We start from the raw sequence: 57,671 nt of genomic DNA, 5'->3' as shown, positions 1-57,671 counted from the left end.
GGATAGAACAACCGAAAGTCCTCGCTCAACGGTTCATACAACCGCCGCAACTCCTGCATCGCCGCCGCCAGCTCTTCCGGCCGGGTCAGGCGTCGCGAGATCCCGCGCAACACCTGCTCCAGCACTTCGAATTCCTGATACGACCCCAACCAGTCATTGGCCACCATGTACGGCGCAATCTTCGCCAGCCGCTCCGGCAGTTGTCGTTCGCTGGACAGCACCCGGTAAACGTCCGAGGTGAACAACGCCAGGGGCCGGTCGGCATACAGCGCCCAGTCCCGGGCCAGGCAATGATCGAAAAACACGTCGAGCACGATCCCCGCATAGCGACGACGGGTCAGGGAGAAACGCGACAGCGCGACGTCCACCAGCGGATGGCGATCGGTGAACACGTCGATGCTGCGGTGCAGCTGGATAGCCCCCTCGATTTCCGGAGCGAACTGCCCTTGCAGCCGTCCCTTGACGAAATCGCCATACAGACTGCCGAGCAATTGGCCGGGACGCTGGCCACCAAGGTGAAGATGTGCGAGATAGTTCATGGGCGCAGCTTAGCACTGCCCTCTTGTCTTGTTACACTCAACATATCGTTATAACTCGATATACCGAAATGTGAGCTGGTCAGAGCCAAACCATATTTGTATATCGCGAAATACCGATTTAAAGTTCGCCTCATCGCGATATAGCGTTTTACACATCACGAGCCCACATCATGACCATCAATCTCGACGAAATAATAAAAGCCCTGGCACACCCAGTACGGCGAGAAATCCTGCACTGGCTCAAGGACCCGACCGTCGAATTTCCCGACCAGTCCCACAGTAACGAGCACGGCGTTTGCGCCGGGCAGATCGATCAACGTTGCGGCCTGTCGCAGTCCACGGTGTCCGCACACCTGGCGACCCTGCAACGCGCCGGCCTGATCAGCAGCCGTAAAGTCGGCCAGTGGCATTTCTTCAAACGCAATGAGGAAACCATCCAGGAGTTCCTCAAGACATTCAGCCAAGAGCTCTGACCCTTAACGTCAGCCAGCCGACAAGGAATTAGACATGCCCCTCTCGCTACTCATCCTGGCCTTGAGCGCCTTCGCCATCGGCACCACCGAGTTCGTCATCATGGGCCTGCTGCCCAACGTGGCCGCTGACCTCGGTGTGTCGATTCCCGGTGCCGGCTGGCTGGTGACCGGTTACGCCCTGGGCGTGGCTATTGGCGCGCCGTTCATGGCGCTGGCCACCGCCAAACTGCCGCGCAAGGCAGCCCTGGTGGCGTTGATGGGCATCTTCATTGTCGGCAACCTGCTTTGCGCAGTGGCCGGCGACTACAACGTGCTGATGTTCGCCCGTGTGGTCACCGCCCTGTGCCATGGCGCCTTCTTCGGTATCGGTTCAGTGGTAGCCGCCGGCCTGGTGCCTGCGAACAAACGCGCTTCGGCCGTGGCCCTGATGTTCACCGGCCTGACCCTGGCCAACGTCCTCGGCGTACCGCTGGGCACCGCCCTCGGTCAGGAAGCCGGCTGGCGTTCGACCTTCTGGGCCGTGACCGTGATCGGTGTGATCGCACTGATCGGTCTGATCCGCTTCCTGCCGGCCAAGCGTGATGAAGAAAAACTCGACATGCGCGCCGAACTGGCCGCACTCAAGGGCGGCGGCATCTGGCTGTCCCTGAGCATGACCGCGCTGTTCGCCGCCTCAGTGTTCACCCTGTTCACCTACGTCGCGCCGCTGCTCGGCGAAGTCACCGGCGTCTCGCCCCGCGGCGTGACCTGGACCCTGATGCTCATCGGCCTGGGCCTGACGGTCGGCAACATCATCGGCGGCAAGCTGGCCGACAAAGGCATGGCCGCGACGTTGATCGGCGTGTTCATCACCATGGCCGTGGTGTCCACCGTGCTGACCTGGACCAGCGTCGCGCTGATCCCGACCGAAATCACCCTGTTCCTCTGGGCCACCGCGTGCTTCGCCGCCGTACCCGCGCTGCAAGTGAACGTGGTGACCTTCGGCAAGGCCGCACCGAACCTGGTGTCGACCCTGAATATCGGCGCTTTCAACATCGGCAACGCCTTGGGTGCCTGGGTCGGCGGCAGCGTGATCGCCCACGGCTTCGGCCTGACCAGCGTGCCCCTCGCGGCAGCCGTACTGGCGGTACTCGCCTTGCTGGTGACCCTGATTACCTTCCGTCAGAGCGGCAATCCCGATCTGGCCCCAGCTACTTCTAACTGATCTCCAAAAGAGAGCCACTAAATGACGACTATTTTCGATCCGATCAAACTGGGCGACCTCGAGTTGGCCAACCGCATCATCATGGCGCCACTGACCCGCTGCCGCGCCGACGAAGGTCGCGTGCCCAACGCGCTGATGGCCGAGTACTACGTGCAACGTGCCTCCGCCGGCCTGATCCTCAGCGAAGCCACTTCGGTCACACCGATGGGCGTCGGCTACCCGGATACCCCGGGCATCTGGTCCAACGATCAGGTGCGTGGCTGGTCCAACGTGACCAAGGCTATCCATGGCGCGGGCGGCAAGATCTTCCTGCAACTGTGGCATGTGGGCCGCATTTCCCACGGTTTGTACCTGAACGATGAAGCCCCGGTCGCCCCAAGCGCCATCCAGCCCAAGGGCCACGTCAGCCTGGTTCGTCCCTTGGCCGACTTCCCTGTGCCGCGCGCCCTGGAAACCGCTGAAATCGCCGACATCGTCGACGCTTACCGCGTCGGTGCCGAGAACGCCAAGGCCGCCGGCTTCGATGGTGTGGAAATCCATGCCGCCAACGGCTACCTGCTCGACCAGTTCCTGCAAAGCAGCACCAACCAGCGCACCGACAACTACGGCGGCTCCCTGGAAAACCGTGCCCGCCTGCTGCTGGAAGTGACCGATGCCGCCATCGAAACCTGGGGTGCCGGCCGTGTGGGTGTGCACCTGTCGCCACGCGCCGACTTGCATGACATGGGTGACGACAACCTGGCCGAAACCTTCACCTACGTCGCTCACGAACTGGGCAAGCGTGGCATCGCCTTCATCTGCTCGCGGGAGAAAGAAGGTGCCGACAGCCTCGGCCCACAACTCAAGGAAGCCTTCGGCGGCCCTTACATTGCCAACGAACGTTTCACCAAGGACAGCGCCAACGAGTTGCTCGCCAGCGGCAAGGCCGATGCAGTCGCCTTCGGCGTACCTTTCATTGCCAACCCCGACCTGCCAGCACGCTTGCAGGCTGACGCGCCGCTGAACGAAGCGCGCCCTGAACTGTTCTATGCCAAGGGCCCGGTCGGTTACATCGACTACCCGACGCTGTAAGCAACAGCCATTGAAACGCAAAAGCCCCGACTCGAAAGAGCCGGGGCTTTTTAATACTTGACGGTTTGACACTATCCACTGTGGGAGCCGCGATCATCGGCAGGTGCTCACAGACTCAACACAAATTCCCTACAAATTACTGAGCTTGCTACCTGTCAACCTGCCGAGTGTAAGTATATAAAAGCACCCCATTGTCAAAGGGCGCGTGAAGAACTGTTCATCTTCGGCTTCAACGGTTGACACACAAGGCGCCGATTACGCATTTTGCTTTATTTGCGCAGGCTGGGGCTGAAGCGCAACAGATCCAGCCCGGTATCGACCCAACGCTCGGCTTCGACGTGCAACTCAAAACTGTCGGGGGCCAGCAGCCACTGGTACAGGATGCCATCAATATAAGCATGCAAGCTGATCGCGGCGCGGGCGGTGTCGAGGTTTTCCGGCAACTGGCCTCGATTCACGGCATTACTCAGGGCCAGGCCGATCCGCACATTGCATTCGAGGCTGGCTGACACCCGTTGTTGGCGCAGGTCGCACATTTCATCGGTGAATTCGCACTTATGAAAAAGAATCTCATTGATGCGTCGGGTTTTCGGGTCCAGCGCAATTTGATGAAACAAATGAATCAACAGCTTGCGCATGCAGCCCAGGGGATCGAGTTCGTCTTCGCTCTCGCTGGCCTTGGCCATTTCTTCCAGGGGCTCATGCAGGGTGTCGAGCATGGCCTGCACCAGATCCGCCTTGTTGCTGAAATGCCAGTAAATGGCCCCTCGAGTGACGCCGGCCAGGGTCGCAATGTCCGCCAGGGTGGTGCGCGCCACGCCCCGCTCGTAAAAGGCCTTTTCGGCCGCCACGAGAATTTGCGCGCGGGTTTCCTGAGCTTCCTCTTTGGTACGACGGACCATGGCAGTACAACCTCAATCAGGGTGCTCCAGCGATGCCTGAACATCGGCTGAATAAAAGTGGGGCGAACGTTCTGGGGGTTCGTCCCCGGCCTACAATTCCAACCTTTCAACGGCTTGTGTAACGGCGTGGGTACATAGCTTGGGTATTTACAAACAGCCATGTACGTAAGTATATTCCTTAGTAAGCTACTTATCCACTCGGCAAACATTTTTCAACCTTCCACCTTTCTAGTGCGCTCCTTGCGTGCCTGACCCGAGGATTTTCATGCAATTCAAGCCAGCTGTTACCGCTCTGGTCGCCGCCGTCGCCCTGGCATCGCTACTCAGCGGATGCAAAAAGGAAGAGGCAGCACCGGCCGCCCCACCGCCTCAGGTCGGCGTCGTGACTCTGCAACCGCAAGCTTTCACCCTGACATCCGATCTGCCCGGCCGTACCAGTGCGTTCCGCATTGCCGAAGTCCGCCCGCAGGTCAACGGCATCATTCTCAAGCGCCTGTTCAAGGAAGGCAGCGACGTCAAGGCCGGCCAGCAGCTCTATCAGATCGACCCGTCGATCTATGAAGCAACGCTCGCCAGCGCCGAGGCCAACCTGCGTTCGACCAAGTCGATTTCCGACCGCTACAAGCAACTGGTCGACGAACAAGCCGTAAGCCGTCAGGAATACGACACCGCCGTGGCCAACCGCCTGCAATCGGAAGCCGCGCTGCAAACCGCACAGATCAACGTGCGCTACACCAAGGTCTATGCCCCGCTGACCGGCCGCATCGGCCGCTCCTCGGTGACCGAAGGCGCGCTGGTGAGTAATGCCCAGGTCGATGCGATGGCGGTGATTCAGCAAATCGACCCGATCTACGTCGACGTGACGCAGTCCTCGGTCGAGCTGTTGCAACTGCGCCGTGAGCTGGAAAGCGGTCGCCTGCAAAAGGCTGGCGACAACGCAGCCTCGGTCAAGCTGACCCTGGAAGACGGCAGCGAGTACAAGCTGGACGGCAAGCTGGAGTTCTCCGAAATCTCGGTTGACCAGACCACCGGTTCCGTCACCCTGCGCGCCATTTTCCCGAACCCTGATCACACCCTTCTGCCAGGCATGTTCGTGCACGCCAAGTTGCTGGCCGGTGTGAACAGCGCGGCGATCCTGGCCCCGCAGCAAGGCGTGACCCGCGACCTCAAAGGTACGCCAACCGCACTGGTTGTCGGCCCGGACAACAAGGTCGAACTGCGTCAACTCAAGGCCAACCGCACCGTCGGCAATCAATGGCTGATCGAAGACGGCCTGAAGGCCGGCGATCGCCTGATCACCGAAGGTCTGCAATTCGTCAAACCCGGCATCGAAGTCAAGGCCAGTGAAGCGACCAACGTAGCCGCAAAGAACCCGGCACCCGCCCAGGCAGCTAATAAAGCCTCCGGCGGCAAAGGGGAGTAAACCATGTCGAAATTTTTTATCGACCGTCCGATTTTCGCCTGGGTAATTGCCCTGGTGATCATGTTGGTCGGGGCGCTATCGATCCTCCGGTTGCCGATCAACCAGTACCCGAGCATTGCACCTCCAGCGATCGCCATCTCCGTGGCCTACCCGGGTGCTTCGGCACAAACGGTTCAGGACACCGTGGTTCAGGTGATCGAGCAACAGCTCAACGGTATCGACAACCTGCGTTATGTCTCGTCGGAAAGTAACTCCGACGGCACCATGACCATTACCGCGACCTTCGAGCAAGGCACCAACTCCGACACCGCGCAGGTTCAGGTCCAGAACAAGCTGAACCTGGCCACCCCGCTGCTGCCGCAAGAAGTGCAGCAACAGGGTATCCGCGTCACCAAGGCGGTGAAGAACTTCCTGTTGGTGATCGGTGTGGTGTCGCGTGACGGCAGCATGACCAAGGACGACCTGTCCAACTACATCGTGTCGAACATGCAGGACCCGATCTCGCGGACCGCCGGTGTCGGCGACTTCCAGGTGTTCGGTTCCCAGTACGCCATGCGTATCTGGCTCGACCCGGCCAAGTTGAACAACTACAACCTGACCCCGATCGACGTCAAAACCGCCATCGCTGCGCAAAACGTCCAGGTGTCGTCCGGCCAGCTCGGCGGCCTGCCTGCCCTGCCCGACACCCAGTTGAACGCGACCATCATCGGCAAGACCCGCCTGCAGACCGCGGAGCAATTCGACAAGATCCTGCTCAAGGTCAACAAGGACGGTTCCCAGGTTCGCCTCAAAGATGTCGCCGAAGTCGGTCTGGGTGGCGAGAACTACAGCATCAACGCCCAGTTCAACGGCGCCCCGGCTTCCGGCCTGGCGGTGAAACTGGCCACCGGTGCCAACGCTCTGGATACCGCCAAGGCCCTGCGCACGACCATCGACAGCCTCAAGCCGTTCTTCCCTGAAGGGATGGAAGTGGTGTTCCCGTACGACACCACTCCGGTAGTAACGGAATCGATCCGGGGCGTGGTTCACACCCTGGTCGAAGCGGTCGCGCTGGTGTTCCTGGTGATGTTCCTGTTCCTGCAGAACTTCCGCGCCACCATCATCACCACGATGACCGTGCCGGTGGTATTGCTCGGTACATTCGGGATCCTCGCGGCAGCGGGTTTCAGCATCAACACCCTGACCATGTTCGGCATGGTGCTGGCCATCGGCTTGCTGGTGGACGACGCCATCGTCGTGGTGGAAAACGTCGAACGGGTGATGAGCGAAGAAGGCCTGTCACCCAAGGAAGCCACCAAGAAGTCCATGGGCCAGATCCAGGGCGCACTGGTCGGTATCGCCCTGGTGCTGTCGGCGGTTCTGCTGCCAATGGCGTTCTTCAGCGGTTCCACGGGCGTGATCTACAAGCAGTTCTCGATCACCATCGTCTCGGCCATGGCCCTGTCGGTACTGGTCGCGCTGATCTTCACCCCGGCGCTTTGCGCCACCATGCTCAAGCCGATCCCGAAAGGCGAGCACGGCGTACCCAAGCGCGGTTTCTTTGGCTGGTTCAACCGTAATTTCGACCGCGGCGTTCGCAGCTACGAACGCGGTGTCGGCAATATCCTGCAGCGCAAGATCCCGTATCTGCTGGCGTACCTGCTGATCGTGGTTGGCATGATCTGGCTGTTCGCCCGCATTCCAACGGCGTTCCTGCCGGAAGAAGACCAGGGTGTACTGTTCGCCCAGGTGCAGACCCCGGCCGGTTCGACGTCCCAGCGCACCCAGGTGGTCGTGGACGAAATGCGTGAATTCCTGCTGCGCCCTGGCAAGGATGGCGGCGAAGGCGACGCGGTGAACTCGGTGTTTACCGTGACCGGCTTCAACTTCGCCGGTCGTGGCCAGAGTTCGGGCATGGCGTTCATCATGCTCAGACCTTGGGACGAACGTAACGCCGACAACAATGTGTTCAAGGTGGCGGCCCGTGCCCAGCAGCACTTCTTCACCTTCCGCGATGCCATGGTGTTCGCCTTCGCGCCACCGGCGGTACTGGAGTTGGGTAACGCCACCGGTTTCGACGTGTTCCTGCAGGACCGCGCCGGTATCGGCCACGAAAAACTGATGCAAGCGCGCAACCAGTTCCTCGGCATGGCCGCACAAAGCAAGATTCTGGCCCAGGTGCGTCCGAACGGCCTGAACGACGAACCGCAATACCAGCTGGAAATCGATGACGAGAAGGCCAGTGCCCTGGGCATTACCATCGCCGACATCAACAACACCCTGTCGATTGCCCTGGGCAGTAGCTACGTCAACGACTTCATCGACCGTGGTCGGGTGAAGAAGGTGTACGTGCAAGGCCAGCCAGGCGCTCGAATGGGCCCTGAAGACCTGCAGAAGTGGTACGTACGCAACGCCACCGGCACCATGGTTCCGTTCTCGGCGTTCGCCAAGGGCGAGTGGATCTACGGTTCGCCGAAACTGGCCCGTTACAACGGCGTCGAAGCGATGGAAATCCTCGGCGCCCCGGCCCCGGGTTACTCCACCGGTGAAGCCATGGCCGAAGTCGAAGCCATCGCCAAGAAACTGCCGGCCGGTGTCGGTATTTCCTGGACCGGCCTGTCGTACGAAGAACGTCTGTCCGGTTCACAAGCGCCAGCGCTGTACGCCCTGTCGCTGCTGATGGTGTTCCTGTGTCTGGCGGCGTTGTATGAAAGCTGGTCGATTCCGATCGCGGTGATGTTGGTAGTACCGCTGGGGATCATCGGTGCACTGATGGCCACCAGCCTGCGCGGTTTGTCCAACGACGTGTACTTCCAGGTAGGCTTGTTGACGACTATCGGTCTGGCGGCGAAAAACGCCATTCTGATTGTCGAATTTGCCAAGGAACTGCACGAACAAGGGCGTAGCCTGCGCGATGCGGCGATTGAAGCCTGCCGCATGCGTCTGCGACCGATCATCATGACCTCGCTCGCCTTCGTCCTCGGTGTGGTACCACTGGCGATATCCACGGGCGCAGGTTCCGGTAGCCAGCATGCAATCGGTACCGGTGTGATCGGCGGTATGATCACGGCGACTGTGCTGGCGATCTTCTGGGTCCCGCTGTTCTTCGTCACCGTGTCGTCCATAGGCCAGCGCAAAATCGCCGACCAGGATGACGCTACTGAAACTCCTAAAGAGGCTGGCTAATGAGCAAGTCGCTACTCTCCCTGGCAGTCGCCGCCTTCGTGCTCGGTGGCTGCTCGCTGATACCTGATTATCAGCAGCCCGAAGCGCCGGTGGCGGGCCAGTACCCGCAGGGCCTGGCGTACTCGCCGGCCCAGGCACCGGCGCAAGCGGCTGCCGAGCAGGGCTGGAAGCAGTTTTTCCATGACCCGGCGCTGCAACAGCTGATCCAGGTGGCCCTGGAAAACAACCGTGACCTGCGTGTCGCGGCCCTGAACATCGATGCGTTTGCGGCTCAGTACCGCATCTCCCGTGCCGATCTGTTCCCGGCCGTCTCGGCCAACGGCAGCGGCAGCCGTCAGCGGCTTCCGGCTAATGCTTCGCAGACCGGCGAATCCGGCATCACCAGTTCCTACTCGGCAACTGTTGGCGTCAGCGCCTACGAACTCGACCTGTTCGGTCGGGTTCGCAGCCTGAACGAAGAAGCGTTGCAGAAGTACTTCGCCACTGAAGAAGGCCGTCGCAGCACGCAGATCAGCCTGGTGGCCAGCGTGGCCAATGCCTACCTGACCTGGCAGGCCGACAAGGAACTGTACAAGCTGACCCAGGACACCCTGGCCGCCTTCGAGGAGAGCTACAAGCTCACCGCCCGCAGCAACGAAGTCGGGGTCGCCTCGGCCCTGGACCTGGCGCAGTCGCGCACCTCGGTGGAAAACGCCCGTGCGCAACTGGCCAAGTACACCCGTCAGGTCGCCCAGGACGAGAACATACTGGTGCTGCTGCTCGGCACCGGTATCCCGGCCAACCTGCAAGCAGCCAAACCGCTTGACGACGACCTGCTGAGCGACGTTCCGCCCGGCCTGCCGTCGGACCTGCTGCATCGTCGTCCGGACATCCTTCAGGCCGAGTACAACCTCAAGGCCGCCAACGCCAACATCGGCGCGGCGCGGGCTGCGTTCTTCCCGAGCATCAGCCTCACGGCCAATGCGGGCACCCTGAGCCCGGACCTGTCCGGTCTGTTCAAGGGTGGTTCGGGCACCTGGTTGTTCCAGCCGCAGATCAACCTGCCGATCTTCAACGCCGGCGCCCTGAGCGCCAGCCTGGATTACTCGAAGATCCAGAAAGACATCGGCGTGGCGAACTACGAGAAGTCCATTCAAACGGCCTTCCAGGAAGTCGCCGATGGCCTGGCCGCCCGCCAGACCTACGTCCAGCAGTTGCAGGCACAGAAAGACTTCGTCAGTGCCAACCAGGACTACTACCGCCTGGCCGAGCGTCGCTACCGCATCGGTGTCGACAGCAACCTGACCTTCCTCGATGCCCAGCGTCAGCTGTTCAGTGCGCAACAGGTGCTGATCACCGACCGCCTGGCGCAGTTGGTCAGCCAGGTCAACCTGTACAAGGCCCTGGGTGGTGGCTGGAATGAACAAACGGCGAAGAACGAGCCGTTGAAAGAAGACGCGCCGAAGATGAAGTACTTCTGATAGCGCAGTGAAAACACGAAGCCCACCGATTGGTGGGCTTTTTGTTGGCTGCCTGAAAATCTGTGTTGTCCGTTATGGCCCCTTCGCGAGCAAGCCCGCTCCCACATTTAACCGGGTTTCTCCCGAAGGAATGCGGTCGAATGTGGGAGCGGGCTTGCTCGCGAAGAGGCCGGCCAACACACCACAAAACCCAAACCAATGTTACGTTCGATAATCGCCCAAAACCCGCTTTTTACGATTGAACCATCCAGTACATTCCCCGCACCATCCGAACCACAAAACCAATAACAACAGGTTCGACACCATGCCCCCGCGCCCTGCCCTCTCCGGCTGACCTGCTTCGTTTTGTGCTGATTTCGAATATTCGTCTGCAACCCCGGGTTGCGGCATCACCTCGCTTCATCCCCAAGAATTAGAGAGACCCGAGCTCATGACGTCTTCCACCGCGCAGTATTTCGTTCCCAGCCTGATCGCCGCCGCCCTGGCCAGTGCCGCCCTGCCCGCCAGCGCCGAGGAGTCGGGTTTTGTCGAAGGGGCCAAGGTCAACCTGAACCTGCGCAACTTCTACATCAACCGCAACTTCACCAACCCGACCAAGGCCCAGGGCAAGGCTGAAGAATGGACGCAGAGTTTCATCCTCGACGCCAAGTCCGGTTTCACCCAGGGCACCGTCGGGTTCGGCATGGATGTGCTCGGTTTGTATTCGGTGAAGCTCGACGGCGGCAAAGGCACCGGCGGTACCCAACTGCTGCCGCTGGATCATGACGGTCGCCCGGCAGACAACTTCGGCCGCACCAACGTGGCGTTCAAGGCCAAGCTGTCGCAGACCGAAGTCAAAGTCGGCGAGTGGATGCCGGTGCTGCCAATCCTGCGTTCGGACGACGGTCGATCGCTGCCGCAAACCTTCCGGGGCGGCCAGATCACCTCGAAGGAGATCAATGGCCTGACGCTCTACGGCGGCCAGTTCCGCCAGAACAGCCCACGGGACGACAGCAGCATGAACGACATGTCGATGACCGGCAAAGCTGCGTTCACCTCGGACCGTTTCAACTTCCAGGGCGGCGAGTACGTGTTCAACGACAAGCGCACCCAGATCGGTCTGTGGAACGCCGAGCTCAAGGACATCTACAGCCAGCAACTCATCAACCTGACCCACAACCAACCGATCGGCGACTGGACCCTGGGCGCCAACCTGGGTTTCTTCTACGGCAAGGATGACGGCAGCGCCCGGGCCGGCGAACTGGACAACAAGACCATGTATGGCCTGTTCTCGGCCAAGCACGGCGGCAACACCTTCTACGTCGGGCTGCAAAAACTCACCGGCGACAACGCCTGGATGCGGGTCAACGGCACCAGCGGCGGCACCTTGGCCAACGATAGCTACAACTCCAGCTACGACAATGCCCGGGAGAAATCCTGGCAAGTGCGCCACGACTACAACTTCACCGCCGTGGGCGTACCGGGCCTGACCCTGATGAACCGCTATATCAGCGGCGACAATGTGCACACGGGCAGCATCACCGATGGCAAGGAATGGGGACGTGAATCGGAACTGGGCTACACCGTGCAGAGCGGTGCGCTGAAAGACCTGAACCTGAAATGGCGCAACTCGACTATGCGCCGCGACTACAGCAACAACGAGTTCGATGAGAACCGCCTGATCATCAGCTATCCGATCAGCCTGCTGTAAAATCAAAAGATCGCAGCCTTCGGCAGCTCCTACAGGTGTTCACACCCTCCTGTAGGAGCTGCCGAAGGCTGCGATCTTTTTTAAGCCCTAACCTATTCCCGCGACTCAACCCCCAACTCATCCCACACCGACTCCGCCAGGTGGAACGTTGCATTGGCCGCCGGAATCCCGCAGTAGATTGCGCTCTGCATGATCACTTCCTTGATCTCGCCACGGCTGACGCCGTTGTTGGCGGCGGCGCGCAGGTGCAGTTTGAGTTCGCCTTCGCGGTTCATGCCGATCAGCATGGCGATGGTGATCAGGCTGCGGGTGTGGCGCGGCAGGCCCGGGCGGGTCCAGATGTCGCCCCAGGCGTGGCGGGTGATCATCTCCTGGAACTCCGAGTTGAACTCGGTCAGGGTGGTCAGGCTGCGGTCGACGTGGGCGTCGCCGAGGACCGCGCGACGGACTTCCATCCCCTCGTCGTAACGTTGTTTCTCATCCACAGGAATACCCTCAATCAGCCGACAGAAACGCCAGCACGCGCTCACTGAACGCATTGCCTGCCTGGACGTTGGACAAGTGCGCAGCGTAGAACTCGGCGTACTCGGCCCCGCGCACATGCTCTTGAATGAAATGCCCACCGGACGGTGGCGTCACCGCATCTTCGCTACCGGCAACCACCAGCAACGGCACCTTGATCGCAGACAACTGTTCACGGAAATCGGCATCGCGCACCGCCGCGCAGTTGGCCGCATAACCTTCGGGCGAAGTAGCCGCGAGCATGTCGGTAATCTGCTTGGCTGCCGCCGGGTTGGCTTCGGAGAAGTCCGGGGTGAACCAACGGGCAATCGACGCATCGCGCAGGGCAACCATGGCCGCCTGACCATCACGCAGCACCGTTTCGATGCGCGGGTTCCACACCGACGGATCGCCGATTTTCGCTGCGGTGTTGCACACGATCAGCTTATTCAGGCGCTCGCCGGCATTGATGCCCAGCCACTGGCCGATCAACCCGCCCATGGACAATCCGCAGAAATGCGCGCGCTCGATGTGCAAGGCATCCAGCAATGCGAGCACATCGCGGCCCAGTTGCTCGATGCTGTACGGGCCCGGTGTCACCAGCGATTGGCCGTGACCACGGGTGTCGAAACGCAGCACGCGAAAATGCTCGGAGAATGCCGGGATCTGCGCGTCCCACATGTGCAGGTCCGTGCCCAGGGAGTTGGACAGCACCAGCACCGGCGCATCGACCGGTCCATCGAGTTGGTAATGCAGTTCGCCCTCGGCGAGTTGTACAAAAGCCACAGCAAGTCTCCTTCAGGCAGTCAATGCAGAATGTTCAGCCACCGCCCGCTCGACCCAGGTTCTGGCCTGACCGAGGTAGTGGGCGGGGTCCAGCAGATGATCGAGCTCAGCCGCCGACAGTTCGGCGGTCACTTGCGGTTCGTCGCCGAGGACCGCACGCAAGTGACGTTGTTCGGCCACGGCGCGCTTGCAGCATTGTTCCAGCAGATGGTGCGCGGTATCGCGGCCGACCCGTTGCGCAAGGACGATGCTCACCGCTTCGGCGAGCACCAGGCCCTGGGTCAAATCGAGGTTGCGAGCCATGCGCTCGGCATCCACTTCCAGCCCTTGGGCGATCAACAATGCTTGATGCAGGCTGCCCGACACCAGGCAGCAAATCTCCGGCAGGGTTTCCCACTCGGCATGCCACAGGCCGAGGCTGCGCTCGTGTTCCTGGGGCATGGCGCTGAACAGCGTCGACAGCAGACCCGGCACACGCGTCGCCGCGCCGATCAGCACCGCCGCGCCCACCGGATTGCGTTTGTGCGGCATGGTCGAGGAACCGCCCTTGCCCGGCGCCGAAGGTTCGAACACTTCGGCGGCCTCGGTTTGCATCAACAGGCTGATATCGCGACCGAGTTTACCGAGACTGCCGGCGATCAAGCCAAGCGCGGCGCCAAACTCCACCACGCGATCGCGCTGGGTGTGCCACGGCTGATCAGGCAAGGTCAGTTGCAGTTCTTCGGCCAGCGCCTGGGCAATCGGCATGGCCTGTTCGCCAAGGGCTGCAAGGGTTCCGGACGCACCGCCGAATTGCAGCACCAGCAGACGCGGTTTCAGTTCGGCCAAGCGTTGGCGACTGCGGGTCACCGCCCCCAGCCAGCCAGCGATTTTCATGCCGAGGGTGACCGGCGTCGCATGCTGCAGCCAGGTGCGTCCGGCCAATGGCGTGGTCGCGTAGCGCTGGGCCTGGGACGCGAGGGTCTGCCCCAGTTGTGCCAGGTCGCTCTCGATCAATTCCAGCGCCCGGCGCAGTTGCAGCACCAGGCCGCTGTCCATCACGTCCTGGCTGGTCGCGCCCAGATGCACATAGCGCTCGGCTTCGGCATCGGTGGCCGCAATCTGTTTGCCCAGCGCCTTGACCAACGGAATCGCCGAGTTACCCGCCGTGGCAATCGCCTCGCCCAATGCCGCAAAGTCATAAAGCCCGGCGCGGCAAGCTGCTTCAATCGGCGCGACAGCACTCGACGGAATCATCCCGACCCGCGCTTCGGCCCGGGCCAGTGCTGATTCGAAATCGAGCATGGCCTGGACGCGGCCCTGATCGCAGAACACCTCACGCATATCGCGGGCCGTGAAATAGGCATCGAACAATTGATTGCCCGGTCGCTGGTTCATAAACAGTTCCTGAAGGCGCGGCCCTTTGCGACCCGCGCGTGAAGATCAAAGGTCTTGCTGCAGATACTTCGGCTGTTTCGGCAGGCGCAGGCTGAACAGGAATGCCACCGCCATCATCACCGTGACGTACCAGTAGAAGGAGTTTTCCATGCCCACGGCCTTGAGGCTCAAGGCCACATACTCCGCCGAACCACCGAAGATTGCATTCGCCACCGCATACGCCAGGCCGACACCCAGTGCACGCACTTGCGGCGGGAACATCTCGGCTTTCACCAAACCGCTGATCGAGGTGTAGAAACTGACGATCACCAGCGCCAGGGTAATCAACACAAAGGCCAGGAACGGACTGCTGACACTTTTCAGGCTCAACAGGATCGGTACGGTGAACAGCGTGCCGAGGGCGCCGAACCAGAGCATCGAGTTACGCCGGCCGATCTTGTCGGCGAGCATGCCGAAAATCGGCTGCATGCACATATAGAAGAACAGCGCGCCGGTCATGATGTAGCTGGCGGTCTTGGCCGGCATGCCAGCGGTGTTCACCAGGTACTTCTGCATGTACGTGGTGAAAGTGTAGAAAATCAGCGAACCACCGGCGGTGTATCCGAGCACGGTGATGAACGCGGCTTTATGGTCGCGAAACAACGCGCGGATACTGCCGGCGTCCTTGTTTTCGCGCATTTCCTTGCTGGTGGTTTCTTTCAGCGAACGACGCAGATACAGCGAAACCAGCGCCGCCATGGCACCCACCACGAAGGGAATCCGCCAGCCGTAGGCACGCAGGTCATCTTCGGTGAGGAACTGTTGCAGGATCACCACCAACGAAACCGCGAGCAACTGGCCGCCGATCAGGGTCACATACTGGAACGAGGCGAAGAAACCGCGCTGGCCCTTGAGCGCCACTTCACTCATATAGGTCGCGGTAGTGCCGTACTCGCCGCCCACCGACAAGCCTTGCAGCAAACGGGCGAACAGCAACAGGATCGGCGCCCAGACCCCGATGCTGTTGTAGGTCGGCAGGCAGGCGATCAGCAGCGAGCCGAAGCACATCATCAGAATCGAGATCAACATCGAATTCTTGCGTCCGTGCTTGTCCGCCAACCGCCCGAAAATCCAGCCACCAATCGGCCGCATCAGGAACCCGGCAGCGAACACGCCAGCGGTGTTGACCAACTGCACCGTGGGGTTATCGGACGGGAAAAACGCGGGTGCGAAATAGATCGCACAGAAGGCGTAGACGTAGAAGTCGAACCATTCGACCAGGTTGCCGGACGAGGCACCGACAATGGCGAAGATCCGCTTGCTGCGTTCTTCGCTCGTATAAAGGGCTATAGGCGCTGCGGGTGTTGTCATTGTTTTTTCACTCAATGGGGACTGTAAGAGTCTAGACACACTTTGCAACACTCCTGTTCCACAGATGTTTCAGCGAACACACATCCCTGTGGGAGCGGGCTTGCTCGCGAATGCGTAGTGTCAGTCGATAAAAATGTTGCCTGACATACCGCATTCGCGAGCAAGCCCGCTCCCACAAGGGGACGGTGTTCACTTAATAGTCGAAGAACACCGTCTCGGCATCGGTACCCTGCAGAATCACATTCCACTGATACACACCCGACGCATCCTGCTTGGCCAGCAACGTACCGCGACGCTCTGCCGGCACGCACTCCAGCAGCGGGTCGTTGACGTTGGCGGCTTCGCCATCAAAGTAAATCCGCGTCAGCAAGTGCTTGACCAGGCCACGGGCAAACACCAGCACCACCAGGTGCGGTGCCTGGGTCGTGCCTTTGAGCCCCTCGACCGTACCGGGCTTGATGGTGGTGAAACGAAAACGCCCTTCGGCATCCACCGGCACTCGGCCAAAACCTTCGAAGTTCGGGTCCAGGGGTTTTTCCTGGTCGTCTTCCGGGTGATCGTACTTGCCAGCGGCGTTGGCCTGCCAGACTTCCAGCATCGCGTCGTTGACGACATCGCCGTTGCCATCGACTACTTGCCCGGTGATCGCCACGCGTTCGCCCAGGGTTTGTTCGACGGTCAGGTTTTCGCGGTTCAGCCAGGTCAGGCCGATGTGGTAGTACGGCCCGACGGTGTGGGACGTGGTCGCAGTCAGCGTCATCTTATTTCTCCATCGGCGTGGCGTCGCGGCCGCGCAAAACGATGTCCCAGCGATAACCGAGGGCATAGGAAGGGATGGTTTTTTCCAGATCGAACGTGGCGATCAAGCGCTCCTTGGCGCTGGTATCGGGCACGCAGTTGTAGATCGGGTCGTACGCCAGCAACGGGTCACCCGGGAAATACATCTGTGTCACCAGGCGCGTCAGGATGCTCGGCCCGAACAGCGAGAAATGGATGTGCGCCGGGCGCCACGCGTTGTGGTGGTTACCCCACGGATAGGCGCCTGGCTTGATGGTCTGGAACTGGTACCAGCCATCGGCGTCGGTCACGGTGCGGCCGGTGCCGGTGAAATTCGGGTCCAGCGGTGCGTCGTGCAGGTCGCGGGCATGGGCGTAGCGACCGGCGGCGTTGGCCTGCCAGATCTCCACCAGAATCCCCGGCACCGGCAGACCGTTTTCATCCAGCACGCGGCCGTGGATGATGATGCGCTCACCCTGTGGCTGCCCCTCATGCTGGGCGGTCAGGTCGCTGTCCTTCTCGTTGACGCGCTCGGCGCCGATGGTCGGACCGGTAATTTCCGACAACGAATGGGGCAGGAACACCAACGGTTTCGACGGCGAGCGCAGGTTGGTGGATTGATAGGCCGGGTGCAGGTATTCCGGCTGAGTGCCCGCCTGCGGGCGACGGTAACCAGGCTTGTCAGTCATGAAACATTCCTCAGTTCTTATAAGTCTTCAGAGCGCGTCAGACGCGCTCGATCGCCAAAGCCAGACCTTGGCCGACGCCGACGCACATGGTCGCCAGACCTTTCTTGCCAGCGGTTTTTTCCAGCTGATGCAACGCGGTCAACACCAGTCGCGCGCCGCTCATGCCCAACGGGTGACCCAAGGCAATCGCGCCACCGTTCGGGTTGACCTGGGCCGCGTCGTCCGCGATCCCCAGTTCACGCAGCACCGCCAGGCCTTGGCTGGCGAAGGCTTCGTTGAGTTCGATCACGTCGAAATCGCTGACCGCCACACCGAGGCGTTCGATCAGTTTACGCACCGCCGGCACCGGGCCAATGCCCATCACCCGCGGGGCAACACCGGCGCTGGCCATGCCCAGTACTTTGGCGCGGGCAGTCAGGCCGTGCTTCTTCACCGCTTCGGCCGAAGCCAGGATCAACGCGGCGGCACCGTCGTTCACACCCGAGGCATTGCCAGCGGTGACGGTCTTGTCGGGGCCGTTGACCGGTTTCAGCTTGGTCAAGGCTTCCAGAGTGGTGTCGGCGCGAGGATGCTCGTCCTGGCTGACCACGATTTCACCCTTCTTGTGGGCTATGCGCACCTCAACGATTTCTTCGGCGAAGAACCCGGCGGCTTGCGCGGCGGCCGTGCGTTGTTGACTGCGCAGGGCGAACGCGTCCTGATCGGCGCGGGACACCTTGTAATCGTCGGCGACGTTGTCTGCGGTCTGCGGCATCGCGTCCACGCCGTACTGGGCCTTCATCAACGGGTTGATGAAACGCCAGCCGATGGTGGTGTCTTCGAGCTTCATGTTGCGCGAAAACGCGGCATCGGCCTTGCCCATCACGAACGGCGCACGGGACATCGACTCGACGCCACCGGCAATCGCCAGCTCCATCTCGCCGCTGGCGATAGCGCGGAACGCGGTGCCGATGGCATCCATGCCCGAAGCGCAGAGGCGGTTGAGGGTCACGCCGGGAATGGTTTCCGGCAGGCCGGCCAGCAACAGCGCCATACGCGCAACGTTGCGGTTGTCTTCACCGGCCTGGTTGGCGCAGCCGAGGAACACCTCGTCCACGGCATTCCAGTCCACCGATGGGTTGCGTTCCATCAAGGCCTTGATCGGCACGGCAGCCAGGTCGTCGGCACGCACCGTCGACAGGCCACCGCCGAAACGGCCGATGGGGGTACGAATCGCGTCGCAGATATAAACGTCACGCATCACGCTTCTCCGGGGGCTTGGCCGTGTGCAGCAGCGGTACGGGCTTCGAGGTCGCGCAGGGCGGTCAGTTCGACTTCAGTCGGCTCAGCAGTTTGCTCAACATGGTCGGCAAAGCGAATCGCCCAACCGGTGGCAGCAACCACTTGCTCGCGGGTCGCGCCCGGGTGCAGTGCGGTGACCACAAATTCGTGGGTGCCTTCCTCCGGTTCCATGATGCACAGGTCGGTGATGATCCCGACCGGACCGGCGCCTGGCAGGCCGAGACGCTTGCGCGAATCACCGCCCTCGCCGTGGCCGACCGAGGTAATGAAATCGAGTTTGTCGACAAAGGAGCGCGACGACTGCTTGAGGATGATCAACACGCTCTTGGCGGAACCGGCAATCTCCGGCGCGCCACCGGCACCCGGCAGGCGAACTTTCGGCGAGTGGTAATCACCGACCACGGTGGTGTTGATGTTGCCGAAACGGTCGACCTGCGCCGCGCCGAGGAAGCCGACGTCAATGCGTCCGCCCTGCAGCCAGTAGCGGAAAATCTCGCCGGTCGGGACTACGGTGTCGGCGGTTTCCGCCAGCTCACCGTCACCGATCGACAATGGCAATACACTCGGCTTGGCACCGATCGGACCCGATTCGTAGATCAGGACGACATCAGGCGAGGAAGTCAGGCGTGCCAGGTTGGCCGCTTTCGACGGCAGGCCGATGCCTACGAAACATACCGAACCGTTCTTCAGACGGCGAGCGGCGGCGACGGTCATCATTTCATTGGTGGTGTAAGTCATTACTTCGCCTCCGAAGCGGCGGCCAGTTTGGCCTGGAACTCGCTGAAGTCAGCGCTGCCGTGGATGTATTCGTTGATCCACGCGGTGAAGGTTTCACGGTCGCGGGCAATCGGGTCCCAGGCCTGGTAGAAACGGTTGTCGCGCTCGTTGTAACCGTGGGCGTAGGACGGATGCGCGCCGCCAGGTACGTGGCAAACCGCGCTCAGGGCCCAGGTTGGCAATACACAGGAGTTCATCGGTGCATTGAGGTCGTCGACGATTTCCTCAACGGTGACGATGCAGCGTTTGGCGGCCAGTGCGGCTTCTTTTTGCACGCCGAGGATGCCCCAGAGCAGCACGTTACCCTTGCGGTCGGCTTTCTGAGCGTGAATCACGGTAATGTCCGGACGTACCGAAGGCACGGCGGCCAACACTTCGCCAGTGAACGGGCAGGTAACCGATTTGATCAGCGGGTTGACCTTCGGCAAGTCGGAACCGGCGTAGGCACGCAGTACCGCAAACGGTAGGCCGGAAGCGCCGGCGACGTAGGCATTGGCCAGGTCGGCGTGGCTGTGCTCTTCGATTTCCAGCGCGTGGGGCCACTGTTTCTCTACGGCGTCACGCAGGCGATGCAGGGAGCCGACACCCGGGTTGCCGCCCCAGGAAAAAATCAACTTGCGGGCACAACCGGCACCGATCAACTGGTCGTAGATCAAGTCAGGGGTCATCCGCACCAGGGTCAGGTCTTTCTTGCCCTGGCGAATGATTTCGTGACCCGCCGCCGTCGGGATTAGGTGAGTAAAGCCTTCGAGCGCGACCGTATCGCCGTCGTTTACGAATTGCTTCACCGCGTCGTGCAGCGAAAGGATTTCAGCCATTGGGGCAGGCTCCCGTTTATTGTTAACCGACAGTGGAAGAAGGCGCCGATGCGCAGCGCCGGAATGACTGAAGGTTAAGCCCCTGCAAAACGCCAAACAATCCGATAATCGACTAACCGTTCGATTATCGAACATATTGTTGCTTGGCTATCTTTATAGGCTGCCCCCAAAAGATCGCAGCCTGCGGCAGCTCCTACGGATTTACACATTCCCCTGTAGGAGCTGCCGAAGGCTGCGATCTTTTCCTGCTACACCACTATTTCAAACCGGAATCAGGTCGCATCCGCATGACTGACCATGCCCTTGATCACCACCGCCGTCGTTGCCAGCGCCGCCGGAATCACCAGCGCCGTCAGCACTTGCTCGAAGTTCCAGCCCAGCCCCAGCAGCGTCGCACCCATCCAGGCACCAAGGATGGCGCCGAAGCGGCCGATGCCGAGCATCCACGACACGCCGGTGGCCCGCCCTTGTGTTGGATAGAACCGCGCTGCCAGTGACGGCATTGCCGATTGCGCACCGTTGACACACATCCCGGCCACCAGCACCAGGGTCGCCAGGATTGTGATGTTGCCCAGGCTCTGCCCTACCGCGTAGGCAAACACCCCGGCCAGCAGGTAGAAAGTGCCGATGACCTTGTGCGGATTGAACCGGTCCATCGCCCAGCCCACACCCACCGCGCTCAGCACACCACCAAACTGGAACAGCGCGCCGATGAAGGCGGCCTGCTCCATGCTCGCGCCGCTGTCACGCATCAGGGTCGGCAGCCAACTGGTCAGCAGGTAAACGATCACCAGGCCCATGAAGTAGGTCAGCCACAGCAGCAAGGTGCCGGTGCTGTAGGTGCCGGAGAAGATCACCGCAAACACATTGCGCGCCTTCACGGTTTTCTGTTCCGGCACGCTGAAGCTGGACGCCTGGGCCACCACCGTAGGGTCAATCGGCGCCAGTGCCTTGCGCACTTTGTCCGTACCGCGGTTGCGCACCACCAGGTAACGCGCCGACTCCGGCAGCCAGAGCAGCAAAACGACGGCGAGGATCAGCGGCAGAATCCCGCCGATCAGCAGCAGGCTGTGCCAGCCAAAGGCCGGAATGAGCTTGGCGGAGATGAAACCGCCGCCAGCCATGCCGAGGTTGAAGCCGCAGAACATACTGGTCACCAGCAGGGACTTTTTGCGCTCCGGGGTGTACTCCGACAGCAGCGTGGTGGCGTTCGGCATGCCGGCGCCCAACCCCAGGCCGGTCAGGAAGCGCAATACCAGCAGCTGATCGACATTGGTGCTGTAGGCCGAGGCCAGGCTGAAGGCACCGAACAACAGCACCGCACCGACCAGTACGACTTTTCGCCCGAAGCGGTCAGCCAGAGGGCCGGAGCCCAGTGCGCCGAAGACCATGCCGATCAATGCCGCACTCATCACCGGGCCGAGACTGGCGCGGTCGATACCCCAGTCCTGGGACAGGGCCGGGGCGATGAAACCCATGGCCGCGGTGTCGAGGCCATCGAGGAAGACAATCAGGAAACACAGGATCACCACACGCCACTGGTAGCGCGAAATGGGTTGGGCATTGATGAAGGACTGCACGTCGAGGCAGTTACCTACAGCAGACTGAGGCTGGTTCATTATTTTTATTCCACGGATCGCAGTCGAACGGTGTCAGCAGATGCTGACGAAGCCGCGACAGTAATGATCCGGAGGAAACAGCGTCAATTCGATAAACGCATCTCTGTGCGTTTATCGAACAGCTTAGGCAAACAACTGGGCGCTGAGGTCGCGGCTGGCGCTCAACAAACCGGGAAGGAAACGCTGTTCCAGTTCATTGCGACTGACCCGTCCGGCGTGAGTGCTGACATTGAGGGCCGCGACCACCTGCCCGGAAGCGTCATACACCGGGACGGCAATCGAACGCAGCCCTTGCTCGAGTTCCTGGTCGACGATGCACCAGCCTTGCAATCGTACTTCTTGCAGGCATTCGAGCAACGCCTCGGGGGTGTGGATCGTGCGGCTGGTCTTGGCCTGCAATTCGGCGTGATCGAGGTATTCGCCCAGCGACGTGTCATCCAGCGCGGCCAGCAGGATCCGCCCCATCGACGTGCAATAGGCCGGCAAGCGTCCGCCTACCGACAGGTCCACCGAAATCAGGCGCTGGGTGGTCGCCGAGCGGGCGATGTACAGAATGTCATCACCCTCCAGCGTGGCCATGTTGCAGGCCTCGTGAAGTTGTTCGCTCATGCGGTCCAGGTAAGGCTGGGCGGAAACCGCCAGCGGCGTCGATGACACATAGGCATGGCCGAGGGTCAGGACTTTGGGCAGCAGCGAATAGGTGCGGCCGTCGGTGGTGGCGTAGCCGAGTTTGATCAGGGTGTGCAGGCAACGGCGCACGGCGGCACGGGGAATTTCCGTGCGGTGGCTGATCTGGGCGATGGTCAGGTGCCGTTTGCGCTCCTGGAACGCTTGCACCACGGCCAGGCCACGGGCCAGGGACGTCATGAAATCCGGGTCGCCGGTCAGTGCCTGGATCCGTTTGGCTGGTGAGGCAACGATGGGAGGAGCCACTGAAGCGAAGGAATTGCGCATTTGATCGTTCATACAAGGTCCTTTTACCCATTCGGATCAGCGACTATTACAAAGGGCTGGCGCCTGACGCTCAAGCCCGGCCCGCCAACTCCGTGCGATTATCGAACGCTCGACCGATAATCGCAATCCACCATATGAATAACCCGATCCGCCGATGCCCGGTTTTTCGCCGACTCACGACCCCATGTTTACGTCGACTCGACACAGGACTTAATGTGGTAATCCATTTATCGTAACTTGCCTGACTTAATGGCGTCAGAAAGGCATCGTAGCAATGCGGCATCAGTCGAGGTTCTAGTTAATCGTAAAGTTGCGAGCAACAAAACAGTCACACACCAGGATCCACTTTTAACTCTTTGGAGATAGTGTTCTTCGAATCGGCCGCTATAATACAATTCAGTAGCGATTCGGTTTTTTACTTGCCGAACCCGCTGCCCGGCAATGCGATGTTCCATCGCCGTTGCCCGTTGCAAGCGCCAGATCCGCATTGCACAGCCTTGCCCGTGCGCTTGCCGAAACAGGAAACTGAAGCTACGTCAGCTGTTTATCTCTGGTGCCGTGGCCGCCTGTGACATGGAAGTATTGATCACGTTGTTGTCAAAAACGATGCCTTGACGGGCATTGCCCATTCGACGAACGTGATCAAACGATTTGATGCAGCGCGTTTTCACCAGAATTTATCCCAACTCAAACAGGTAGCACTGTGACGAAAGACGAACTGCGCGCGGAACTAGAGCGCCAGGAACAACGTTACAAGGAAGTTTACGGCGGAGAAGTCACCACTTACGCCGCTCAACCCGAACCGGAACGCAAACCCTGGCGTAAACGCGCCACCGTTCAGGATCAGGTTTTCCAGCAAGAAATTCAAAAAATGGAAAAGGAACTCAAAGCCGAAGAGCCGTGACTGCTTCGGCCTGATCCTTACAAGGGCCTGCCTCTGCACCCGCTAAAAGCGGGATGTATTGATGCTGCCTTTCGCGCCCGCTACGAGCGGGCAGCGGCCATTACCGTCGTCGAATCCGGCAGATTTCCGGTATCTGACCTATTTCTCAGATTTTTCTCACAACTGTTCAGACCCCTCTTACCGGGCCGTGAAGGTTTTGTGACAGTGTATTTTTTTCAATTGAATCAATGACTTAAAAAACGCAGCAAAACCGTGGGTTTTCAGGTGCGGCGGCAAAAAAAATCGTTGAAGAATGTTACCGATGAGCAGCTAGTGCATTGATTAGCAGTCTTTTCTGGCATAATCGCGCCCCCTTATGACCGGGTCAGAAAACCTTCATGATCGATTTATTCAGCGGACTGGATGCTTGGGTGCTTGTGAGCCTCTTGCTCGCCCTGGCCTTTGTCCTCGCCTTCGAGTTCATCAACGGCTTTCATGACACCGCTAACGCGGTGGCGACCGTTATCTACACCAAAGCCATGCCGCCTCATCTGGCGGTGTTCTTCTCCGGTGTGTTCAACTTCCTCGGCGTGCTGCTGGGCGGGGTCGGCGTGGCGTATGCCATCGTCCACCTGCTGCCGGTAGAACTGCTGATCAATGTGAACACCGGTCACGGACTGGCCATGGTGTTCTCGTTGCTCGCCGCCGCCATTACCTGGAACCTGGGCACCTGGTACTTCGGTATTCCCGCGTCCAGTTCCCACACGCTGATCGGTTCGATCCTCGGTGTCGGCCTGGCCAACGCCCTGATCAACGATATTCCGTTGGCTGACGGTGTGAACTGGCAGAAAGCGATCGATATCGGCGCCTCGCTGGTGTTCTCGCCAATGGCCGGTTTCCTGATCGCCGCGCTGATCCTGATCGGCCTTAAATGGTGGCGTCCACTGTCGAAGATGCACAAGACGCCGGAACAGCGCCGCAAGATCGACGACAAGAAGCACCCGCCGTTCTGGAATCGCCTGGTACTGGTGATCTCGGCCATGGCCGTGAGTTTCGTGCACGGTTCCAACGATGGTCAGAAAGGCATCGGCCTGATCATGCTGGTCCTGATCGGTATAGTGCCGGCCCAGTTCGTCCTCGACCTGAACAGCACGACCTATCAGATCGAGCGGACTCGCGACGCCACGCTGCACCTGAGCCAGTTCTACCAGCGTAACGCTGAAACCCTGGGTGAGTTCCTGGCCCTGGGCAAGAGCGTGGAAGGCGATCTGCCGGAGAAATTCCGTTGCAACCCGCAACAGACCGAACCGACCATCACCGCCCTGCTCGGCACCCTCAAGGGTGTAGCCGACTACCACTCGCTGCCGTCGGAAAGCCGCATCGAAGTACGTCGTTACCTGCTCTGCCTGGACGACACGGCGAAGAAAGTCAGCAAGTTGCCAACGCTCGGGGCCCGTGAAAAGGCTGACCTGGACAAGCTGCGCAAGGACCTGACCACCACCACTGAATACGCTCCGTTCTGGGTGATCCTGGCGGTCGCACTGGCCTTGGGCCTGGGCACCATGGTCGGCTGGAAACGCGTGGTACTGACCATTGGCGAGAAGATCGGCAAGCAAGGCATGACCTACTCCCAAGGCATGTCGGCGCAGATCACCACCGCCACCCTGATCGGCATGGCGAACATCTTCAGCCTGCCGGTTTCCACCACCCACGTACTGTCCTCGGGCGTGGCGGGCACCATGGTCGCCAACAAGAGCGGTCTGCAAAGCGGCACCGTCAGAACCATCCTGCTGGCCTGGGTATTGACCCTGCCAGCCACCGTGGCCCTGTCGGCCGGGTTGTTCTGGCTGGCTTCGAAGGCACTTGGCAGCTGATAAGCAGCCAAACCAGAAAAGGCGCGCTCCGCAAGGAACGCGCCTTTTTTATTGCCAAAATCTTCGCCACACCACAAATTATTGTGGGTGCGAGCTTGCTCGCGATAGCGGCCTTACAGCCAATATAGATGCTGAATGTTATGGCCTCATCGCGAGCAAGCTCGCTCCCACAGGGTTTGCGTGTATCGATAGAGTTTTACAGGCAAAAAAAAAGGCAACCGAAGTTGCCCAAAATGCCTTGCGTGCTCATTACATCCAGAAAGGACTACAGTTATTTCCTCTTGTGCGAATCCTTCCAGATAAAAAGTCCGAACCCTGCAAAAAATACAAACATGAGGCTGACAGTCAGCACTCCGGCGATCACCACGTTGTCGAAAAACATGACGCGTCTCCTGTACCTGCCCTGTTGCGATAGGGCTAAGTTAACCAAACGGGCAGGAGAGAATATTGACCAGGATCAATGTCGTTCGAGACGGGGCAAGAGGAAGGGAGAAGTTTGACCCGGATCAATGAATGCGGGGGATTTCAGCGCTTTTTCGGTTTGTTTTTCGGCTTTTTTTTGGCCTTGCCCAATGGCATGGCCTGCTCGAACGCCTGGCGAACTTCATTGAGCCGCTTGTCATTGAGGTCATGAACACGCTTGGCGCGCTCAGCATTGAGGTCAATCAGTTTGTCGTCTTGGCTCATGGCGGTCAGTGCATCGCTTGAAATGAGTTTAAGCCACCGTAGCGTTCGGCAACCCTGCGCCAATAATGCGGCCTGACAGCCGCGCTGACCAGCCTGCGTTCAAATCTCGATATCGACCCACAGCCCCTGCCGCGGCTGATCTTCCATCAGCGGCGCCACCGGCACGGTGTTGTCGGCATTGAGCTCATCCCCGGGAATCGCCAGGTGAGCCTCGGGGTCATTATCAGCCTCGTGGCGACGCCGCTCCTGCTCCTGCCTGCGGCGCTGCTCCTCGCGCAGCACTAACCCGTCCTCCTCAGGATTGCGCTTTTGCAGGTCGATCGTGCTTTCACTGGAGCTTTCCTGCACCGGCACCACCGGAGGAATATCCGGACGCTGACGGATCGGGTCGGTCTGTGAAGTGATCGGCACGGCACTCAAGGGGAGCATCGGTGGCAGCATGGTTTTCAGTCTCCTGTCAGCAGGCTGTCGGCTGCGGGGATGGCGACTTGAGCCATCGGTCGCAATCTGTGACTCATTTGGCACTCATTAGTGCACCGGGCGGCGCGTCATGCACAGGTGGGCTAACGTATGACTGTGAGTTTTTCTGAGAGTCCTTTGGCCCTGAAGCCCTCATTCCGTTAAGATAGCCCGCTTTTTCAGGTGGGAGTCAGGCAGCATGGCGCAGCAGTATCAACCGGGGCAACGCTGGATCAGTGACAGCGAAGCCGAGCTGGGTTTAGGCACCGTTCTGGCACAGGACGGCCGCTTGTTGACCGTGCTCTATCCGGCCACTGGCGACACTCGCCAGTACGCGCTAAGGAATGCGCCCCTCACTCGTGTGCGGTTTTCGCCGGGCGACTCCATCACTCACTTCGAAGGCTGGAAGCTGACCGTCCGCGAAGTCGACGACGTTGATGGCCTGCTGGTTTACCACGGCCTCAACGGGCACAACGAAGTGGTCACCCTGCCGGAAACTCAACTGTCGAACTTCATCCAGTTCCGTCTGGCCAGCGACCGTCTGTTCGCCGGCCAGATCGACCCGCTGGCCTGGTTCTCCCTGCGCTATCACACACTGGAACACACCAGCCGCCAGTTGCAGTCCTCCCTTTGGGGCTTGGGCGGCGTGCGTGCGCAACCGATCGCGCACCAGTTGCACATTGCCCGCGAAGTCGCTGACCGTATCGCGCCACGGGTTCTGCTGGCCGACGAAGTGGGCCTGGGCAAAACCATCGAAGCCGGCCTGGTGATCCATCGCCAATTGCTCTCGGGCCGCGCCAACCGCGTGCTGATCCTGGTTCCGGAAAACCTGCAGCACCAGTGGCTGGTAGAGATGCGCCGCCGCTTCAACCTGCAGGTCGCACTGTTCGACGAAGAACGCTTCATCGAAAGCGATGCCAGCAACCCCTTCGAAGACACCCAACTCGCGCTGGTCGCGCTTGAGTGGTTGGTGGACGACGAGAAGGCCCAGGACGCGCTGTTCGCGGCGGGCTGGGACTTGCTGGTGGTCGACGAAGCTCACCACCTGGTGTGGCACGAAGATCAGGTCAGCCCTGAGTATTCCCTGGTCGAGCAACTCGCCGAGACCATTCCCGGCGTGCTGCTGTTGACCGCGACCCCGGAACAACTGGGCCAGGACAGCCACTTCGCTCGTCTGCGCCTGCTCGACCCGAACCGTTTCCACGACCTGCAAGCCTTCCGCGCCGAGAGCGAAAACTATCGCCCGGTGGCCGAAGCCGTTCAGGAGTTGCTGGACAAGGGGCGCCTGTCGCCGCAAGCCCACAAGACCATCCACGGCTTCCTCGGCAACGAAGGCGAAGCCCTGCTGGCCGCCGTCAACGATGGCGACACTGAAGCCAGCGCCCGTCTGGTGCGCGAACTGCTTGACCGCCACGGCACCGGCCGCGTGCTGTTCCGCAACACCCGCGCCGCCGTGCAGGGTTTCCCGGAGCGCAAGCTGCACCCGTACCCGCTGCCGTGCCCGGACGAATACCTCGAACTGCCGCTGGGCGATCACGCCGAGCTGTACCCGGAAGTCAGCTTCCAGGCCCAACCAGACGCCAGCGAAGAAGAACGCTGGTGGAAGTTCGACCCGCGCGTCGAGTGGCTGATCGATCAACTGAAGATGCTCAAGCGCACCAAGGTACTGGTGATCTGCGCCCATGCCGAAACCGCCATGGACCTGGAAGACGCCCTGCGCGTACGTTCCGGCATCCCGGCCACGGTGTTCCATGAGGGCATGAACATCCTCGAGCGTGACCGCGCCGCCGCCTACTTCGCCGACGAAGAGTTTGGTGCGCAAGTGCTGATCTGCTCGGAAATCGGCAGTGAAGGTCGCAACTTCCAGTTCTCCCATCACCTGGTGCTGTTCGACCTGCCGTCCCACCCGGACCTGCTGGAGCAACGCATCGGTCGTCTGGACCGGATCGGCCAGAAGCACATCATCGAACTGCACGTGCCGTACCTGGAAACCAGCCCGCAAGAGCGCCTGTTCCAGTGGTACCACGAAGCGCTGAACGCATTCCTCAACACCTGCCCGACCGGCAACGCCTTGCAGCACCAGTTCGGCCCGCGCCTGCTGCCGCTGCTCGAAGAAGCCGACGATGGCGAGTGGCAAGCGCTGATCGACGAAGCCCGCACCGAGCGTGAGCGTCTGGAAGCCGAGCTGCACACCGGTCGCGACCGTCTGCTGGAGCTCAACTCCGGCGGCGCGGGCGAAGGCGATGCGCTGGTGGAAGATATCCTTGAGCAAGACGATCAGTTCGCGCTGCCGATCTACATGGAAACCCTGTTCGACGCCTTCGGCATCGACAGCGAAGACCATTCGGAAAACGCGCTGATCCTCAAGCCGAGCGAAAAAATGCTCGACGCCAGCTTCCCGCTGGGCGACGACGAAGGCGTGACCATCACTTACGACCGTAACCAGGCGCTGTCTCGCGAAGACATGCAGTTCATCACCTGGGAGCATCCGATGGTCCAGGGCGGCATGGACCTGGTGCTGTCCGGCTCCATGGGCAACACCGCCGTGGCGCTGATCAAGAACAAGGCACTCAAGCCGGGCACCGTGTTGCTGGAACTGCTGTACGTCAGCGAAGTGGTTGCCCCACGCTCACTGCAACTGGGCCGCTACCTGCCGCCGGCCGCCCTGCGCTGCCTGCTCGACACCAACGGCAACGACCTGTCGGCCCGCGTGTTGTTCGAAACCTTGAACGATCAGCTCGAAAGCGTGCCGCGTGCCAGCGCCAACAAATTCATCCAGGCCCAGCGTGACCAACTGACGCCACGGATCAACGCCGGTGAAGCGAAGATCCTGCCGCGCCACACTGAACGTGTCGCCGAGGCGCAGCGTCGCCTGGCCGCCGATACCGAGGAAGAACTGGCGCGCTTGACCGCGTTACAAGCGGTCAACCCGACCGTGCGCGACAGCGAACTGGTGGCCCTGCGCAAACAACGCGAGCAAGGCCTGGCCATGCTCGACAAGGCTGCGCTGCGACTGGAAGCGATTCGGGTGTTGGTGGCGGGTTAACAACCCTTCTCCACCGCTATAAAAAGAAGGCCCGCAGCGATGCGGGCCTTTTTGTTTACTTCAATTTCAGTAGTGCTGCTGATGGCCTCATCGCGAGCAAGCTCGCTCCCACAAGTTTAGTGTTGACCACATTACCTGTGAACAACACTAACCACTGTGGGAGCGAGCTTGCTCGCGATAGCGGTTAAGCAGTCACCGCAGAACCTTCAGGCTCACCCACCGCCACCAACCCGTCCTTCATCCGCTTGGCATCGCGCACAAAACACCGTGAAGCCAGGAACAGGAACACCACGGTGAACAACAGCGCCACCGGAATCAGGTACATCGCGTCATGCAGGCCGACTGCTTTAAACGCCTCAGTCATCTGTTCCGTCCCCGCCGCAAGCATCGCCGTGTGGGCGAAGTGATCTGACAAGGCTCCCACCACCACCGGCCCCAGGCCACCGCCCAACAGGTACAGCCCGGCAAAGAACAGCGCCATCGCCGTTGCCCGCAACCGCGGCTCGACCACATCCTGAATCGCCGTGTACACGCAGGTGTAGAAGTTGTAAGCGAACAGCCAGCCCATACTGAATACGGCGACAAATACACCGATCTCGATTCGCCCGGAATGCAGCGCCCACGCGGTGCAGACCGTCGAAATCACCAGGCTGAAGGCGGCAAACAACAGCCGCCCGTTGGCGACCCGCTGGTGAATCTTGTCCGCGATCCAGCCACCGAGGGTCAGGCCGACCAACCCGGTCACACCGACAATAACCCCGGTGGCGACCGCGGCTTCCTGCAACGGCATGAGAAAGTAGCGTTGCAGCATCGGCACCAGAAAGGAGTTACAGGCATAGGTGGCGAAGTTGAAACACAGGCCGGCCATCACCAGCCACAGGAAGGTTGGCACAGCCAGTACCCGCCGGATCGGCCGATCGATCCTTTCCTGCGAAACCTGAACGCTCTCGGCGGCGCCACGCTTCGGCTCCTTGATGAAAAACATGAAGATCGCCAGGAACAACCCGGGCACCGCCGCGATAAAGAACGGCGCGCGCCAGCTATCGAAGGCCTTGACCATCGCGCCGATGGTGAAGAACGCCAGCAACAGCCCCAATGGCAGCCCCAGCATGAAGATCCCCATGGCCCGCGCCCGGCGGTGAGCCGGAAACAAGTCGCCGATCAGCGAGTTGGCGGCCGGCGCGTAACTGGCCTCGCCGATGCCGATGCCCATGCGCACGATCAGGAAGCTCCAGAAACTGCCCACCATGCCGTTGACGGCCGTCAACCCGCTCCACACCGCCAGCCCCCAGCCCATCAGCTTGCTGCGCGAGCCGGTATCGGCCATGCGCCCCAGCGGCAAGCCGGCAATGGCGTAGACGATGGTGAATGCCGTCCCGATGATCCCCAACTGGAAATCACTGAGGTGCCATTCCATGCGAATGGGCTCGATGATGATGGCCGGGATGGTGCGGTCGAAAAAATTGAACAGGTTGGCCAGGAACAACAGGAACAGAATGCGCCAGGCATTGGCCGCTTGGGTCGAGTTCTGCATGGGTCCGTCTCTTTTATTGTTTTTGGGGCGTCAATGCCCCCGGACTTTGCAATCTAGACAGGCCGGCCGCACCTGTCTTTCATTATTCGCCAGGCTGATACCAACCCATGGGGCACACCCTGCAGGAGCTTTCGCGGGGCGGGTATTTCGCAGCCCGTCCGGTCGATGAAAAATACCTTGCAGCCCCCCTTCCCAAGCCGTTGGCGAAGCCTAGAATAGCCGCCTTGTTTCCCCCCCTGTGTCTCCACTCCTCCTTAGATAATCGCCCATGTCCGAAGTCAGTCCGTGTCTGAATTGCGGTGCCTGCTGTTCCCATTTTCGCGTGTCATTTTTCTGGGGGGAATGCGCCTCGTCCGGGGGGACGGTACCCGATGAGCTTGTCGAACAGATCAGCCCCAGTCGGGTCGCGATGCTCGGCACCGGCTGCAAACCCGTGCGTTGCACCAGCCTGGTGGGAGACGTGGGCAGTACGGTGCAGTGCTCGATTTACGAAAAACGCTCCAGCACCTGCCGGGAATTCGACGCTTCGTGGGTCGATGGCGTGGCCAATCCCGATTGCGACGCGGCCCGTGCCGCTTTCGGCTTGCCGGCCCTGCAACCCGCATTCGAGACGCCTCAGAAGCAAATCGCCTGAGCATTAGCACCAATCGCTATTAGGCTAATGTCAAAATCATTGAAAGCAATGTGCCACTACCGCTTGCACCCCACCCATGCCCTCTATACTCCAGGACATTCGCCGACGCTCCTTGCGCCGGCCTGAGGGATAACGATGGGGGCATGCTATGGAGTGGCTTGGTTTGCATTTCATTACCGAGCTACCAGAGAGTGGGCAGGTCATACTTAATTGCACACATGACCCTTTTCTGGTGCTGCTGGCTTATCTGGTCGCCTGTGTTGGCAGCTTCGCGACACTGGACATGGCCGAACGGGTTGCTCACGCTGAAAAATCCGCGTCCCAAACGCTCTGGCGCTGGGTGGGCAGCGGATGCCTGGCCGGCAGTATCTGGGCCATGCACTTCGTCGGGATGCTGGCCTTCCAGGCGCCTGTCGATCTTCACTACCAACTGCCTGTCACGCTGTTCTCGCTGACCATCGCGCTGCTCGCCGCGTGGCTGGCAATGCATACCCTCAGCCTCCCGGACTTGAGTTTGCAGCGCTGTCTAAAGGCATCGATCGGAATCGGCCTGGGTATCGCGACCATGCATTACGTGGGCATGACGGCCATGCACTCCAATGCCTCGGTCTATTACCATCCGGGCCTGTTTGCCCTTTCCATCGTGATCGCGATCGGTGCCGCGCTGGCAGCCTTGTTACTGGCATGGTATCTGCGTGACGGCGCCGGCATGCTGCATCATCTCTTCAAATACTGCGCCAGCCTGTTGCTCGGGGCGGGCATCCTCGGTATGCACCTCACGGCCATGGCCGCCTTCAACCTGGTGCTGCCCAGCGACAGCGTGCCAGCGCAAACCGGCGAACACAGCCAACTGCAACTGGCACTGACCGTGGCGGTCATGACCCTGCTGATCATCGGCAGCAGCATCAGCGCGGCACTGGCGGACAAGAGACTGCAACGCAAGGACCACGACCTGCAACGGGTCAACTCCCTGCTCAGCCAGCTGGACCAGGCGCGCATGTCGCTGCAACAGGTGGCGCACTACGACGCGCTGACCAACCTGATCAACCGCCGCGGATTCAACCAGATCTTCGCCGAAAAACTCATCGAGAAATCCAACAAAGGCGGGATGCTGGCGGTCATGTTCCTGGACATCGACCATTTCAAGCGGATCAACGACAGCCTTGGCCACGATGCCGGTGACGAACTGCTCAAAGTGCTTGCCGGGCACATCAAGAGTTCGGTTCGCAGTCACGAAGATGTGGTCGCGCGCTTCGGAGGCGACGAGTTCTGCCTGCTCATCGACCTGCATGATCGTGAAGAGGCGCGGCATATGGCCCAACGCATCATGCTGAAAATGAAGGAGCCCATCGAGCTGGCCGGCAGGCGCATGGTCATGACCACCAGCATCGGCATCAGCCTGTTTCCGGAAGACGGCAAGACCTGTGAGGAACTGTTGAAGAACGCCGACCTGGCGCTGTATCAGTCCAAGGGCAGCGGTCGCAACGGGCTGAACTTTTTCAGCGCCAACCTGAAAACCCGCGCCACACTCGAGCTGCAACTGGAAGAAGAGTTGCGCCACGCCCTGCGTGAAGACACCGGCCTGATGCTCTATTACCAGCCGATCTATGACCTCAAGACCGGTCAGGTCAGCAAGCTCGAAGCCTTGATCCGCTGGCAACACCCGGTCCACGGTTTACTCGTACCGGATCGCTTTATCGCCATCGCCGAGGCCAACGGCCTGATCGCCGAGCTGGACAACTGGGTGCTGCGCAAGGCCTGCGAGGACTTGGGCGAGTTGTCGCGCCAGGGCTGTGAAGACCTGAAGATCGCCGTGAACTGCTCGCCCCTGAACCTGGCGCGCGAAGAACTGGCCGATGAAATCGAGTACGCATTGCGGGCCTCCGGTGTGGAGCCCCACCGCCTGGAACTGGAGGTCACCGAAAACGCCTTGATGGGCAATATCGCCAACACCCTGGTGCTGCTGCGCCAGATACGCGCCCTCGGCGTTTCGCTGTCGATCGATGACTTCGGCACCGGCTACTCATCCCTGGCCTACCTCAAGCGCTTGCCGCTCAACACGCTGAAAATCGACCGTTCGTTCATCCAGGACATTCCCAAGGCGACCCAGGACATGGAGATTGTCCAGGCGATCATCGTCATGGCCCATACCCTGCACCTGCAAGTGGTCACCGAAGGGGTCGAAACCTTCGAGCAATACCAATTCCTGGAAAACCACGGCTGTGACTTCGTTCAGGGCTATCTGCTGAGCCGGCCGGTGCCACTAACCGAGTTGCTTGCGGTGCTGAACGAAATCAACCAGCGCAAGCACACCTATACCGTCACGACGCTGAGTCTGGCTCACGGTACATCTGCACTAATGTAGACGGGTCTTTTTCAAGGAAACCCTGACTCCCATGCAGGCGCATCAACTGCGCGGCCAAACCGCTGATCGGTGTCGCCGAGCCTTGTTCACGGGAAAACTTCACCGCCGTATCCAGATCCTTGAGTAACGTGCGCACGTGCCATTTGACCGGCTCGAATCGGTTTCCCGCCATCTGTGGGGCCAGGATCTGCAAGGGTTTCGAATCGGCAAAGCCGCCGGCCAGCGCTTCTGCGATCAGGCTGGCATCAACCCCGGAACGTTCCGCCAGCGCGACCACTTCGGCAATCACCAATGCATTGCAGGCGACAATCATCTGATTGCACGCCTTGGTCACCTGCCCTGCCCCGACGCCGCCCATGTGTGTCACACGCTGCCCCAGGTTCAACAGCGCAGGCCGGACCCGCTCCAGATCCAGCCAGTCACCGCCGACCATGATCGCCAGGCTTCCAGCCTCGGCACCGACCACACCACCGGACACCGGCGTGTCGAGCCAGCCCATGCCGGTTTTTGCGGCGAGATCTGCGGCCATTCCCCGCGTGGCGTTGGGCTCCAGGCTGGAAAAATCCACCAGCAGCTGGCCTTTTCCTGCCCCTTCGATAATGCCTGCCGGACCAAACACCACCTCGCGTACGACCGACGTATCCGCCAGGCACAGCATCACCACGTCAGCGTGCTGGCACAGTTCGGCCGGGCTGGCGACCTGGCGTGCACCGGCCTCCACCAGGGGCTTGCACTTGTCCGGATTGCGATTCCATACCGCCAGCGGATAACCCGCGGCCAGCAGGCGCCGGCACATCGGCAACCCCATCAGGCCGATCCCGGCAAACCCTAGCGAAGGTAGCGTTGACATCATTTTGCCTCTTCTTGATTAAAGATCACCGAATATTGGCCGATTCATCATGACTTAGGAAAGGATTCACCCCCGAGCAATGCTCAGGCTAAAGACCAAGGCATGGTCCAAGTACGCGCTGAAAAAAGACGCGATTGTATTCCGTGACGGTTCGACGACAGTGAGTCGGCCAACCAATCAGCCCAGGTAGATGGCGAACAATGACTTCTAAAAACAACCCGGCCACTGCGGTAACCGATCTGACGTTGAGCCCCGCGGCCAACAGCCCGTCATCACCGAAGCCATTGATTCAATCGCGCCCGCTGGCGACCCAGCAATACCTGTACTTCACCGAAACCAACACCGACCGCATCCTCGACAACCTCGACGGCCTGCGCGACATGGTGTTCCCGCGCGCACCGCACCTGGAAGGCGACAACGAACAGCACAGCGACCAGGAATTCCCGTCGGTGTGCCTGATCGGCCTGGGCCGCTGCGGCTCGAACATTGCGCTGGACGTGGCGGAGCTGGTGTACAACGCCCGCAAGTTCTACCTCAACGAATTCAACAACGAAGATCGCCTGTCGCCGGACAAGCGCTTTGCCGAAAAGGGCTACAGCCCGGCCCAGTGGATCCGCAACAACCTGCGCCTGGGCCAGAGCAAAAACACCAAGCCGGTGTTTCTGGTCGAGCCGCTGGTGATGCTCGGCGACCTGGACAAGGACATCGCCGGCCGCATCCGCTTCTCGCGCAAGGGCGAAAAAAGCGGCTTCCTGCGCGACTACAGCAAAATGAAAATCATGGACCTGTCGGAAGTCCACGCCGGTGGCGCCGGTAACGCGCCGATCCTTGGCCAGTACCTGGCCAAGATCATCCTGAACAAGGACACCCAGCGTTTCTCCAGCCCTGACTGGAAAATGATTCACTCGTACCTGATCGACAGCTGCGGCATCAAGGCCAACCAGTCGCGCCTGTATTTCTCGATCTTCAGTGCCGGCGGCGGTACCGGTTCGGGCATGGCCTCGGAATTCGGCCTGGCCCAGCAGCACTCGTACATGAACAAGACGTTCGACACCAAACCGATGGACGAGCACGACAGCAAGAGCGGCCACTCCTTCGTCTTCGAACCGATCTTCACCAGTGGCATCTGTGTACTGCCGAACATTTCCGATCACCGCAGTGAAATGTCCGAGGCGTTGCACATCAACGCCGGCCGCCTGCTGTGCAAATACCTGTCGGAAGAGTGGGACTTCTCCTACAATTTCGCCAACGAAGACAGCAGCGAAGCCAGCGTCATGGGCCGCATCCGCCCATGGAACGCGATGATGCTGATCTCCAACGACATCATGCGTTACGCCGAAGAGAACGATGACGGCAATATCCAGAACATTGATGTCAATGCCATGGAAAAGCATGCCAACCAGTACATCTCGCAGCAGATTTTCAACATTCTGACGGCCCAGGCGGTGACCACCGACTACGACCAGAACTATTTCCGTCGGGCCGGCATCGACATCGGCGAAACCATCCGCCTGGACGCCAACGACCTGTTCATGAGCCTGGCCGGCCCGGTGGCCATTGCCTACGCCGAGTCCGTGGTGCCGGAAACCCCGGCGCCGAGCAGCGACAAATTCAAGGTATTCGAGAAAGAGCCGCAGCGCCTGAACATCGATGACCTGTTCTTCCGTTCGATCGACCTGCCGCACTTCAACAAGGTCACCCAGGCCATCGAAGGCATCAGCCTGTTGCCGATCGAGTCCAAGCGTTATCGCGCGTCGCTGGAGCAGTACAAGAACTCGGGTTACGACGCGGCGGCCCTGCATGACCTGCACTTCTTCAAGAATTGCTCATCGGTGGTGTCGATCGTTTCCTTGCCGAAGGACTACAAGCTGTCCTACATGGATTTGAACCGGTTGAAGACTCACCTCAACAGCCTGTTCCCCAACACCACGCTCAAGCGCTACGCGCTGGTGATCGGTGCTTCGGCCAACCTGTCGCTGACCACCCTGATCGCCAAGAGCCCGTGCCTTTCGGACGATTTCCTGACGCTGATCGTGGCCTTCATCAAGCGCTGCTTCGCGAAAAACCCGTACCGCTTCGACGAGACCCTGGACAACTCGATCCTGGACTTCATCATCAACGAACAGTTCGATGAAGACCGGATCGACGAGTTGCTCAACGAATTCGAGAACCCGGCGAAGATCCTCGATACCAACTGGTACGCGATCAAGCCGATGTACGAGAAGAAGTACCGCGAGCTGATCAACGACAAGGAAAAATTCGTCTCGATCAACGACATCCGCCTGTCCCGGGATTGCGTGAAGAAATCGATCAAGTACCTGCGCGAGATCTACCGTCATCGCATCGGCAAGACCAAGGTTATTTCGTTGAATAACCATACGGGCAAGACGGCTTAACAAGACGCAAAACCGCGTCGCCCCCATCGCGAGCAAGCTCGCTCCCACAGGGATCGCATTCTTTCTGAGAGAACGCGGTCAACTGTGGGAGCGAGCTTGCTCGCGATGACGGCCTTGAACTCACTGCATATCAACATCCAGAAACAATTGAGCAGACGTTCAGTTGCCCTCCCAACTGTTCCCGTTACGTTTACGTCACCGTGAGGCTGTGGCCTTTCTCTACGGCAACATGCCATCACGCTACTCGGCTACACACTTTCCCCCCTGAAAGAAGCGCACCAATAAGGTGCGACCTTTAAGCCTGCGCTCTTTCCTGAACCAGAATCCACGGCGAAACAACCACGGCCCACAGCTGCGGATCACGCTCAAAAAGATCCAGCGCCCGCGTTTCAGACAGCTTGGCGAGCTTGTCGGCGGCCAGCCAGGCAGCCACTTTCTCCCCTTCATCCTGGGCCACGGCCTCGGCGGCGGCGATCAGATCCAGGCCAGGATCGACCCACAATAGGGCACCCTTGGCGAAGAACGGCTCCAGCTCTTTCCAGGTAATAGATGCGGTTTCACCAAGCAGCTTGGCATAGAGGGTGCTAGGTTCTTGATTCATGGGACTGTCCGGAAAAGAAATCGACGCAGATGATAACGTCGGTGGACTGGCAGAAAAACCCGGATGCAATTGAGTGACCGAAATGAAAAGCGCAGGAAAGCCAGGGAATGCACTGAATCCGGCTATAAGCCCCTCAACACCCCGCCGCAATTCTGTCTTTTACTTTCAATAAAGCGACACTTGCAGGTTTTGTCCCCCGGCGCCGCCTTCCCAGGCTGACAATCGGCGCTCTACACTGTACCGGTACAGTTGCCGAGGGGCTTTTCCGGGGAATGTCGCAGATATCTGACCCGGTTCTGCTGCTTTCGGCGCCAGGACTATAAAAACTACAACAGTAAGAGTGGAGCACTATGACTAAGGCTACTAAGCAGATTTCCAAACTGTTTGCCGCTATGGTTCTGGCCGGGGTTGCCAGCCATTCGTTCGCAGCTGACACCATCAAGATCGGCATCGCCGGCCCTAAAACCGGTCCTGTAGCCCAATACGGCGACATGCAGTTCAGTGGCGCCAAAATGGCCATCGAGCAAATCAACGCCAAGGGCGGCGTAGACGGCAAGAAACTCGTAGCCGTTGAATACGATGACGCCTGTGATCCGAAACAAGCTGTGGCAGTCGCGAACAAAGTCGTCAACGACGGCGTCAAGTTCGTGGTCGGTCACCTGTGCTCCAGCTCCACTCAGCCGGCTTCGGACATCTACGAAGACGAAGGCGTGATCATGATCACCCCGGCTGCCACCAGCCCGGACATCACCGCCCGTGGTTACAAAATGGTGTTCCGCACCATCGGTCTGGACAGCGCCCAGGGCCCTGCCGCCGGTAACTACATTGCCGATTTCGTAAAACCGAAAATCGTTGCTGTTCTGCACGACAAACAGCAATACGGTGAAGGCATCGCCAGCGCCGTGAAGAAAACCCTGGAAGGCAAAGGCGTCAAGGTTGCCGTGTTCGAAGGCATCAACGCCGGCGACAAAGACTTCTCGTCGATGATCGCCAAGCTCAAGCAAGCCAACGTCGACTTCGTCTACTACGGCGGCTACCACCCGGAGCTGGGCCTGATCCTGCGTCAATCCCAGGAAAAAGGCCTGAAAGCCAAGTTCATGGGTCCGGAAGGCGTGGGTAACGACTCCATTTCGCAGATCGCCAAGGACGCTTCCGAAGGCCTGCTGGTGACCCTGCCGAAATCCTTCGACCAGGATCCGGCCAACGTTGCCCTGGCTGATGCGTTCAAAGCCAAGAAAGAAGATCCGAGCGGTCCGTTCGTGTTCCCGGCCTACTCGGCTGTGACCGTGATCGCCGACGGCATCAAGGCTGCCAAGTCCGAAGACTCCGCCAAAGTGGCTGAAGCCATCCACGCGGGCACCTTCAAGACGCCTACCGGCGACCTGAGCTTCGACGAAAAAGGCGACCTGAAAGACTTCAAATTCGTGGTTTACGAGTGGCACTTCGGCAAACCTAAAACTGAAGCCAAGCCTCAGTAAGGCGTTGCCTGACTGACTGCCAATAAAGCCCACGGCGTGCCGTGGGCTTTGTTTTACGAACGTATTGGGCCGCGCTGGCGTGATCCGCCAGTCTCCCCACCTGAAAATCTCAAAACCGTCATCAGCGGTTCGCTGGCAAACCCCGAACTCGAAGTGGATGCAGATCCACGGGGCTCGGGCGGGAAAATGACTCCACCAGTGAAATGCGTATCAGGTTTTTAGGAGCGCTGTAATGCCTGACATCTATCACTTCTTCCAACAGCTGGTTAATGGCCTGACCATTGGCAGCACGTATGCCCTGATCGCCATCGGCTATACGATGGTTTACGGCATCATTGGAATGATCAACTTCGCCCACGGCGAGGTATACATGATTGGCTCCTACGTGGCGTTCATCGCCATCGCCGGGCTTGCCATGCTGGGACTCGACAGTGTTCCGCTGTTGATGACCGCCGCTTTCCTCGCGACCATCGTCGTCACCAGTGCCTACGGTTACAGCATCGAACGGATCGCCTACCGCCCCCTGCGCGGCAGCAACCGTCTGATCCCGCTGATTTCCGCCATCGGCATGTCGATCTTCCTGCAGAACACGGTTCTGCTGGCGCAAGACTCCAAGGACAAATCCATCTCCAACCTGATTCCGGGCAACTTTGCCTTTGGGCCAGGTGGTGCACATGAAGTGCTGATTTCCTACATGCAAATCGTGGTGTTCGTGGTGACCTTTGTCGCCATGCTCGGCCTGACGCTGTTCATCTCCCGTTCTCGCCTGGGTCGCGCCTGCCGCGCCTGTGCCGAAGACATCAAGATGGCCAACCTGCTGGGTATCAACACCAACAACATCATCGCCCTGACCTTCGTCATCGGTGCGGCGCTGGCAGCGATTGCCGCCGTCCTGCTGAGCATGCAGTACGGCGTGATCAACCCGAACGCCGGTTTCCTCGTCGGCCTCAAGGCCTTCACCGCAGCGGTGCTGGGCGGTATCGGCAGTATTCCGGGCGCCATGCTCGGCGGGCTGGTGCTGGGTGTGGCGGAAGCCTTTGGTGCCGATATATTCGGCGACCAGTACAAGGACGTCGTGGCGTTCGGTCTGCTGGTTTTGGTGCTGTTGTTCCGGCCAACCGGCCTGCTGGGCCGTCCGGAGGTTGAGAAGGTATGACTAGGAATCTTAAACAGGCGCTGTTCAGCGCTTTGCTGGTGTGGGCCGTGGCCTACCCGGTACTCGGTCTGAAGCTGACCATCGTCGGCATCAACCTCGAAGTTCATGGCACCAGCGACGCCACCCTGATCACCATCGCGGTGTGCTCGGTACTGATGTTCCTGCGGGTATTGTTCGACCAGCAGATCAGCTCGGCCTGGCGTTCTTCGCCAAGCATGCCGCTGATGCCGGCCAAGGCCAGTAACTTCCTGACCCTGCCGACCACTCAGCGCTGGATCATCATCGCGCTGATCGCCGGTGCCCTGGTCTGGCCGTTCTTCGGCTCTCGCGGTGCGGTGGATATCGCCACGCTGGTGCTGATCTACGTGATGCTCGGCCTCGGCCTGAACATCGTGGTCGGCCTGGCCGGTCTGCTCGACCTCGGTTACGTCGGCTTCTATGCCGTCGGCGCCTACAGTTATGCCCTGCTGTCGCATTACTACGGCCTGAGCTTCTGGATCTGTCTGCCGATCGCCGGGATGATGGCGGCCACTTTCGGCTTCCTGCTCGGTTTCCCGGTACTGCGCCTGCGCGGTGACTACCTGGCGATCGTGACCCTGGGCTTCGGTGAAATCATCCGTCTGTTCCTGCGTAACCTGACCGACATCACCGGCGGCCCGAACGGCATCAGCAACATCGAGAAGCCAACGTTCTTCGGCCTGACCTTCGAACGTAAAGCCGCTGAAGGCCTGCAGACGTTCCACGAGTACTTCGGCCTGGAATACAACTCGATCAACAAGGTGATTTTCCTTTACCTGGTCGCATTGTTCCTTGCGCTGTTCGCACTGTTCGTCATCAATCGCTTGCTGCGCATGCCCCTGGGTCGTGCCTGGGAAGCGCTGCGTGAAGATGAAATCGCCTGCCGTGCGTTGGGTCTGAACCCGACGATCATCAAGCTTTCAGCCTTCACCCTGGGCGCCTGCTTCGCCGGTTTCGCCGGCAGCTTCTTCGCCGCGCGTCAGGGCCTGGTGACACCGGAGTCCTTCACCTTCATCGAGTCGGCGACCATTCTCGCCATCGTCGTGTTGGGCGGCATGGGCTCGCAATTGGGCGTGGTGCTCGCAGCCACGGTGATGATCCTGTTGCCGGAAATGATGCGTGAGTTCAGTGAGTACCGCATGTTGATGTTCGGCGCCTTGATGGTGCTGATGATGATCTGGCGTCCTCAAGGTCTGCTGCCCATGCAACGCCCTCACATGGAGCTGCGCAAATGAGCCGCGAGATCCTGAAAGTAGAAAATTTGAGCATGCGCTTCGGCGGCTTGCTGGCGGTCAACGGCGTGGCCTTGAGCGTGAAGGAAAAACAGGTCGTGGCACTGATCGGCCCCAACGGCGCCGGCAAAACCACCGTGTTCAACTGCCTGACCGGCTTCTACAAGCCGAGCGGCGGCAGCATCCTGCTCGATGGCGAATCGATCGAGGGCCTGCCCGGCCACAAGATCGCCCTCAAGGGCGTGGTACGTACCTTCCAGAACGTGCGGTTGTTCAAGGACATGACGGCGGTCGAGAACCTCTTGATCGCTCAGCACCGTCACCTGAACACCAACTTCCTGGCCGGCCTGTTCAAGACCCCGGCGTTCCGCAAAAGCGAACGCGAGGCCATGGAATACGCCGAGTACTGGCTGGAAAAGGTTCACCTCAAGGAGTTCGCCAACCGCCCGGCCGGCACCCTGGCCTATGGTCAGCAACGCCGCCTGGAAATCGCTCGCTGCATGATGACCCGTCCGCGGATCCTCATGCTCGACGAACCGGCCGCCGGCCTGAACCCGAAGGAAACCGAGGACCTCAAGGCGCTGATCAGCGTGCTGCGTGAAGAGCACAACGTCACCGTGCTGCTGATCGAACACGACATGAAACTGGTCATGAGCATTTCCGACCACATCGTCGTGATCAACCAGGGCACGCCCCTGGCCAACGGCACGCCGGAACAGATCCGCGACAATCCTGAAGTGATCAAAGCCTACCTGGGGGAAGCGTAAATGCTGCAGTTCGAAAACGTTTCCACCTTCTATGGCAAGATCCAGGCCCTGCACAGCGTCAACGTCGAAGTCCGCCAGGGCGAGATCGTGACTCTGATCGGTGCCAACGGTGCCGGCAAGTCCACTCTGCTGATGACCCTGTGCGGTTCGCCGCGCGCCCACAGCGGCAGCATCCGCTACATGGGTGAGGAACTGATCGGCCAGGAATCCTCGCAGATCATGCGCAAGAGCATTGCCGTGGTGCCGGAAGGTCGTCGGGTGTTTTCCCGTTTGACCGTGGAAGAAAACCTCTCCATGGGTGGTTTCTTCACCGCCAAGGGCGATTATCAGGAACAAATGGACAAGGTTCTCGGACTTTTCCCACGCCTGAAAGAGCGCTTCGACCAGCGCGGCGGCACCATGTCCGGCGGCGAACAGCAAATGCTCGCCATCGGCCGTGCGTTGATGAGCAAGCCCAAGCTGTTGCTGCTCGACGAGCCTTCCCTGGGCCTGGCACCGATCATCATCCAGCAGATCTTCGACATCATCGAACAGCTGCGCAAGGACGGTGTGACGGTGTTCCTGGTCGAGCAGAACGCCAACCAGGCGCTGAAGATCGCTGACCGTGCCTACGTTCTGGAGAACGGCCGGGTGGTGATGCAAGGCACCGGTGAAGCACTGCTGACCGACCCGAAAGTGCGCGAAGCGTACCTCGGTGGTTGAGCCATTGCGGTAAACAAAAAACGGCCTTTGCGGGCCGTTTTTTTATGAAGGACATGCTCAGTGTAGGAGCTGCCGAAGGCTGCGATCTTTTGATCTTGCTCTTGGCTCACCACGGTCCTGAAAGTTCAAAGTCAAAAGATCGCAGCCTTCGGCAGCTCCTACAGCCGATCCAGTACCTCCCCACTGCGCTTGAACCACCCGATCAGATAATCCGCCAGTACCTGCGTACGCTTGGGCAATCCGCCCTGATACGGATGCACCAGGTACATCGGCATGCTGCGAGTCTGATAATCGCGCAGGAGCCATCGCAAACGCCCGTCGGCCAGTTCTGTTGGCAAACAGTAGGATGGCAGGCGTGCAATACCGGCACCGACCAGTGCGGCCTTCTTCAACAGGTTGTAGTGGTTGCTGGCGAAGAGCCCCGACACCCGCACCCGCAATAACTCGTGCTGCTGGTGATACAGCCATTCCTCGCGGCCGCTGTAGTGACTGTTGAGCAGACAGCGATGCTCGGCCAGCGCCTGGGGCGTTTGCGGTTCACCGTATTGCTCCAGATAAGCCGGGCTGGCACAGGTCAGCTCTTGCCACGCCAGCAGCGGACGCGCCACCAGTCGCTGGTCAATGGCCACGTCGGAACGAATCGCCAGATCGAAGCCGTCGCGAGACAGTTCGCGGTAGCTGTTATTGAGCTCCAGCTCGATCTGCACCTGGGGATACTTGGCGGAGAACTCCAGCAACAGGCCATCGAAGAAGGTTTCCCCGAGCGACACCGGCACCGTCATCCGCACCGGGCCAGCCATGTCGTCCTTCAGACGCGCCAGGGCCTGGCGCGCCCGCTCGACTTGCACCACCAGCGCCTGGGCCTGTGGCAACAACGCAGCACCGGCGGCGGTCAGGCTCAAGCGGCGGGTGGTACGTTGCAACAACACCACGGAAAACTGCGCTTCCAGCTGGCTGATGCGCTTGGACAGTTGGCCTTTGCTGCAACCGAGCTGCTGCGCCGCCAGGGTGAAACTTCCCGCTTCGATCAACACCGCGAACGCGGCGAGGTCATCCATCTCGCTCATGGATTGTTTCCATTTGAAAACCAAAGGTTGCCTATTAGTGCGCTTATCTACGGAAAAAACCACCCTAAACTGATACCTCGTTCAACCCACTACGAGGATCAGCTTTCATGAAAATTCTTTTGATCGGCGCAGGCGGCACCATCGGTTCGGCCGTCGACAAGGAACTGTCGCAACGCCATGAAATCATCCGCATCGGTCGCACCAGCGGCGACTTTCAGGTGGACATCAGTGACAGTACCTCGATTCGCAAACTGTTCGAGCAGACCGGCAAATTCGATGCACTGGTGTGTGCCGCCGGCAACGTGACCTTCGCACCACTCAGCGAGATGACCGAAGAGAGCTTTGCCCTGGGCCTGAAAGACAAGCTCATGGGCCAGGTCAATCTGCTGCTGATCGGCCGCGAGTTCGCCAACGACGGCGCTTCGTTCACCTTCACCACCGGCGTACTCAGCCACGATCCGATCTACAGCGGTGCCTCGGCAGCACTGGTCAACGGTGCACTGGACAGCTTCGTCCGCGCCGCCGCCATCGAACTGCCACGCGGTCTGCGGGTGAATTCCATCAGCCCGACTGTGCTCGTCGAAGCCATGGGCAGCTATGCCCCGTACTTCCGCGGCTACAAGCCGGTTCCTGCGGTAGATGTGGCCTTGGCCTACGCCAAAAGCGTGGAAGGCCTGCAAACAGGTCAGACCTATCACGTCGGCTGACCGTCCTTCCTGACAGACGCGTTACTGGCGAGCGATCACGCCGTTCGCCAGGCGCTCGCGCCCGAACTGTCGCAGCCACTGTTGCATCGGCCGTTCGAACCATCGATGACAGATCAGGCTGGCACCGATCAGTACCGAAAAAAACAGCAGCAACGTCCAGGGTTGATAAAAGATGCTACGCCCCGGGAAGAATTTATCCGCCAGCAGCGCGGCGATAATTTGCAGTGGGAAGTGCAGCAAATAGGCGGCGTAGCTGATATCACCCAGCCACGCCAAACGCCGGGCGACCGGTTCCAGCAACTGATGACACGCCGCAATGGCCATGATCGTCAGCGGAAACAACAGCGCAAACTTGATCAGCGGCTGATCAGCGCCAAACAGCCACCATCCCGCTGCACAACCTGTCGTTAAACAAACGCCCACCCAACGAGCGGGCGCCCGTTGCAGCAGCCACGCCAGCCACACATAACCAACGCCACCGCAGAAAAAACTGAACACGCCAAGGGTGATTTTGTACTGTGCAGGAAAGATCCAGGCCGCCACGGCGATCAACAAAAAGCTGATCAGCGCTGGAAAAGGTGAATAGCGCCACAGCAAGAAGAACGCCGCGTAGAGCAGCACTTCAACAGAGATCGACCAGGCCGGGCCGTTGAAAGACCAGCCTTGTTCCAATCCCCACGCAGGGGCGAGAAAAATGTTCAACACGCCGTGATAGACATCATTGAACGGATAAACAAAAGCGTTTCCCTCATACCCTGTGTAGACCATCTGTAGCAGCGCAACAGCGCCGAAGGTTGCCAGATACAGCGGATAGATACGGCTGAAACGCTCGATGAAAAACTGTTTTGCGGTCAGCTCTCTGCGCGCCACGGCATGACCGAACAACCAGAAAAAGATGAACCCGGACAAGCTGAAGAACAGCGCAACCGCATCGCCCCCATGCTGATAAAACAATGAGAACAGGCTGTAGAAAGGTTGCTGCCCGGTTTGCAGCGGACCCGGCACTGCCCCTTGAAAAAAGAAGTGCTGCCAGTGCCAGAACACCACCGCCAACGCCGCGATACCGCGCAGTGCATCCAATACGTACAGCCGTTTGGGGAAAACAGACAGGTGTTGGTTCATGCCAAAGTGGGCCCGATCCTGGACAAGTGCGCCACTATGCTGCGACGTCCCCGGCAACTCAATCCCTGACACACAAGCCTTGTGATCACAGGCTTGCCTGAGTAACGTGGCGGCACCTGTCAGGAGACCCCAAGATGCGTGTTGCCCGTTCCTTAGTCCTCGTTGCCCTGCTTCCGCTGTTCGCCGCTTGCCAGTTGTTCGAGGGTGAGCGGCAGAACGCCTCCCATGTCGGCCAGACACGCATGCAAGGCCAGTTGACCGCGGCGGACGGCAAACTGCTGTTCCAGCCGTGTAATCAGACAAACCGTTACGTGGTCAACGACACGGGCGGTACTAGCGTCCTGCAGCAGGCCGCAAACCTGGCGGACAAGCAGGGCAAGCTGTTTGCCGACGTGCGCGGGCGGGTTGTGGCCGGCAGCGGTGGTGACGGCCAGCTCGATCTGGAGCAGCTGTACCGCGTCGAGCGCTCGGGCAACGTGTGCGACGATCAGAATTTCAAGCTGCTGATCCTGCGCGCCGCCGGCCACACCCCGGAGTGGAGCGTGAAAGTCAGCGGCAAAGGCATGGTCCTCGAGCGGGCCGGCCAGCCGCCGTTGGCCGTGCCTTACGTCGAGGAGCAACTGGGCGATGGTCGTTTCAACCTCAGCACCGAAGCCAACAACCAGCACATCGAACTTTGGGTTGCACCGCAACGTTGCGTCGACAGCAGCACTGGCAGCATCCAGCACATGAGCGCCGAACTGCGCATCGACGGTCAGGTACAGCGCGGCTGCGGGTATTTCGGCGGATCGCGCGACGACTGATCGTTTAAGCCTCACGGGCCTGCGCCTTTGGGGCTTATAATCGCGGGCTTCAAACGCCCTGGCGCAGTTGTGCGCCCCGCGAACCGGATCCCGCCATGTTACGAATCACCGAACTCAAGTTGCCGATCGACCATCCCGAAGAAGACCTGCGCCCTGCCATCGTGCAGCGCTTAGGGCTTGCCAGCGATGACCTGCTCGATTTCACCTTGTTCAAGCGCAGCTACGATGCGCGCAAAAAGTCCTCCGAACTGTGCTTCATCTACACCATCGACCTTGAAGTTCGCGACGAGGCGTCGGTACTGCACAAGTTTGCCGATGACCGTAACGTCAGCGTGGCGCCGGATGTCAGCTACAAAGCAGTAGGCCAGGCACCGGCCGACCTGAGCGCGCGGCCGATCGTCGTCGGCTTCGGTCCGTGCGGGATTTTCGCCGGGCTGCTGCTGGCGCAAATGGGCTTCAAGCCGATCATCCTCGAGCGCGGCACCGAAGTACGCCAGCGCACCAAGGACACCTGGGGCCTGTGGCGCAAAAGCGTGCTCAACCCGGAATCCAACGTGCAGTTCGGTGAAGGTGGCGCAGGGACATTCTCCGACGGCAAGCTCTACAGCCAGATCAAGGACCCGAAATTCCTTGGCCGCAAAGTCCTGCACGAGTTCGTCAAGGCCGGTGCGCCGGAAGAAATCCTCTACGTCAGCAAGCCGCACATTGGTACGTTCCGTCTGACCGGCGTGGTGGAAAACATGCGTGAGCAGATTCGCGCCCTGGGCGGTGAAGTACGCTTCCAGCAGCGTGTCACCGACGTGTTGATCGAAGACGGCCAACTGGTCGGTGTCGAACTCAACGGCGGCGAGCAGATCCACTCGAAACACGTGATCCTCGCCCTCGGCCACAGCGCCCGCGACACCTTCCGCATGCTCCACGGCCGTGGCGTGTTCATGGAAGCCAAGCCGTTCTCGGTGGGTTTCCGCATCGAACACCCGCAGTCGCTGATCGACCGTGCGCGCCTGGGCAAGTACGCCGGCCACCCGAAACTGGGCGCCGCCGACTACAAACTGGTGCACCACGCCAAGAACGGCCGTTCGGTCTACAGCTTCTGCATGTGCCCGGGCGGCACCGTGGTGGCGGCGACTTCCGAGCCGAACCGCGTGGTCACCAACGGCATGAGCCAGTACTCGCGTAACGAGCGCAATGCCAACTCCGGTATCGTCGTCGGCATCACCCCGGAAGTCGATTATCCGGGCGGCCCGCTGGCCGGTATCGAGTTACAGGAACGCCTGGAATCTCACGCATTCGTGCTGGGCGGCAGCAACTACGAAGCGCCCGCGCAACTGGTCGGCGATTTTATCGCGGGCAAACCGTCCACCGAACTGGGCAGCGTCGAGCCTTCCTACAAGCCGGGCGTTGCCCTGGGTGATCTGGCGCTGGCACTGCCGGCATTCGCCATCGAAGCGATTCGCGAAGCCTTGCCAGCGTTCGAGAAGCAGATTCGTGGTTACTCGCTGCACGACGCGGTGCTGACCGGGATCGAGACCCGCACCTCCTCGCCGCTGCGCATTACCCGCAACGAGTCGTTGCAGAGCCTGAACGTAAAAGGCTTGTTCCCGGCCGGTGAAGGTGCCGGTTATGCGGGCGGGATTCTGTCGGCGGGTGTTGACGGGATTCGCATTGCCGAGGCTGTGGCTCGGGATATTCTCGGTATCGAGGCCTGATACCACTCTAATGTGGGAGCGGGCTTGCTCGCGAAGACGGTTTCACATCCAACATATGTGTTGGCTGATCCACCGCTTTCGCGAGCAAGCCCGCTCCCACATTTGATCTTCTGTGTGTCAGATATTGGCGCGCAGCACGCTCGCCGGCAACGGCTCACCCCGCTCCACCGTCGCCGCCACCGCAGCCATCAAACCACTCAGTTCATACCCCTGAGCCTTGAGCCAGTCCTGATCGTAATAGGTCGTGGCGTAGCGCTCGCCGCTGTCACACAGAATCGCCACCATCGACCCCGTCTCCCCCGCCGCCTTCATGTGCTGGGCGGCCATCAGTGCACCGATCAGGTTGGTCCCGCTCGACCCGCCGACATGCCGCCCCAGACGCTCCGCCAGGTAGTGCATGGCCGCCAGCGACAAGGCATCCGGCACCTTGACCATCGCGTCGATCACCTTGGGCAGAAACGACGCTTCCACCCGCGGCCGGCCAATGCCTTCGATCCGCGAGCCGTGGTCCAGTCGCAGGCTGGCATCGCCGGTCTGGTAGTAATCGAAGAACACCGAACGCTCGGCATCGGCACACAGCACGCGGGTGCAATGCTGGCGATAACGCACGTATCGGCCCAGTGTGGCCGTGGTGCCGCCGGTACCGGGGCTGGAAATCAGCCAGCTCGGCTCCGGATGCTGCTCGAAGCGCATCTGCTGAAAGATCGACTCGGCAATGTTGTTGTTCGCCCGCCAGTCGGTGGCGCGCTCGGCGTAGGTGAACTGGTCGATGAAGTGCCCGTCGTGTTCTCGAGCCAGGCGCTCGGACTCGGCGTAGATCTGGGTCGGATCGTCCACCAGGTGGCTTTGGCCACCGTAGAAGGCGATCTGTGCAATCTTTTCCTTGGACGTGGTCGCCGGCATCACCGCAATGAACGGCAAGCCCAGCATGCGCGCGAAATACGCTTCGGAAATCGCCGTCGAACCGCTGGATGCCTCAATGACCGGCGCACCGGGCTTGGGCCAGCCGTTACACAGCGCATACAGGAACAGCGAACGGGCCAGGCGGTGCTTGAGGCTGCCCGTGGGGTGGCTGGACTCATCCTTGAAGTACAACTCGATGCCTGGAAAACCCGGCAGCGGCAAGGGGATCAAGTGGGTGTCGGCGCTGCGCTGGAAATCGGCTTCGATGATCCGGATCGCTTCGCGGGACCACTGTCGGTTGTCGCTCATGATGGTTTTCTCGTTGTATCGGGCAGGAGTCGGCCTTATGACAAGGCTCATCCAACAAGCTTAGGAAAAATCCTGCGTCCAGCACAGGTACAGCTGAAATCCAATACGCCCGGCAACTGCTAGGCTCAGGTCGGTGCTGAGGGATCTCTCTGTAACGGCATATAACAAAAAAGAATATAACTTTTGTTTTAACAACTAACAGTACTTGTTAGGGTGTAACACCTTTTGAATTCACAGATGGAGAGCGACCTTGCCTCTGCGTAGCACTTTCACGCGTTTCTTTCAGTTGGAAGCTGCCAGCGGTCTGTTACTGATCGCCGCTGCCGTTCTGGCTCTGATTATCAATAACTCGCCGCTGTCGTGGCTGTACAACGGCCTGCTGGACACCCCCGTGGTGGCCCAGATCGGCGCGCTGAAAATCGCCAAGCCCTTGCTGCTGTGGATCAACGACGGCCTGATGGCGCTGTTCTTCCTGCTGATCGGCCTGGAAGTGAAGCGCGAAGTCCTCGACGGCCAGTTGTCCAAACCGTCGCAAATCGTCCTGCCCGGGGCCGCCGCCATTGGTGGCATGGTGGTGCCGGCGCTGATCTACTGGTACCTCAATCGCGACACGCCACCGGCCCTCAACGGCTGGGCAATTCCGACCGCCACCGACATCGCCTTCGCCCTTGGCGTGCTGGCGCTGCTGGGCAAACGGGTTCCGGTATCGCTGAAACTGTTCCTGATGACCCTGGCGATCATCGACGACCTCGGCGCGATCATCATCATTGCGATTTTCTACTCCGGCGCGCTGTCGACCCTGTCCCTGGCGCTGGCCGCGGCCTGTATTACAGCGCTGATCGGGATGAACCGGCTTGGCGTGGTCAAGCTCGGGCCGTACATGATCATTGGCTTGATCCTCTGGGTCTGCGTGCTCAAGAGCGGTGTCCACGCCACGCTGGCCGGCGTGACCCTGGCCTTCTGCATTCCGCTGCGCACGAAAAATGCCGAGCCTTCGCCATTGCTGACCCTGGAACACGCCCTGCATCCGTGGGTGGCCTACGGCATCCTGCCGCTGTTCGCCTTTGCCAATGCCGGCCTGTCCCTGAGCGGTGTCACCGTTGAAAGCTTCACTCACCACGTCCCCATGGGTATCGCCATCGGGCTGCTGCTGGGCAAGACTGTCGGAGTCTTCGGCCTGACCTGGCTGGCAGTGAAAACCGGTATCGCCGCCCTGCCCCAAGGCGCCAACTGGGGCCAGATACTCGGCGTGGCGATTCTCTGCGGCATTGGTTTCACGATGAGCCTGTTTGTCGGCTCGCTGGCCTTCGAGCCGGGCGTGAGTGATTTCGCCGGAATGGACCGCATGGGGATCCTGACCGGGTCGATTCTGGCAGCGCTGATCGGTTATGTGGTGACAGCGATGGCGAGTCGCAAGAACACCGCGCTGGCCTCCTGATAAGCCGCGACAACGCCTGGCAGCAATCAAGACTCACCTAGCTGAAAAACAAAAAACCCGATCAGTCACCTGATCGGGTTTTTTGTTTATCCGGTGTTTGCGCTTAGTGCGAAACGCGGCTGGTGCCACCCACGCTGGAGATGCGCACACGCTCGCCAACACGGAACACTTCGTTCGGCTGAACTTCCTGAACGTAGGCGCGCATGCTGCCATCGTCTTCGCGCACGGTGATTTCCACACCCTGGGTGCGGGTCAGGCCTTCTTCTGCGGCCGAACCGATCAGGCCGCCGGCGACTGCGCCAATGACCGCAGCAACAATACTGCCCTTGCCGCCGCCAATGGAGCTGCCGCCAACGCCGCCGACCACTGCGCCTGCAGCGCCGCCGATCGGGGTTTTGGTGCCTTCGATTTTTACCGGGCGCAATGCTTCGATGGTGCCCATGCGAACGGTCTGCACGCGACGCGCCTCGTCACGGGAATAGGAGTCACCGGTCAGGCTCGATTGGCAACCAGTGAGCAACATCGCCATCGTGGAAAAGGAAGCAACCAGCAGAACAGACTTACGCATAGCATCAACTCCAAAGAAACAGTTGTTCATTAAACTCCGCAGCTTGACGCCTGTCACGGCATCGCCCGGGTAAAATTGGTTTGATTCAGGCTCCGTTAAGGTGCCTCCACGAACTCACACAGTAGCGGCAAATTCGGAAAACTGCCCCACTGGCCAAGGATTTCAATGGACTACTTTATCATCGTCGTCACGACTGTTGCCGGTTTGTACTTCCATTGGTGGCTGTACGTGCGGATCAAACGCTGGATGGACCGCGACCTCGCGCTAGCACTGGCGGGCAAGGACGAGCAGAAAAAAGCCTTCATGCTCGAACGATTGGCGAGTGCTCAGGCGCAGAAGATCAAGCGTCGAGACCTGCCGAAGTGGCTGGAGGCCGCTGCGGCAGGCTATCCCGATCGGTAGGCTGCTCAGGGTGCCAGACGTTCAAGAGTCCAGTCGGCACCCTGCTGGCGGTAATTGAGGCGGTCGTGCAGGCGGCTTGGGCGGCCCTGCCAGAATTCGATGCGTTCCGGCAGCAGGCGATAACCGCCCCAGTGTTCCGGGCAATGCGGCTGGGTGTCGCTGAAACGTTGCTCGGTGTCCTTGAGCAGCGCTTCGAGCTCGCTACGATCGGCGATCACCCGGCTCTGCGGCGACGCCCAGGCTCCCAGGCGACTGCCCAGTGGGCGGACCTGATAATAGGCGTCGGACTCCTCAGGCGTCACCTTCACCACCCGCCCTTCGATGCGCACCTGGCGCTCCAGCGCCGGCCAGAAAAACGTCATGGCCGCGAACGGATTCGCGGCCAGATGCTGGCCCTTGGCACTTTCGTAGTTGGTGAAAAAGGTGAAGCCCAGTTCGTCCAGGCCCTTGAGCAACAGAATGCGACAGTGCGGCCGACCGTCCTGGTCAACGGTGGCCAGGGTCATGGCGTTGGCTTCCACCGGCACCTGTTCGGTTTTCACCGCGTCGGCGAACCACTGGTGGAACAGCGCAAACGGCTCGGCCGGGGCTTGTGCCTCGGTCAGGCCATCACGGGTGTAGTCACGACGCATATCAGCCAGGCCCTGGGTCATGGCGCATTCCTTTTGGTTAACGAATCACTGCTTTGCAGTATCGGTGGCGGCGACTTTCTTGTCAGCCGTGGAGGCTTTGGCTGGCGTGGTTTTCTTCACCGGCGTTGCAGTTTTCGCAGGTGTTTTCTTGGCCGGCGCTTTTTTCGCTGGCGCTTTTTTCGTCGCTGGAACAGCAGCCTTTTTAGTCGCAGGGGCCGGTGTCACAGGCTTGGCGACCGGCTTGGCGTCCGTGGCAGCAACCATGGTCACCGGTGCCGGAGCCGGCATGTTGTACTTGCTCAGCAGTGCGACCATGGTGTTTTGCGGGGTCACCAGCAGTTCCACGCGACGGTTCAACGCACGACCTTGCACGCTGTCGTTGGCTGCACGCGGCGCATCACCGCCAAGGCCGCGCAGCATCAAGCGATCACGCTGCAAACCACTGAGACGGAAAATCGCCGCAATGGACTGGGCACGCTCCTGGCTCAACTTGACGTTGGCAGCCGCAGCACCAGACGTATCGCTGTGGCCGAGGATCAACACAGCGGTCTTTGGATCGGCTTCAAGGATCTTGGCAACGCGAGTGAACGGGCCGAGCGTGACCGGCAGCAACATGGCCGGACGATCCGGGTTGAACGAGCCTTCGACCGGCGCAGTCACCACCAGCACATTTTCGCGGCGCTCGAGTTGCATGTTGCTGCCCTTGACCGCCTCGCGCAGACGCGGTTCGTAGTCGTCAAGCCAGGCCTGGGTGACTTTCGGGTCGGGCATCGGCACAACCTTGGCGGTGCTCTGCTCGCTACCGCCGAACGGCCACCACCACTTGCTGCCGCTATCGGTTTCGGCCTTGGCCTTGGCCACCGCAACCGGTTTGACTTCAGGTTTCACCTCCGGCTTGGCCACGGGCTTGCCTGCACTATCGTCGGAACTGAACGGCCAGTACCAGTGGCTGCCGCTTTCAGTCTTGGCGACAGGTGCCGTCGCGTCTTTCTGTGGAGTCTGTGCGCAACCGGTAATAGCGAAGCACAGGGCCAAGGCGAGGGTTTTATTGGATGACATTGGATATCCACAAAAATGAAGTCAAAAAAATCAGGCCACATTGGCCGGTAGAAGCAGACGCTTTGAAACTGGAAAGGCTAACGGGTTCCAGCCCTGGAACCCGATAGTCGTTTTTACAGACAAGTGGCCAGAACCCGCACCAGCTTTTGCGCGCGCGGGTCCATCAAGACGTACGGCCCCAGGGTATTTGTCACAAATCCGAAAGCCACATCGTGCTCCGGGTCGGCAAAACCGATGGAGCCGCCGGCACCCGGATGACCAAACGCCCGCGGGCCAAGGCCGAAGGTGGCATTGGCAACGTCCGGTTGATCGAGCATGCAACCCAGGCCGAAACGGGTCCGGGTCAGTAAAGTCTTGTCCTCGCCGAGGCTGTGCTCGCGGGTCAGTTCATCGAGCATTTCGCTTTCCAGCAGGCTGCCATCCAGCAGGCCGGCGTAGAACCCGGCCAGGCTGCGGGCGTTGCCATGACCATTGGCGGCCGGCTGTTGCATACGTCGCCACTCGGGTTTGTTGGTGCTGGTCATGATCGACGGCGGGTTAGTGAACGCCCGGGTCGTCATGGCCGTTGGCTCACGCATGGTCACTTGCAGCAGGCGTTGGGCGGCGGCATCGCCGACATTGCCCTTGCCCCGCGCAATATGGGCCACGCGATGGAACTCTTCGTCGGCCAGGCCGACATGGAAGTCCAGGCCCAACGGTTTGGCGACCCGCGCGACGATGGATTCACCCGGCCCGCGACCGTCGGCACGGCGCAGCAATTCGCCGATCAGCCAGCCATAGGTGATCGCCGCGTAACCGTGGCCTTCGCCCGGCGTCCACCACGGCGTTTCGGCGGCCAGGGCGTCGACCATGGTTTGCCAGTCGTAAAGGGCTTCGGGGGCCAGCAACTCGCGCAATGCCGGAAGACCGGCTTGATGGCAAAGCAGTTGGCGCAGGGTGACGGACTCTTTGCCGGCAGCGGCAAATTCGGGCCAGTAGCGCGCAACCGGGGCATCCAGTTGCAGCTTGCCTTCGGCCACCAGTTGCAGCGCTGTGACGGCGGTAAAGGTCTTGGTGCAGGAGAACAGGTTGGCGATGGTATCGCTGTGCCAGGCCTCGGCCCCGTCCTTGTCGGCAGTGCCGGCCCACAGATCGAGGACAGTTTCGCCACCGACCTGGATGCACAACGCTGCGCCACGCTCCTGGGGATCGTCGAACAGCGCCGCGAACGCCTCTCGCACCGCTTCGAACTTAAGCTCGTAATGACCCTGAATCTGCACCCGCAACTCCCCGGATTAACGCTCTACAAAGTGGTCGGCATTGTTCCAGCCCTTGAGGGTTTTGGGAACAGGGTTGGGCTGGGCGGTCGCTCTGCCATCAACTTGAAATGCAGTGGTGATGCTAATGACGCCTTCGCGAGCAGGCTCGCTCCCACAGGAGAATGAATTCCAAAGTGGGAGCGAGCCTGCTCGCGAAGAACGATGACGCGGTTTCAGGGATTAATGGCCTTTGCCGGAATGCCCACCTGCGCCCTTCCCCGGCCCCTTGCCGGCCTCGGCCTTGCGGCCGCCCTCGGCGTCGTGGCTGGCTTTGTCGACGGCGGCCGCAGCCTTCTCGGTCTCTTTGCCCAGTTGCTCGACTGTCGCCAGGTTGCTCTTGCGCACGCTGTCGACAAAACCCTGGAACGGCAGATCAGTAATGCCCACCAACCCGAAGTGACCGTTTTCACCGTCAAGCAAGCGCCCGGTGACCGGTTGATCGAGGTACTGGAACCAATGCACGCCAACAATCGACGGCTCGCTCAATGCCTGCTTGAGGAAGTTGGCGTACGCCGGACCGCGGTCTTCCTCTTTCGCCAATGGCGTGACACCGCCCCAGAACGGGCCACGATCAACCGAACCGAAATTGAACTCGGTGATCAGCACCGGTTTGTCGAGACTGCGCAGCTTGGCGAAGTCGTAGCCATCCTGGGGTTGCAGGGTGTACATGTTGAAGCTCAACACGTCGCAATACTGGGCACAGGCCTCCACGGCTTGCGGCGTGCTGATCGCGAACCGGCCACCGAGCAGCAACTGGTTCGGCGCGTGCCACTTGAGTGAGTCGGAGATGGTCTTGAAGTAAGTGTCGGCAAAGACCTTCTGGAAGTATTTGAAGTCGGCTTCGATTTCCGGGTGCTCGGCACTCGGGAGCGGCGGTACGAACCCCGGATCTTCCATCAGCTCCCAGGCTGGCAGATCAATGCCCCAGGCCTTCGACAGGCCAGCCTGATTGCGGTATTTGTCACGCAGCTGCTTGAGGAATGCACGCTTGGCCGGCACGTCGGTGGTCATTTTCAAGGTGCCGTAGGCCAGGGCATAACGGGCTTTCGGGTCGTCGCCGGGACCGGCCCAGGCCAGTTCGTTGTCGGCGTAGTAACCGATCAGCCAAGGATCGTCACGATGGTCGCGGGCAGCAATCGCCACTGCACGCTCGGTGGCCATGGCGAAACGCGGGTCGAATGGGTCGGGCATGCCGCCCCACCAGTCGGTGCCGGTGCTGATGCTGGCGTAGTCGCCGACGATCGACAGCGACAAGGTGTACGGCACGCGATCAGCATCGCCCAGTACGGGTGCGCTCCAGTTGCCGATAGTGTTGAAGCCCCAGGCCTGCAAGCGATCAAGGGTGTGAGTGGCCCAGCGCTGCTCGTCGAACAACGCCTTGCACGGTTCGGCAGTTTTTTGCTCTGCGGTTGTCGCTTCGGTCTTGGCCGCTTCGGCGACACCGGCCTTGGTATCGCTACCCTTTACGCACGGATCGCCATACAGGCGCTGCAGATTGGCACCGTAGAAGTCGTACCAGCGCCCGGCATTGTAGCCGCGCCCTTGATCGGCACCGTTGCCGCCACGGTTGTCGCCTTCGCCGTAGTGGCTGGCCAAGGTCTCGTCAGCCTTGGGCAGGGATTCGAACATCCACTCGCGACCGGCCACGTAGGTCTGGTTGACATCCGGGGCCACGGTATTGACCCCCAGGGAATAAAACGGGTGCCCCTCGGGCGTCACCAGATACCAGCGTCCGTCGCGTTTCTCGGTGCGGAAAAAGCCACTGGCCTTGAATGACGGGCCTTTGGTCAAACCACCGAACTTGTCCAGGGAGGACTTCTCGCGCTCGGCCAGCCAGGCTTTCAGTTGCAGTTGCTCCTTGCTGGCGGCGCTTTTCAATTGTTCGTCGCTGCTGATTTTTTCCGGCCATTTGTCCCGGGTCGACTGGCCGTAAGCATCCACCAACCCGCCATACACGGCTTGGCTGACCGACTCGCCGTCCTGCACACCAAAGCGTTCCAACAAGATGCTTTGCGCGGCTTTGGGCTGGTCCATCGACAAGCTCACCGACACCACCTGGCTGCGATCCAGTTCACCAGCGCTGCTGGCCAGCAACACCCGCTGACCCTCGACGGTC

Annotated in this window: 50 protein-coding genes (2 of these 50 cut by a window edge); 23 read left to right on the top strand and 27 right to left on the bottom strand. The window is 60.3% G+C overall.

The window, feature by feature from the left end; genetic code table 11:
* Positions 1-539, bottom strand: the 5' portion of a protein-coding gene (locus AC3IP0_RS06605) for an acyl carrier protein phosphodiesterase (RefSeq protein WP_489326951.1). The gene continues 40 nt to the left of window position 1, outside the view; 539 of the gene's 579 nt are visible here — the first part of the coding sequence; it begins with the start codon at positions 537-539; its stop codon lies off the left edge, out of view.
* A 170-nt stretch (positions 540-709) separates the two neighbouring features.
* On the opposite strand from AC3IP0_RS06605, the gene AC3IP0_RS06600 reads away from it, so the two are divergent.
* From AC3IP0_RS06600 to AC3IP0_RS06590, 3 genes are read left to right on the top strand one after another with little or no spacing between them, the layout of a single operon-like run.
* Complete coding sequence (locus AC3IP0_RS06600) at positions 710-1,012, top strand: ArsR/SmtB family transcription factor (RefSeq protein ID WP_116262187.1); 303 nt, start codon at positions 710-712, stop codon at positions 1,010-1,012.
* Positions 1,013-1,046: 34 nt separating this feature from the next.
* Complete coding sequence (locus AC3IP0_RS06595) at positions 1,047-2,216, top strand: MFS transporter (RefSeq protein WP_223459332.1); 1,170 nt, start codon at positions 1,047-1,049, stop codon at positions 2,214-2,216.
* A 21-nt stretch (positions 2,217-2,237) separates the two neighbouring features.
* Positions 2,238-3,287 carry an alkene reductase gene (locus AC3IP0_RS06590; protein WP_489318671.1) on the top strand — a complete coding sequence of 350 codons (1,050 nt, stop codon included), beginning with the start codon at positions 2,238-2,240 and terminating at the stop codon, positions 3,285-3,287.
* Between the two features lie 269 nt (positions 3,288-3,556).
* Here AC3IP0_RS06590 and emhR read toward each other — a convergent pair whose 3' ends face one another.
* Complete coding sequence (gene emhR / locus AC3IP0_RS06585) at positions 3,557-4,189, bottom strand: efflux system transcriptional repressor EmhR (RefSeq protein ID WP_489318670.1); 633 nt, start codon at positions 4,187-4,189, stop codon at positions 3,557-3,559.
* A gap of 265 nt (positions 4,190-4,454) precedes the next feature.
* Between emhR and AC3IP0_RS06580 the strand changes: the two genes are divergently transcribed.
* The 4 genes from AC3IP0_RS06580 to AC3IP0_RS06565 all read left to right on the top strand — a co-directional run bounded on the left by AC3IP0_RS06580 (position 4,455) and on the right by AC3IP0_RS06565 (position 11,927).
* Positions 4,455-5,612 (top strand): efflux RND transporter periplasmic adaptor subunit, encoded by a 1,158-nt coding sequence (locus AC3IP0_RS06580; RefSeq protein ID WP_150757343.1) that lies wholly within the window; start codon positions 4,455-4,457, stop codon positions 5,610-5,612.
* A gap of 3 nt (positions 5,613-5,615) precedes the next feature.
* Positions 5,616-8,777, top strand: coding sequence for an efflux RND transporter permease subunit EmhB (gene emhB / locus AC3IP0_RS06575; protein WP_489318669.1), 3,162 nt, complete (start codon positions 5,616-5,618; stop codon positions 8,775-8,777).
* Positions 8,777-10,237: an efflux RND transporter outer membrane subunit EmhC gene (emhC, locus tag AC3IP0_RS06570; protein WP_489326949.1), complete on the top strand. Its 1,461-nt coding sequence runs from the start codon at positions 8,777-8,779 to the stop codon at positions 10,235-10,237. The genes emhB and emhC overlap by 1 nt, the downstream gene beginning before the upstream one ends.
* A gap of 430 nt (positions 10,238-10,667) precedes the next feature.
* Positions 10,668-11,927 carry an OprD family porin gene (locus AC3IP0_RS06565; protein WP_489326947.1) on the top strand — a complete coding sequence of 420 codons (1,260 nt, stop codon included), beginning with the start codon at positions 10,668-10,670 and terminating at the stop codon, positions 11,925-11,927.
* A gap of 92 nt (positions 11,928-12,019) precedes the next feature.
* Here the strand turns inward: AC3IP0_RS06565 and pcaC are convergent, their stop codons facing one another.
* The 11 genes from pcaC to pcaR all read right to left on the bottom strand — a co-directional run bounded on the left by pcaC (position 12,020) and on the right by pcaR (position 22,868).
* Positions 12,020-12,412, bottom strand: a complete 393-nt coding sequence (gene pcaC / locus AC3IP0_RS06560; RefSeq protein WP_008054163.1) for a 4-carboxymuconolactone decarboxylase — start codon at positions 12,410-12,412, stop codon at positions 12,020-12,022.
* 10 nt (positions 12,413-12,422) lie between these two features.
* Positions 12,423-13,214: a 3-oxoadipate enol-lactonase gene (pcaD, locus tag AC3IP0_RS06555; RefSeq protein ID WP_489326945.1), complete on the bottom strand. Its 792-nt coding sequence runs from the start codon at positions 13,212-13,214 to the stop codon at positions 12,423-12,425.
* Between the two features lie 12 nt (positions 13,215-13,226).
* Entirely contained in the window at positions 13,227-14,591 is a 1,365-nt protein-coding gene (locus AC3IP0_RS06550; RefSeq protein WP_489326944.1) for a 3-carboxy-cis,cis-muconate cycloisomerase, read from the bottom strand.
* Positions 14,592-14,636: 45 nt separating this feature from the next.
* The gene (locus tag AC3IP0_RS06545) at positions 14,637-15,941 is read right to left on the bottom strand and encodes an MFS family transporter (RefSeq protein WP_489326943.1); all 1,305 of its coding nucleotides are present in this window, start codon (positions 15,939-15,941) and stop codon (positions 14,637-14,639) included.
* A 193-nt stretch (positions 15,942-16,134) separates the two neighbouring features.
* Positions 16,135-16,701, bottom strand: coding sequence for a protocatechuate 3,4-dioxygenase subunit alpha (gene pcaG, locus AC3IP0_RS06540; RefSeq protein WP_489318663.1), 567 nt, complete (start codon positions 16,699-16,701; stop codon positions 16,135-16,137).
* A 1-nt stretch (position 16,702) separates the two neighbouring features.
* A complete protein-coding gene (gene pcaH, locus AC3IP0_RS06535) occupies positions 16,703-17,407 on the bottom strand; it encodes a protocatechuate 3,4-dioxygenase subunit beta (protein ID WP_150727601.1) in 705 nt (234 codons plus the stop codon).
* Positions 17,408-17,444: 37 nt separating this feature from the next.
* On the bottom strand, positions 17,445-18,650 hold the full coding sequence (gene pcaF, locus AC3IP0_RS06530) for a 3-oxoadipyl-CoA thiolase (protein ID WP_489318661.1): 1,206 nt from the start codon (positions 18,648-18,650) through the stop codon (positions 17,445-17,447).
* Entirely contained in the window at positions 18,647-19,426 is a 780-nt protein-coding gene (locus tag AC3IP0_RS06525) for a CoA-transferase subunit beta (protein ID WP_489318660.1), read from the bottom strand. The genes pcaF and AC3IP0_RS06525 overlap by 4 nt, the downstream gene beginning before the upstream one ends.
* Positions 19,426-20,283 carry a CoA transferase subunit A gene (locus AC3IP0_RS06520; RefSeq protein ID WP_008054173.1) on the bottom strand — a complete coding sequence of 286 codons (858 nt, stop codon included), beginning with the start codon at positions 20,281-20,283 and terminating at the stop codon, positions 19,426-19,428. The genes AC3IP0_RS06525 and AC3IP0_RS06520 overlap by 1 nt, the downstream gene beginning before the upstream one ends.
* A gap of 272 nt (positions 20,284-20,555) precedes the next feature.
* Positions 20,556-21,902 carry a 4-hydroxybenzoate transporter PcaK gene (pcaK, locus tag AC3IP0_RS06515; RefSeq protein WP_489318659.1) on the bottom strand — a complete coding sequence of 449 codons (1,347 nt, stop codon included), beginning with the start codon at positions 21,900-21,902 and terminating at the stop codon, positions 20,556-20,558.
* A gap of 123 nt (positions 21,903-22,025) precedes the next feature.
* The gene (pcaR, locus tag AC3IP0_RS06510; RefSeq protein ID WP_008054175.1) at positions 22,026-22,868 is read right to left on the bottom strand and encodes a pca regulon transcriptional regulator PcaR; all 843 of its coding nucleotides are present in this window, start codon (positions 22,866-22,868) and stop codon (positions 22,026-22,028) included.
* 691 nt (positions 22,869-23,559) lie between these two features.
* On the opposite strand from pcaR, the gene AC3IP0_RS06505 reads away from it, so the two are divergent.
* Both AC3IP0_RS06505 and AC3IP0_RS06500 read left to right on the top strand, forming a co-directional pair.
* Complete coding sequence (locus tag AC3IP0_RS06505) at positions 23,560-23,760, top strand: hypothetical protein (RefSeq protein ID WP_008054177.1); 201 nt, start codon at positions 23,560-23,562, stop codon at positions 23,758-23,760.
* Positions 23,761-24,137: 377 nt separating this feature from the next.
* Positions 24,138-25,613 carry an inorganic phosphate transporter gene (locus tag AC3IP0_RS06500; RefSeq protein WP_489318658.1) on the top strand — a complete coding sequence of 492 codons (1,476 nt, stop codon included), beginning with the start codon at positions 24,138-24,140 and terminating at the stop codon, positions 25,611-25,613.
* 271 nt (positions 25,614-25,884) lie between these two features.
* Here the strand turns inward: AC3IP0_RS06500 and ccoM are convergent, their stop codons facing one another.
* From ccoM to AC3IP0_RS06485, 3 genes are all read right to left on the bottom strand, one after another.
* Entirely contained in the window at positions 25,885-25,995 is a 111-nt protein-coding gene (ccoM, locus tag AC3IP0_RS06495; RefSeq protein WP_007976669.1) for a cytochrome c oxidase subunit CcoM, read from the bottom strand.
* Between the two features lie 143 nt (positions 25,996-26,138).
* A complete protein-coding gene (locus AC3IP0_RS06490; RefSeq protein ID WP_008016476.1) occupies positions 26,139-26,300 on the bottom strand; it encodes a hypothetical protein in 162 nt (53 codons plus the stop codon).
* 99 nt (positions 26,301-26,399) lie between these two features.
* On the bottom strand, positions 26,400-26,741 hold the full coding sequence (locus AC3IP0_RS06485; protein ID WP_008054180.1) for a hypothetical protein: 342 nt from the start codon (positions 26,739-26,741) through the stop codon (positions 26,400-26,402).
* A gap of 217 nt (positions 26,742-26,958) precedes the next feature.
* Here AC3IP0_RS06485 and rapA point away from each other — a divergent pair, with 217 nt between their 5' ends.
* Entirely contained in the window at positions 26,959-29,805 is a 2,847-nt protein-coding gene (gene rapA / locus AC3IP0_RS06480; protein WP_489318657.1) for an RNA polymerase-associated protein RapA, read from the top strand.
* Positions 29,806-29,989: 184 nt separating this feature from the next.
* Here rapA and AC3IP0_RS06475 read toward each other — a convergent pair whose 3' ends face one another.
* Positions 29,990-31,339, bottom strand: a complete 1,350-nt coding sequence (locus AC3IP0_RS06475; RefSeq protein WP_489318656.1) for a spinster family MFS transporter — start codon at positions 31,337-31,339, stop codon at positions 29,990-29,992.
* Positions 31,340-31,607: 268 nt separating this feature from the next.
* Here AC3IP0_RS06475 and AC3IP0_RS06470 point away from each other — a divergent pair, with 268 nt between their 5' ends.
* Positions 31,608-31,973, top strand: a complete 366-nt coding sequence (locus AC3IP0_RS06470) for a YkgJ family cysteine cluster protein (protein ID WP_489326941.1) — start codon at positions 31,608-31,610, stop codon at positions 31,971-31,973.
* A 148-nt stretch (positions 31,974-32,121) separates the two neighbouring features.
* Positions 32,122-34,338: a putative bifunctional diguanylate cyclase/phosphodiesterase gene (locus AC3IP0_RS06465; protein ID WP_489318655.1), complete on the top strand. Its 2,217-nt coding sequence runs from the start codon at positions 32,122-32,124 to the stop codon at positions 34,336-34,338.
* Here AC3IP0_RS06465 and AC3IP0_RS06460 read toward each other — a convergent pair.
* Complete coding sequence (locus AC3IP0_RS06460) at positions 34,295-35,191, bottom strand: NAD(P)-dependent oxidoreductase (RefSeq protein WP_489326939.1); 897 nt, start codon at positions 35,189-35,191, stop codon at positions 34,295-34,297. The genes AC3IP0_RS06465 and AC3IP0_RS06460 overlap by 44 nt on opposite strands.
* Positions 35,192-35,388: 197 nt before the next feature.
* Here AC3IP0_RS06460 and AC3IP0_RS06455 point away from each other — a divergent pair, with 197 nt between their 5' ends.
* Positions 35,389-37,584, top strand: coding sequence for a hypothetical protein (locus tag AC3IP0_RS06455; protein WP_489318653.1), 2,196 nt, complete (start codon positions 35,389-35,391; stop codon positions 37,582-37,584).
* Positions 37,585-37,879: 295 nt separating this feature from the next.
* Here the strand turns inward: AC3IP0_RS06455 and AC3IP0_RS06450 are convergent, their stop codons facing one another.
* On the bottom strand, positions 37,880-38,185 hold the full coding sequence (locus AC3IP0_RS06450; protein WP_046043985.1) for a DUF2288 domain-containing protein: 306 nt from the start codon (positions 38,183-38,185) through the stop codon (positions 37,880-37,882).
* A gap of 350 nt (positions 38,186-38,535) precedes the next feature.
* On the opposite strand from AC3IP0_RS06450, the gene AC3IP0_RS06445 reads away from it, so the two are divergent.
* From AC3IP0_RS06445 to AC3IP0_RS06425, 5 genes are all read left to right on the top strand, one after another.
* Positions 38,536-39,663, top strand: a complete 1,128-nt coding sequence (locus AC3IP0_RS06445) for a branched-chain amino acid ABC transporter substrate-binding protein (protein ID WP_489318652.1) — start codon at positions 38,536-38,538, stop codon at positions 39,661-39,663.
* Between the two features lie 232 nt (positions 39,664-39,895).
* Positions 39,896-40,819, top strand: a complete 924-nt coding sequence (gene livH, locus AC3IP0_RS06440; RefSeq protein ID WP_150812950.1) for a high-affinity branched-chain amino acid ABC transporter permease LivH — start codon at positions 39,896-39,898, stop codon at positions 40,817-40,819.
* Positions 40,816-42,072 (top strand): high-affinity branched-chain amino acid ABC transporter permease LivM, encoded by a 1,257-nt coding sequence (locus tag AC3IP0_RS06435; protein ID WP_223444349.1) that lies wholly within the window; start codon positions 40,816-40,818, stop codon positions 42,070-42,072. The genes livH and AC3IP0_RS06435 overlap by 4 nt, the downstream gene beginning before the upstream one ends.
* The gene (livG, locus tag AC3IP0_RS06430) at positions 42,069-42,836 is read left to right on the top strand and encodes a high-affinity branched-chain amino acid ABC transporter ATP-binding protein LivG (RefSeq protein WP_489318651.1); all 768 of its coding nucleotides are present in this window, start codon (positions 42,069-42,071) and stop codon (positions 42,834-42,836) included. The genes AC3IP0_RS06435 and livG overlap by 4 nt, the downstream gene beginning before the upstream one ends.
* Entirely contained in the window at positions 42,837-43,538 is a 702-nt protein-coding gene (locus tag AC3IP0_RS06425; protein WP_489326938.1) for an ABC transporter ATP-binding protein, read from the top strand.
* Between the two features lie 158 nt (positions 43,539-43,696).
* Here the strand turns inward: AC3IP0_RS06425 and AC3IP0_RS06420 are convergent, their stop codons facing one another.
* Positions 43,697-44,605 (bottom strand): LysR family transcriptional regulator, encoded by a 909-nt coding sequence (locus AC3IP0_RS06420; RefSeq protein WP_489326937.1) that lies wholly within the window; start codon positions 44,603-44,605, stop codon positions 43,697-43,699.
* A gap of 107 nt (positions 44,606-44,712) precedes the next feature.
* Here AC3IP0_RS06420 and AC3IP0_RS06415 point away from each other — a divergent pair, with 107 nt between their 5' ends.
* The gene (locus AC3IP0_RS06415; RefSeq protein WP_489318649.1) at positions 44,713-45,312 is read left to right on the top strand and encodes a short chain dehydrogenase; all 600 of its coding nucleotides are present in this window, start codon (positions 44,713-44,715) and stop codon (positions 45,310-45,312) included.
* A gap of 21 nt (positions 45,313-45,333) precedes the next feature.
* Here the strand turns inward: AC3IP0_RS06415 and AC3IP0_RS06410 are convergent, their stop codons facing one another.
* The gene (locus tag AC3IP0_RS06410; protein ID WP_489326935.1) at positions 45,334-46,434 is read right to left on the bottom strand and encodes an acyltransferase family protein; all 1,101 of its coding nucleotides are present in this window, start codon (positions 46,432-46,434) and stop codon (positions 45,334-45,336) included.
* Between the two features lie 134 nt (positions 46,435-46,568).
* On the opposite strand from AC3IP0_RS06410, the gene AC3IP0_RS06405 reads away from it, so the two are divergent.
* Together AC3IP0_RS06405 and AC3IP0_RS06400 are read left to right on the top strand one after the other, a co-directional pair.
* Positions 46,569-47,237: a COG3650 family protein gene (locus AC3IP0_RS06405; protein ID WP_489318647.1), complete on the top strand. Its 669-nt coding sequence runs from the start codon at positions 46,569-46,571 to the stop codon at positions 47,235-47,237.
* A gap of 95 nt (positions 47,238-47,332) precedes the next feature.
* Entirely contained in the window at positions 47,333-48,946 is a 1,614-nt protein-coding gene (locus AC3IP0_RS06400) for an NAD(P)/FAD-dependent oxidoreductase (protein WP_489326933.1), read from the top strand.
* A gap of 117 nt (positions 48,947-49,063) precedes the next feature.
* Here AC3IP0_RS06400 and AC3IP0_RS06395 read toward each other — a convergent pair whose 3' ends face one another.
* The gene (locus AC3IP0_RS06395) at positions 49,064-50,161 is read right to left on the bottom strand and encodes a PLP-dependent cysteine synthase family protein (protein WP_489327784.1); all 1,098 of its coding nucleotides are present in this window, start codon (positions 50,159-50,161) and stop codon (positions 49,064-49,066) included.
* Positions 50,162-50,408: 247 nt separating this feature from the next.
* Between AC3IP0_RS06395 and nhaA the strand changes: the two genes are divergently transcribed.
* Positions 50,409-51,596 (top strand): Na+/H+ antiporter NhaA, encoded by a 1,188-nt coding sequence (gene nhaA / locus AC3IP0_RS06390; RefSeq protein WP_489318645.1) that lies wholly within the window; start codon positions 50,409-50,411, stop codon positions 51,594-51,596.
* Positions 51,597-51,699: 103 nt separating this feature from the next.
* Here the strand turns inward: nhaA and AC3IP0_RS06385 are convergent, their stop codons facing one another.
* Positions 51,700-52,164, bottom strand: coding sequence for an outer membrane lipoprotein (locus AC3IP0_RS06385; protein WP_489318644.1), 465 nt, complete (start codon positions 52,162-52,164; stop codon positions 51,700-51,702).
* A gap of 165 nt (positions 52,165-52,329) precedes the next feature.
* Here AC3IP0_RS06385 and AC3IP0_RS06380 point away from each other — a divergent pair, with 165 nt between their 5' ends.
* Positions 52,330-52,566 (top strand): hypothetical protein, encoded by a 237-nt coding sequence (locus tag AC3IP0_RS06380; protein ID WP_046041257.1) that lies wholly within the window; start codon positions 52,330-52,332, stop codon positions 52,564-52,566.
* Between the two features lie 5 nt (positions 52,567-52,571).
* Here the strand turns inward: AC3IP0_RS06380 and pdxH are convergent, their stop codons facing one another.
* The 4 genes from pdxH to AC3IP0_RS06360 all read right to left on the bottom strand — a co-directional run.
* A complete protein-coding gene (gene pdxH, locus AC3IP0_RS06375) occupies positions 52,572-53,219 on the bottom strand; it encodes a pyridoxamine 5'-phosphate oxidase (RefSeq protein WP_489318643.1) in 648 nt (215 codons plus the stop codon).
* A 24-nt stretch (positions 53,220-53,243) separates the two neighbouring features.
* Positions 53,244-54,257, bottom strand: a complete 1,014-nt coding sequence (locus AC3IP0_RS06370) for an OmpA family protein (RefSeq protein WP_489318642.1) — start codon at positions 54,255-54,257, stop codon at positions 53,244-53,246.
* Between the two features lie 113 nt (positions 54,258-54,370).
* Entirely contained in the window at positions 54,371-55,516 is a 1,146-nt protein-coding gene (locus tag AC3IP0_RS06365; RefSeq protein ID WP_489318641.1) for a serine hydrolase domain-containing protein, read from the bottom strand.
* Positions 55,517-55,735: 219 nt separating this feature from the next.
* Positions 55,736-57,671: the 3' portion of a beta-galactosidase gene (locus AC3IP0_RS06360; RefSeq protein WP_489326931.1), read on the bottom strand. Its footprint extends 458 nt past the window's final position; the window shows 1,936 of its 2,394 coding nt (coding positions 459-2,394); its start codon lies off the right edge, out of view; its stop codon occupies positions 55,736-55,738.

The organism is Pseudomonas sp. GL_103, from assembly GCF_057835175.1.
The sequence above is the reverse complement of the archived record's forward strand: the minus strand, read 5'-3'. Positions and strand labels throughout refer to the sequence as shown.

Bases quoted from the DNA above. Each gene is read 5' to 3' on its own strand.
- AC3IP0_RS06445 (WP_489318652.1), top strand. From the start codon at position 38,536: ATGACTAAGGCTACTAAGCAGATTTCCAAACTGTTTGCCGCTATGGTT.
- pcaK (WP_489318659.1), bottom strand. From the start codon at position 21,902: ATGAACCAGCCTCAGTCTGCTGTAGGTAACTGCCTCGACGTGCAGTCC.
- AC3IP0_RS06520 (WP_008054173.1), bottom strand. From the start codon at position 20,283: ATGGCTGAAATCCTTTCGCTGCACGACGCGGTGAAGCAATTCGTAAAC.
- emhR (WP_489318670.1), bottom strand. From the start codon at position 4,189: ATGGTCCGTCGTACCAAAGAGGAAGCTCAGGAAACCCGCGCGCAAATT.
- AC3IP0_RS06435 (WP_223444349.1), top strand. From the start codon at position 40,816: ATGACTAGGAATCTTAAACAGGCGCTGTTCAGCGCTTTGCTGGTGTGG.
- AC3IP0_RS06425 (WP_489326938.1), top strand. From the start codon at position 42,837: ATGCTGCAGTTCGAAAACGTTTCCACCTTCTATGGCAAGATCCAGGCC.
- AC3IP0_RS06565 (WP_489326947.1), top strand. From the start codon at position 10,668: ATGACGTCTTCCACCGCGCAGTATTTCGTTCCCAGCCTGATCGCCGCC.
- livG (WP_489318651.1), top strand. From the start codon at position 42,069: ATGAGCCGCGAGATCCTGAAAGTAGAAAATTTGAGCATGCGCTTCGGC.
- AC3IP0_RS06595 (WP_223459332.1), top strand. From the start codon at position 1,047: ATGCCCCTCTCGCTACTCATCCTGGCCTTGAGCGCCTTCGCCATCGGC.
- AC3IP0_RS06545 (WP_489326943.1), bottom strand. From the start codon at position 15,941: ATGACAACACCCGCAGCGCCTATAGCCCTTTATACGAGCGAAGAACGC.
- ccoM (WP_007976669.1), bottom strand. From the start codon at position 25,995: ATGTTTTTCGACAACGTGGTGATCGCCGGAGTGCTGACTGTCAGCCTC.
- emhC (WP_489326949.1), top strand. From the start codon at position 8,777: ATGAGCAAGTCGCTACTCTCCCTGGCAGTCGCCGCCTTCGTGCTCGGT.
- AC3IP0_RS06550 (WP_489326944.1), bottom strand. From the start codon at position 14,591: ATGAACCAGCGACCGGGCAATCAATTGTTCGATGCCTATTTCACGGCC.
- AC3IP0_RS06450 (WP_046043985.1), bottom strand. From the start codon at position 38,185: ATGAATCAAGAACCTAGCACCCTCTATGCCAAGCTGCTTGGTGAAACC.
- rapA (WP_489318657.1), top strand. From the start codon at position 26,959: ATGGCGCAGCAGTATCAACCGGGGCAACGCTGGATCAGTGACAGCGAA.
- AC3IP0_RS06485 (WP_008054180.1), bottom strand. From the start codon at position 26,741: ATGCTGCCACCGATGCTCCCCTTGAGTGCCGTGCCGATCACTTCACAG.
- AC3IP0_RS06400 (WP_489326933.1), top strand. From the start codon at position 47,333: ATGTTACGAATCACCGAACTCAAGTTGCCGATCGACCATCCCGAAGAA.
- AC3IP0_RS06420 (WP_489326937.1), bottom strand. From the start codon at position 44,605: ATGAGCGAGATGGATGACCTCGCCGCGTTCGCGGTGTTGATCGAAGCG.
- AC3IP0_RS06475 (WP_489318656.1), bottom strand. From the start codon at position 31,339: ATGCAGAACTCGACCCAAGCGGCCAATGCCTGGCGCATTCTGTTCCTG.
- AC3IP0_RS06385 (WP_489318644.1), bottom strand. From the start codon at position 52,164: ATGCGTAAGTCTGTTCTGCTGGTTGCTTCCTTTTCCACGATGGCGATG.
- AC3IP0_RS06415 (WP_489318649.1), top strand. From the start codon at position 44,713: ATGAAAATTCTTTTGATCGGCGCAGGCGGCACCATCGGTTCGGCCGTC.
- pcaG (WP_489318663.1), bottom strand. From the start codon at position 16,701: ATGACGCTGACTGCGACCACGTCCCACACCGTCGGGCCGTACTACCAC.
- AC3IP0_RS06500 (WP_489318658.1), top strand. From the start codon at position 24,138: ATGATCGATTTATTCAGCGGACTGGATGCTTGGGTGCTTGTGAGCCTC.
- AC3IP0_RS06455 (WP_489318653.1), top strand. From the start codon at position 35,389: ATGACTTCTAAAAACAACCCGGCCACTGCGGTAACCGATCTGACGTTG.
- AC3IP0_RS06410 (WP_489326935.1), bottom strand. From the start codon at position 46,434: ATGAACCAACACCTGTCTGTTTTCCCCAAACGGCTGTACGTATTGGAT.
- AC3IP0_RS06370 (WP_489318642.1), bottom strand. From the start codon at position 54,257: ATGTCATCCAATAAAACCCTCGCCTTGGCCCTGTGCTTCGCTATTACC.
- AC3IP0_RS06590 (WP_489318671.1), top strand. From the start codon at position 2,238: ATGACGACTATTTTCGATCCGATCAAACTGGGCGACCTCGAGTTGGCC.
- AC3IP0_RS06490 (WP_008016476.1), bottom strand. From the start codon at position 26,300: ATGAGCCAAGACGACAAACTGATTGACCTCAATGCTGAGCGCGCCAAG.
- AC3IP0_RS06525 (WP_489318660.1), bottom strand. From the start codon at position 19,426: ATGACTTACACCACCAATGAAATGATGACCGTCGCCGCCGCTCGCCGT.
- livH (WP_150812950.1), top strand. From the start codon at position 39,896: ATGCCTGACATCTATCACTTCTTCCAACAGCTGGTTAATGGCCTGACC.
- AC3IP0_RS06600 (WP_116262187.1), top strand. From the start codon at position 710: ATGACCATCAATCTCGACGAAATAATAAAAGCCCTGGCACACCCAGTA.
- AC3IP0_RS06470 (WP_489326941.1), top strand. From the start codon at position 31,608: ATGTCCGAAGTCAGTCCGTGTCTGAATTGCGGTGCCTGCTGTTCCCAT.
- pcaR (WP_008054175.1), bottom strand. From the start codon at position 22,868: ATGAACGATCAAATGCGCAATTCCTTCGCTTCAGTGGCTCCTCCCATC.
- emhB (WP_489318669.1), top strand. From the start codon at position 5,616: ATGTCGAAATTTTTTATCGACCGTCCGATTTTCGCCTGGGTAATTGCC.
- AC3IP0_RS06460 (WP_489326939.1), bottom strand. From the start codon at position 35,191: ATGATGTCAACGCTACCTTCGCTAGGGTTTGCCGGGATCGGCCTGATG.
- AC3IP0_RS06465 (WP_489318655.1), top strand. From the start codon at position 32,122: ATGGAGTGGCTTGGTTTGCATTTCATTACCGAGCTACCAGAGAGTGGG.
- AC3IP0_RS06580 (WP_150757343.1), top strand. From the start codon at position 4,455: ATGCAATTCAAGCCAGCTGTTACCGCTCTGGTCGCCGCCGTCGCCCTG.
- pcaH (WP_150727601.1), bottom strand. From the start codon at position 17,407: ATGACTGACAAGCCTGGTTACCGTCGCCCGCAGGCGGGCACTCAGCCG.
- AC3IP0_RS06405 (WP_489318647.1), top strand. From the start codon at position 46,569: ATGCGTGTTGCCCGTTCCTTAGTCCTCGTTGCCCTGCTTCCGCTGTTC.
- pdxH (WP_489318643.1), bottom strand. From the start codon at position 53,219: ATGACCCAGGGCCTGGCTGATATGCGTCGTGACTACACCCGTGATGGC.
- AC3IP0_RS06380 (WP_046041257.1), top strand. From the start codon at position 52,330: ATGGACTACTTTATCATCGTCGTCACGACTGTTGCCGGTTTGTACTTC.